The organism is Magnetospirillum sp. SS-4 (assembly GCF_902729425.1).
Classification (GTDB): domain Bacteria; phylum Pseudomonadota; class Alphaproteobacteria; order Rhodospirillales; family Magnetospirillaceae; genus Phaeospirillum.
On record NZ_CACVCH010000125.1, the window covers coordinates 1 to 57,671 of the forward strand.

At 68.6% G+C, this 57,671-nt stretch carries 41 protein-coding genes (1 of these 41 running past the window's edge); 29 read left to right on the top strand and 12 right to left on the bottom strand.

Annotated elements, in window-relative coordinates; translation table 11 throughout:
* From MTBSS4_RS17925 to rpsL, 4 genes are all read right to left on the bottom strand, one after another.
* The coding region (locus MTBSS4_RS17925; protein ID WP_254432647.1) for a GTP-binding protein at positions 1–201 on the bottom strand (201 nt) is incomplete at its 3' end.
* Positions 202–234: 33 nt separating this feature from the next.
* Positions 235–2,319 (bottom strand): elongation factor G, encoded by a 2,085-nt coding sequence (gene fusA, locus MTBSS4_RS17930; RefSeq protein ID WP_173984740.1) that lies wholly within the window; start codon positions 2,317–2,319, stop codon positions 235–237.
* Between the two features lie 21 nt (positions 2,320–2,340).
* Positions 2,341–2,811, bottom strand: coding sequence for a 30S ribosomal protein S7 (rpsG, locus tag MTBSS4_RS17935; RefSeq protein ID WP_173984741.1), 471 nt, complete (start codon positions 2,809–2,811; stop codon positions 2,341–2,343).
* A gap of 12 nt (positions 2,812–2,823) precedes the next feature.
* Positions 2,824–3,195 carry a 30S ribosomal protein S12 gene (rpsL, locus tag MTBSS4_RS17940; protein WP_008620996.1) on the bottom strand — a complete coding sequence of 124 codons (372 nt, stop codon included), beginning with the start codon at positions 3,193–3,195 and terminating at the stop codon, positions 2,824–2,826.
* 326 nt (positions 3,196–3,521) lie between these two features.
* Here rpsL and MTBSS4_RS17945 point away from each other — a divergent pair, with 326 nt between their 5' ends.
* Positions 3,522–4,550 carry a transglycosylase SLT domain-containing protein gene (locus MTBSS4_RS17945; RefSeq protein WP_173984742.1) on the top strand — a complete coding sequence of 343 codons (1,029 nt, stop codon included), beginning with the start codon at positions 3,522–3,524 and terminating at the stop codon, positions 4,548–4,550.
* 9 nt (positions 4,551–4,559) lie between these two features.
* On the opposite strand, the gene MTBSS4_RS17950 is transcribed toward MTBSS4_RS17945, so the two are convergent.
* Positions 4,560–6,107 (bottom strand): hypothetical protein, encoded by a 1,548-nt coding sequence (locus MTBSS4_RS17950; RefSeq protein WP_173984743.1) that lies wholly within the window; start codon positions 6,105–6,107, stop codon positions 4,560–4,562.
* 145 nt (positions 6,108–6,252) lie between these two features.
* Here MTBSS4_RS17950 and MTBSS4_RS17955 point away from each other — a divergent pair, with 145 nt between their 5' ends.
* From MTBSS4_RS17955 to ppa, 3 genes are read left to right on the top strand one after another with little or no spacing between them, the layout of a single operon-like run.
* The gene (locus MTBSS4_RS17955) at positions 6,253–7,587 is read left to right on the top strand and encodes an AmpG family muropeptide MFS transporter (RefSeq protein WP_173984744.1); all 1,335 of its coding nucleotides are present in this window, start codon (positions 6,253–6,255) and stop codon (positions 7,585–7,587) included.
* A gap of 58 nt (positions 7,588–7,645) precedes the next feature.
* Positions 7,646–8,764: an alanine dehydrogenase gene (gene ald, locus MTBSS4_RS17960; RefSeq protein ID WP_173984745.1), complete on the top strand. Its 1,119-nt coding sequence runs from the start codon at positions 7,646–7,648 to the stop codon at positions 8,762–8,764.
* A 15-nt stretch (positions 8,765–8,779) separates the two neighbouring features.
* Complete coding sequence (gene ppa, locus MTBSS4_RS17965) at positions 8,780–9,337, top strand: inorganic diphosphatase (RefSeq protein ID WP_173984746.1); 558 nt, start codon at positions 8,780–8,782, stop codon at positions 9,335–9,337.
* Positions 9,338–9,380: 43 nt separating this feature from the next.
* Here ppa and MTBSS4_RS17970 read toward each other — a convergent pair whose 3' ends face one another.
* Complete coding sequence (locus MTBSS4_RS17970) at positions 9,381–10,148, bottom strand: NAD kinase (RefSeq protein ID WP_173984747.1); 768 nt, start codon at positions 10,146–10,148, stop codon at positions 9,381–9,383.
* A 10-nt stretch (positions 10,149–10,158) separates the two neighbouring features.
* Complete coding sequence (locus tag MTBSS4_RS17975) at positions 10,159–10,827, bottom strand: alpha/beta hydrolase (protein ID WP_173984748.1); 669 nt, start codon at positions 10,825–10,827, stop codon at positions 10,159–10,161.
* A gap of 81 nt (positions 10,828–10,908) precedes the next feature.
* Between MTBSS4_RS17975 and gluQRS the strand changes: the two genes are divergently transcribed.
* The 12 genes from gluQRS to MTBSS4_RS18035 all read left to right on the top strand — a co-directional run bounded on the left by gluQRS (position 10,909) and on the right by MTBSS4_RS18035 (position 27,987).
* Positions 10,909–11,766, top strand: a complete 858-nt coding sequence (gene gluQRS / locus MTBSS4_RS17980; RefSeq protein ID WP_173984749.1) for a tRNA glutamyl-Q(34) synthetase GluQRS — start codon at positions 10,909–10,911, stop codon at positions 11,764–11,766.
* A gap of 24 nt (positions 11,767–11,790) precedes the next feature.
* Positions 11,791–13,245, top strand: coding sequence for an NADH-ubiquinone oxidoreductase-F iron-sulfur binding region domain-containing protein (locus tag MTBSS4_RS17985; RefSeq protein ID WP_173984750.1), 1,455 nt, complete (start codon positions 11,791–11,793; stop codon positions 13,243–13,245).
* Positions 13,242–15,899 carry a formate dehydrogenase subunit alpha gene (gene fdhF / locus MTBSS4_RS17990; RefSeq protein WP_173984751.1) on the top strand — a complete coding sequence of 886 codons (2,658 nt, stop codon included), beginning with the start codon at positions 13,242–13,244 and terminating at the stop codon, positions 15,897–15,899. Before MTBSS4_RS17985 ends, fdhF begins: the two co-directional genes overlap by 4 nt.
* Before the next feature lie 64 nt (positions 15,900–15,963).
* A complete protein-coding gene (locus tag MTBSS4_RS17995; protein WP_173984752.1) occupies positions 15,964–16,434 on the top strand; it encodes a DUF4863 family protein in 471 nt (156 codons plus the stop codon).
* A 1-nt stretch (position 16,435) separates the two neighbouring features.
* Positions 16,436–17,260 carry an alpha/beta fold hydrolase gene (locus MTBSS4_RS18000; RefSeq protein ID WP_173984753.1) on the top strand — a complete coding sequence of 275 codons (825 nt, stop codon included), beginning with the start codon at positions 16,436–16,438 and terminating at the stop codon, positions 17,258–17,260.
* A 79-nt stretch (positions 17,261–17,339) separates the two neighbouring features.
* The gene (locus MTBSS4_RS18005) at positions 17,340–18,854 is read left to right on the top strand and encodes a 3,4-dehydroadipyl-CoA semialdehyde dehydrogenase (protein WP_173984754.1); all 1,515 of its coding nucleotides are present in this window, start codon (positions 17,340–17,342) and stop codon (positions 18,852–18,854) included.
* 146 nt (positions 18,855–19,000) lie between these two features.
* Positions 19,001–20,647 (top strand): 2,3-epoxybenzoyl-CoA dihydrolase, encoded by a 1,647-nt coding sequence (boxC, locus tag MTBSS4_RS18010; protein WP_173984755.1) that lies wholly within the window; start codon positions 19,001–19,003, stop codon positions 20,645–20,647.
* A 4-nt stretch (positions 20,648–20,651) separates the two neighbouring features.
* Positions 20,652–22,073: a benzoyl-CoA 2,3-epoxidase subunit BoxB gene (gene boxB / locus MTBSS4_RS18015; RefSeq protein WP_173984756.1), complete on the top strand. Its 1,422-nt coding sequence runs from the start codon at positions 20,652–20,654 to the stop codon at positions 22,071–22,073.
* Between the two features lie 145 nt (positions 22,074–22,218).
* On the top strand, positions 22,219–23,394 hold the full coding sequence (boxA, locus tag MTBSS4_RS18020; protein WP_173984757.1) for a benzoyl-CoA 2,3-epoxidase subunit BoxA: 1,176 nt from the start codon (positions 22,219–22,221) through the stop codon (positions 23,392–23,394).
* 114 nt (positions 23,395–23,508) lie between these two features.
* On the top strand, positions 23,509–24,291 hold the full coding sequence (gene paaG / locus MTBSS4_RS18025; RefSeq protein ID WP_173984758.1) for a 2-(1,2-epoxy-1,2-dihydrophenyl)acetyl-CoA isomerase PaaG: 783 nt from the start codon (positions 23,509–23,511) through the stop codon (positions 24,289–24,291).
* Between the two features lie 52 nt (positions 24,292–24,343).
* Positions 24,344–26,467: an indolepyruvate ferredoxin oxidoreductase subunit alpha gene (locus MTBSS4_RS18030; RefSeq protein WP_173984759.1), complete on the top strand. Its 2,124-nt coding sequence runs from the start codon at positions 24,344–24,346 to the stop codon at positions 26,465–26,467.
* On the top strand, positions 26,464–27,987 hold the full coding sequence (locus MTBSS4_RS18035; protein WP_173984760.1) for an indolepyruvate oxidoreductase subunit beta family protein: 1,524 nt from the start codon (positions 26,464–26,466) through the stop codon (positions 27,985–27,987). Before MTBSS4_RS18030 ends, MTBSS4_RS18035 begins: the two co-directional genes overlap by 4 nt.
* 22 nt (positions 27,988–28,009) lie before the next feature.
* On the opposite strand, the gene MTBSS4_RS18040 is transcribed toward MTBSS4_RS18035, so the two are convergent.
* Genes MTBSS4_RS18040 through MTBSS4_RS18060 form a run of 5 tightly spaced genes read right to left on the bottom strand, consistent with a single transcriptional unit; the run spans position 28,010 to position 35,120 of the window.
* Entirely contained in the window at positions 28,010–28,339 is a 330-nt protein-coding gene (locus MTBSS4_RS18040; RefSeq protein WP_173984761.1) for an STAS domain-containing protein, read from the bottom strand.
* Positions 28,340–28,344: 5 nt separating this feature from the next.
* Positions 28,345–31,137 carry a SpoIIE family protein phosphatase gene (locus tag MTBSS4_RS18045; protein WP_173984762.1) on the bottom strand — a complete coding sequence of 931 codons (2,793 nt, stop codon included), beginning with the start codon at positions 31,135–31,137 and terminating at the stop codon, positions 28,345–28,347.
* A 34-nt stretch (positions 31,138–31,171) separates the two neighbouring features.
* Positions 31,172–32,194 carry an ABC transporter substrate-binding protein gene (locus tag MTBSS4_RS18050; RefSeq protein ID WP_173984763.1) on the bottom strand — a complete coding sequence of 341 codons (1,023 nt, stop codon included), beginning with the start codon at positions 32,192–32,194 and terminating at the stop codon, positions 31,172–31,174.
* Positions 32,191–34,281, bottom strand: coding sequence for an MFS transporter (locus MTBSS4_RS18055; protein ID WP_173984764.1), 2,091 nt, complete (start codon positions 34,279–34,281; stop codon positions 32,191–32,193). Before MTBSS4_RS18055 ends, MTBSS4_RS18050 begins: the two co-directional genes overlap by 4 nt.
* On the bottom strand, positions 34,278–35,120 hold the full coding sequence (locus MTBSS4_RS18060; RefSeq protein WP_173984765.1) for a hypothetical protein: 843 nt from the start codon (positions 35,118–35,120) through the stop codon (positions 34,278–34,280). The genes MTBSS4_RS18055 and MTBSS4_RS18060 overlap by 4 nt, the downstream gene beginning before the upstream one ends.
* 157 nt (positions 35,121–35,277) lie before the next feature.
* Here MTBSS4_RS18060 and murI point away from each other — a divergent pair, with 157 nt between their 5' ends.
* From murI to MTBSS4_RS18125, 13 genes are all read left to right on the top strand, one after another.
* Positions 35,278–36,132 (top strand): glutamate racemase, encoded by an 855-nt coding sequence (gene murI / locus MTBSS4_RS18065; protein ID WP_173984766.1) that lies wholly within the window; start codon positions 35,278–35,280, stop codon positions 36,130–36,132.
* Positions 36,129–37,019: a DMT family transporter gene (locus MTBSS4_RS18070; protein WP_173984767.1), complete on the top strand. Its 891-nt coding sequence runs from the start codon at positions 36,129–36,131 to the stop codon at positions 37,017–37,019. Before murI ends, MTBSS4_RS18070 begins: the two co-directional genes overlap by 4 nt.
* Positions 37,020–37,090: 71 nt before the next feature.
* Entirely contained in the window at positions 37,091–37,510 is a 420-nt protein-coding gene (locus MTBSS4_RS18075; protein ID WP_173984768.1) for a hemerythrin domain-containing protein, read from the top strand.
* Between the two features lie 68 nt (positions 37,511–37,578).
* Entirely contained in the window at positions 37,579–40,251 is a 2,673-nt protein-coding gene (locus MTBSS4_RS18080) for an EAL domain-containing protein (RefSeq protein WP_254432649.1), read from the top strand.
* Between the two features lie 69 nt (positions 40,252–40,320).
* Entirely contained in the window at positions 40,321–42,984 is a 2,664-nt protein-coding gene (locus MTBSS4_RS18085) for a DUF748 domain-containing protein (RefSeq protein WP_173984769.1), read from the top strand.
* Position 42,985: 1 nt separating this feature from the next.
* Entirely contained in the window at positions 42,986–44,809 is a 1,824-nt protein-coding gene (locus tag MTBSS4_RS18090) for a glycosyltransferase (RefSeq protein ID WP_173984770.1), read from the top strand.
* A gap of 193 nt (positions 44,810–45,002) precedes the next feature.
* On the top strand, positions 45,003–46,712 hold the full coding sequence (locus MTBSS4_RS18095; RefSeq protein WP_173984771.1) for a flagellar hook-length control protein FliK: 1,710 nt from the start codon (positions 45,003–45,005) through the stop codon (positions 46,710–46,712).
* A gap of 11 nt (positions 46,713–46,723) precedes the next feature.
* Positions 46,724–47,533 carry a flagellar hook assembly protein FlgD gene (locus MTBSS4_RS18100; protein ID WP_173984772.1) on the top strand — a complete coding sequence of 270 codons (810 nt, stop codon included), beginning with the start codon at positions 46,724–46,726 and terminating at the stop codon, positions 47,531–47,533.
* A 15-nt stretch (positions 47,534–47,548) separates the two neighbouring features.
* The gene (locus MTBSS4_RS18105; RefSeq protein WP_173984773.1) at positions 47,549–49,996 is read left to right on the top strand and encodes a flagellar hook-basal body complex protein; all 2,448 of its coding nucleotides are present in this window, start codon (positions 47,549–47,551) and stop codon (positions 49,994–49,996) included.
* A gap of 106 nt (positions 49,997–50,102) precedes the next feature.
* Positions 50,103–51,662, top strand: coding sequence for a S41 family peptidase (locus MTBSS4_RS18110; protein ID WP_173984774.1), 1,560 nt, complete (start codon positions 50,103–50,105; stop codon positions 51,660–51,662).
* 195 nt (positions 51,663–51,857) lie between these two features.
* The gene (locus MTBSS4_RS18115) at positions 51,858–54,824 is read left to right on the top strand and encodes an ATP-binding protein (protein ID WP_173984775.1); all 2,967 of its coding nucleotides are present in this window, start codon (positions 51,858–51,860) and stop codon (positions 54,822–54,824) included.
* Positions 54,796–55,233, top strand: coding sequence for a response regulator (locus tag MTBSS4_RS18120; RefSeq protein ID WP_173984776.1), 438 nt, complete (start codon positions 54,796–54,798; stop codon positions 55,231–55,233). Before MTBSS4_RS18115 ends, MTBSS4_RS18120 begins: the two co-directional genes overlap by 29 nt.
* 7 nt (positions 55,234–55,240) lie before the next feature.
* Positions 55,241–57,671 carry the 5' portion of an EAL domain-containing protein gene (locus tag MTBSS4_RS18125; RefSeq protein WP_173984777.1) on the top strand. Its footprint extends 29 nt past the window's final position, so the window shows 2,431 of its 2,460 coding nt (coding positions 1–2,431); its start codon is at positions 55,241–55,243; the stop codon falls past the right edge of the window.

Consider the following 57,671-nt stretch of genomic DNA (forward strand, 5'->3'; position numbering starts at 1 on the left):
GTGCGCCGTCGAGATGGTGATGCCGCGCGCCTTCTCCTCCGGCGCCTTGTCGATCTGGTCGTACGCCGTGAAGGTGGCGCCGCCCGTCTCCGCCAGGATCTTGGTGATCGCCGCGGTCAGCGAGGTCTTGCCGTGATCGACGTGACCAATGGTGCCGACATTGCAGTGCGGCTTGTTGCGCTCGAATTTAGCCTTAGCCATCGTGTCTTACTCCGTCCTCGAATAGCGTCGAACTCAGCCGGCCAGCTTCGCGCGGATCTCATCCGACACGTTCTGCGGCACTTCCGAATAGTGGTCGAAATGCATGGAATACTGCGCCCGGCCCTGGGACATGGAGCGCAGCGTGTTGACATAGCCGAACATGTTGGCCAGCGGCACCATGGCGGTGATGACGCGGGCATTGCCCCGCTGGTCCATGTCGTTGACCTGGCCGCGGCGGCTGTTGAGGTCGCCGATCACGTCGCCCAGGTAATCCTCGGGAGTGACGACCTCGACCTTCATCATCGGTTCGAGCAGCTTGGGAGCGGCCTTGGCGATGCCTTCGCGGAAGGCGGCGCGCGACGCGATTTCGAAGGCCAGCACCGAGGAATCGACGTCGTGATAGGCGCCGTCGGTCAGGGTCGCCTTGAAGTCGATCAGCGGGAAACCGGCGATGACGCCGTTATCCTTGGCCGAACGGATGCCCTTGTCGACGCCCGGCACGTATTCCTTGGGAACCGAGCCGCCGATGACCTTGTTCTCGAAGACGTAACCGGAACCGACCTCGCCGGGCTCGAACCTGATCTTGACGCGGGCGAACTGGCCGGAACCGCCGGTCTGCTTCTTGTGGGTGTAGTCGACCTCGTAGGCCTTGGAGATGGTCTCGCGATAGGCCACCTGGGGAGCGCCCACATTGGCCTCGACCTTGAACTCGCGCTTCATGCGGTCCACCAGGATTTCCAGGTGGAGTTCGCCCATGCCCTTGATCACGGTCTGGCCGGATTCCACGTCGGAGGTGACGCGGAACGACGGGTCCTCGGCGGCCAGGCGGGCCAGGGCGATGCCCATCTTCTCCTGGTCGGCCTTGGACTTGGGCTCCACCGCCACCTCGATGACCGGCTCGGGGAATTCCATGCGCTCCAGCACCACCAGCGAGCTGGGGGTCGGATCGCACAGGGTGTCGCCGGTGGTGGTGTCCTTGAGACCGGCGAAGGCGACGATGTCGCCGGCGCGGGCTTCCTTGATCTCCTCGCGCGAATTGGCGTGCATCAGCAGCATGCGGCCGACGCGCTCGCGCTTGTCCTTCACCGTGTTCTGGATGTAGCTGCCCGATTCGACCACGCCGGAATAGACGCGCACGAAGGTCAGCGAACCGACGAAGGGATCGTTCATGATCTTGAAGGCCAGACCGGCGAACGGTTCGTCGTCGGTGGCGTGCTTGGCGATCTCGTCCTCGGTGCCGTACTTGACGCCCTTGATGGCCGGGATGTCGAGCGGGCAGGGCAGGAAGTCGACCACGGCGTCCAGCAGCGGCTGCACGCCCTTGTTCTTGAAGGCGGAGCCGCACAGGACCGGCACGAAGGTCATCGCGATGGTGCCCTTGCGGATGCAGCGCTTCAGGGTCGCCTCGTCGGGCTCGTTGCCCTCCAGATAGGCTTCCATGGCCTCGTCGTCCATCTCGACCGCGGTCTCGATGAGCTGCTTGCGGTATTCGGCGGCCTTCTCGGCCAGATCAGCCGGAATCGGGCGATCCTCGAACTCGGCGCCCAGGCTCTCGTCCTTCCAGATCACCGCGGTGTTGCGCACCAGGTCGACCAGGCCGGCATAGTTGCTTTCCTCGCCGATCGGCAGGTGCAGCACCAGCGGCCGGGCGCCCAGGCGGTCGACGATCATGTCGACGCAGCGGTAGAAGTTGGCGCCGATGCGGTCCATCTTGTTGACGAAGCAGATGCGCGGCACGCCGTACTTGTCGGCCTGGCGCCACACCGTCTCGGATTGCGGCTCGACGCCGGCCACCGAGTCGAACACGGTGACGGCGCCGTCGAGCACGCGGAGCGAACGCTCCACCTCGATGGTGAAGTCGACGTGGCCGGGGGTGTCGATGATGTTGACGCGGTGATCGCGCCAGAACGCGGTGGTCGCGGCCGACGTGATGGTGATGCCGCGCTCCTGCTCCTGCTCCATCCAGTCCATGGTGGCGGTGCCTTCGTGCACTTCGCCGATCTTGTAGGACTTGCCGGTGTAGTAGAGGATACGCTCGGTGGTCGTGGTCTTGCCGGCGTCAATATGAGCCATGATGCCGATATTGCGATACCGGTCGAGGGGCGTCGTGCGGGCCATGAATTTACTCGATTCTCGATGTTACCAACGGTAGTGCGAGAAGGCCTTGTTGGCCTCCGCCATGCGGTGCGTGTCCTCGCGCTTCTTCACGGAGGCACCGCGGTTGTTGGCGGCATCCAGCAATTCGCCCGACAGGCGGTCGATCATGGTGGTCTCGGACCGCTTGCGCGAATACTCGATCAGCCAGCGGATCGCCAGCGCCTGACGGCGGTCGGTCCGGACTTCGACCGGAACCTGGTAGGTGGCGCCGCCGACGCGGCGGGACCGGACTTCCAGGGCCGGCTTGACGTTGTCCAGTGCCTCGTGGAACACCTTCAGCGGGTCCTGGCCGGACTTGGCCTGGATCTTGTCCAGGGCGCCGTAGACGATGGCCTCGGCGGCGGACTTCTTGCCGTCCAGCATCAGGCAGTTCATGAACTTGGCGACGACAAAGTCGCCAAACTTGGCGTCGGGGGTGATTTCGCGCTTTTCAGCGGCGTGACGACGGGACATCTGGTGAACTCCTTACTTCGGACGCTTGGCGCCGTACTTCGAACGACGCTGACGGCGGTCCTTGACGCCCTGGGTATCCAGAGTGCCGCGAATAATGTGGTAGCGAACGCCGGGCAGATCCTTCACGCGGCCGCCGCGGATCATCACAACCGAGTGTTCCTGGAGGTTGTGACCTTCGCCGGGAATGTAGCTGGTGACCTCGAAACCGTTGGTCAGGCGCACGCGGGCGACCTTACGCAGCGCCGAGTTCGGCTTCTTCGGCGTCGTGGTGTAGACGCGGGTGCACACGCCGCGCTTCTGCGGGCAGGCCTCCATGGCGGGCACCTTGTTGCGCGCCGCCACGGGCTGGCGCGGCTTACGGATCAATTGATTGATCGTGGGCATTCAGTCACTTTCCCTTCACACGAATCGACGCAACCAAGAAAAAACCCGCCGGTAGCCTTTCCACCGGGGTTTCTTTCGGGTTCCAGTCGCCGACCCGTTCGGCGTTGAAATTGTGGTTCGCACATCACGGAGCGACCGCCACCAAGCCGACGCCTGAGAACGGTCCCCCCGAGGAAGGCGGCATCCTATTTATCCACCGCCCCCCCGTCAAGAGAAAGAGTCGCCCCGCCCGAGCCCCCTCGCCGCCAATTCCGGCCGGCGACGAGTCGGGTCTTGGTAACCTTTATCTGCTACGATGCCTGCATCCGTCGAAGACGAGGCGTCCCATGCAGACCCCCACCGCCGACATCGTCCGCACCGACCAGTCCGAACCCGCCCGCCCGGGCCGCGTGGTTTCCGGCATCCGCGAGGCCGCCGCCCGCACCGGCGTCTCGTTCGATTACCTGCTGGCGCAGGCCACCCAGGAAAGCGGGCTGGACCCCCACGCCCGCAACGCCAAGTCCTCGGCATCGGGACTGTTCCAGTTCACCGCGTCGACCTGGATGGACATGGTGCGCCGCCATGGCGCCCGGCATGGCCTGGAGGCCGAGGCCGCCGCCATCGTCAAGGGCGCCAACGGCCGCCTGGACGTCGCCGACAAGGCGGCCCGCAAGGCCATCTTGGACCTGCGCAAGGACCCCGGGCTGTCGTCGCTGATGGCGGCCGAATACGCCAGGGACAACGCCCGGGTGCTGGAGCGCCGGCTGGGCCGGGCCGCCACCGCCTCCGACCTTTATCTCGCCCATTTCCTGGGAGCCGGCGGCGCCGCCCGCGTCATCGAGGGCAAGGAGGACAATCCCCGCCATTCCGCCCGGACCCTGCTGCCCGAGGCGGCGCGGGCCAATCCCGAGATATTCCGCAAGGCCACGACCGTCGCCGGCCTTTACGACAAGGTGCAGGCCCGCTTCATGAGCGCGATGCCCGACGGCGCCGACGCCTCCCGCCCGGCGCTGAGCCGCCGCGTCGATCTGGCGGCGATACGCCCCCTGCCCCGTCCGGAAACCGCGGACCAGGACGCCCACCGGCAAAGCGCCCGTTCCGACACCCCGCCCCTGCCCCCGGTTCCGCCCGGCAAGGCGATGCCCGCCTCGGACACCCCCACCGCCCAGGCCATGGCCCGGGTCGCCAGCGCCGCCGCCGCCGAGATCGGGGCGGCCTTGCCGGCCGCCGCCTTCGCGACCGCCATCCAGCCGGACAGCCCGTTCTTCCCGGTCGCGATACCGCCGGCCCCTTCCTCGGTCCGCCAGGGACCGAACGTCGATTCCCTGACCATGCGGGCGGTGATCCAGGCGATGGATTCCGACAAGGACGTCTGAGCGGGACGGCTATTCGTCGAGCCAGTGGGGATCGATGCCCTTGCGGGCCTTGCGGGCCTCGGCCAGCTTGCGCACATGGGCCAGATTCTTGGCCGCCACCTTGGCCGGCCCCCTGGCGCCATGGGCCTGGAACACCTCCAGCGCCGCCCCCAGCACCCCCTCGGCCTCGGCCAGATGGGCCGTGCTGCCCTCGCTGTGGCGGTCGATCATGAACAGGGCGGACCCCAGGGTGTTCTGGGTCGCCGCCCAGGCCAGCGGACCGCGCTCGCGGGTGCGGATCTCCAGCACGGAATGACAGGCGTCGACCGCCCGCTTCAGCACCTCGACGCTCTTGGCCTGATCGCCGTAGACCTCCAGCACCTGGGCGACGGTATGCATGATGTCGGCCCAGCGCTGCGGCGTCTCGGTGCGGGAGTAGACCTGAAGCGTCGCCTGGAGCGCCTGGAGCGATTCGCGCAGCAATTCGGTCTGGCCGGTCAGCAGGTCCAGCCGGTACAGCCCCACCCCCAGCCGCACCTGGGCCGAGGCCCATTCCTGCGGCATCAGGGCGCGCGGCAAGGTCTCGACCGCCTGACGCCATTCCTTGATCGCCTCTTCCCACAGCGGCGCGGCGCCGGTCTTCTCGCGCTCGGCCTTGGCGGCCAGGGCGGCGGCGATGTGCTTGTGCAGCAGGCCGGCCTCCCAGCCGGGATCGGCGCGGCCCAGCCGGCGCTGGGCCTGGCGGTAGGCGTTGACCGCCTTGTCCAGCCAGGAAGCGGCCTCGGCCGGAGGGACGGCAAGGGCGGCGGCGGTGGCCACATGACCGAACACCAGTTGGACCGAGCGCTGCTGCGGCATGCTCATCTGCACCGGCGGCTTGGCCGCCAGGGCCTCGGCGGCGGCGGCGGCGGCGGGAAGGTGTCGGCGCAGCGCCGAGCGCTGGGTCTCGGTGACGGGATCGAGGGCGGCCAGGATGGCGGCGTACAGAAGGTTTCCGGCCGGCTCGGAGAAATCCTTGGGAAGCTCCACCCGGGTGGAGGGGCCGAAGGCGGCGGCGCGCTCGTCGTCGGTGGTGGCGGTGGCGAGGCGCAGGCGATAGCCCTCCTTGCCGAAATCCCCCCACACCAGCAGGTCGGCATCCTCCTCGGCCACGGCGTGGCGGGTGTTCAGCACCACCGAGGACACCAGCGAAGGGTCCTCCAGATTGTCCAGGTGGAATACCTTGCCCAGGGCCTTGACCTTGAGGGTTGGCCGCGCCGTCAGCGCCTGGTTGAGATAGCCGGCGGCGGCGCCGTCGGCGTCGCCGACCAGGGCGGCCACGATGATGGTGAAGGCCGGCGGCTCGATTCCGGCGGCGGCGGGAGCCGGAGACGACGACGGGGCGGCGGCCGGCCTGGCCCGGAACAGGCCGGCGATCATCTCCAGCAGACCGCCGCTCCTGGCCGAGGCCGGATCGGGAGCGGCCGCCGGTGCCGAGGCCGGAGCCGAAGGCACGCCGCCGCCGCCACGCGGCGCCATCAGGTCGCGGGCGCGGCGCAGGCGTTCGGCCTTCTTGTCGTTGTCCTCGGCGGTTGCCATGCCCCAACCCTATACGGCACCGCCGCGCCAACGGCAACTGGTCTGGCGTCCGGAACCGGGGCATTTGCCACTGGACGGAGGCGGCGACATCATCTAGTGGTCATGATGCGCGTCGCGATCAATCCTTTGCAAACAGGATGGCTCCATGACCGGCTGGGCTTCATCCTTCGCCGCCTACCTGGATCGGCGGGTGATGATGGTGCTGCTGCTGGGATTTTCCAGCGGCCTGCCCTTGCTGTTGACCTTTTCCACCTTGTCGGCCTGGCTGAAGGGGGAAGGCATCTCGCGCACCGCCATCGGCATCTTCGCCCTGGTGGGCACCCCCTACGCCCTGAAATTCCTGTGGTCGCCCCTGATCGACCGGCTGCCTCTGCCCATCCTGACCCGCGCGCTGGGACGCCGGCGCGGCTGGGGGGTGCTGATCCAGGTATTGCTGATCGTCACCATCCTGGCGCTGGGGGCCACCGATCCGGTCGAGCACTTGTGGCTGACCGCCTCGCTGGCGGTAATGGTGGCCTTCCTGTCGGCCAGCCAGGATATCGTCATCGACGCCTACCGGGTCGAGATTCTCGATTCCGGCCAGCAGGGGCCGGGAGCCGGGGCGGTGCAGACCGGCTATCGTCTGGCCATGCTGGCCGCTGGCGCCAGCGCCTTGCTGGTGGCCTCGCAATGGGGATGGTTCGCCGCCTACGCCACCATGGCGGCACTGCTGTCGGTGGGGCTGGTCACCCTGCTGCTGGGGCCGGAGCCCGAAATCAAGGTCTCGGCCGCCACCCTGGAGCGCGAGCGCAAGGCCGCCGAATTCCTGAACACTCGCCCCCATATGAAGGGTGCCAGGGCCAAGGTGGTGGCGTGGCTGTACGGCGCCGTGGTCTGCCCCTTCGCCGACATCATGTCGCGGCCGGGCTGGCTGGCGGTACTGCTGTTCGTCATCGGCTACAAGATGGGCGAGGCCATGGCCGGCGCCATGGCCAACACCTTATATATCGAAATGGGCTTCGGGCTGGACGAGATCGCCTATGTCAGCAAGGTCTTCGGCTTCGGCGCCACCATCCTCGGCACCCTGATCGGCGGCGCCCTGGTGGCGCGTCTCGGGGTGATGCGGGCGCTGCTGATCTTCGGAATCCTGCAATCGCTGGGCAATCTGTTCTATGTGGTCCAGGCGCTGGCCGGACACAATGTCTGGGCGCTGGCGGTGTGCGTCTTCGCCGAGAACCTGACCGCCGGCATGGCCGGATCGGCCCTGGTCGCCTATATCTCGGGCCTGTGCAACGTCGCCTACACCGCCACTCAATACGCCCTGCTGTCGTCGCTGACCGCCGTCGGCCGCACCCTGTTCGCCTCCACCAGCGGCAAGCTGGCCGACATGCTGGGCTGGGTGGATTTTTTCCTGATGACCACGGTGATCACCGTGCCGGCGCTGCTGCTGCTGCCATGGCTGATGCGCCAGCAGGAGAGAGTTGCGCCGGAGACGGGTTGAAACCCGGCCCCCAAGGGGTCATGCTTGACCCAGGAATCATTCCAAAGGCCATATGTCCATGCGGCTGGGCGTTCCCAGGGAGATCAAGACGCACGAATACCGGGTCGGGCTGACTCCGGGTTCGGTGCGCGAACTGGCCCATCGCGGCCATCGGGTGGTGGTGGAGACCGGGGCCGGCGACGGCATCGGCTGTTCCGATGCCGCCTATCTGGCCGCCGGAGCCGAAATCGCCGGAACCGGCGCCGAGGTGTTCGCCGCCGCCGATCTGGTGGTCAAGGTCAAGGAGCCCCAGCCCTCGGAATTTCCGCTGCTGCGCGACGGCCAGATCCTGTTCACCTATCTGCATCTGGCCCCCGACCCTGCCCAGACCCGTGCCCTGGTGGAATCGGGCATCAGCGCCATCGCCTACGAAACCGTCACCGATGCCGCCGGACGGCTGCCGCTACTGGCGCCCATGTCCGAGGTGGCCGGGCGCATGTCGATCCAGGTCGGCGCCCATTGCCTGGAAAAGGAGCAAGGCGGCGCCGGCGTGCTGCTGGGCGGCGTGCCCGGGGTGGCGCCGGCCAAGGTGGTGGTGCTGGGCGGCGGCGTGGTCGGGTCCAACGCCACCCGCATGGCGGTCGGCCTGGGCGCCCGCGTCGTGGTGCTCGACCGCTCGCTGGCCCGGCTCGCCCATATCGACGAATTGCTGCTGAACACGGTGGAAACCGCCTACGCCACCATGGACAACATCGAGCACCACGTACTGGAGGCCGACCTGCTGGTCGGCGCCGTGCTGGTACCGGGCGCGGCGGCTCCGAAACTGGTCAGCCGCCAGATGGTGGCGGCCATGCGCAAGGGCTCGGTGCTGGTGGACGTGGCCATCGACCAGGGCGGCTGTTTCGAGACGTCGCGGCCCACCACCCACGCCGCGCCCACCTTCGTGGCGGAAGGCATGGTGCATTACTGCGTCACCAACATGCCGGGCGCGGTGGCACGGACCTCGGCCTTCGCGCTCAACAACGCCACGCTTCCCTTCGTGCTGGCCCTGGCCGACAAGGGCCTTGCCGGCGCGCTGTCCGAGGACCCGCATTTCCGCGCGGGCCTCAACGTTCATCGCGGCCACGTCACCCATGCGGCGGTGGCCCGCGACCTGGGCTATGCCTTCACGGCGCCGGAGAGCGCCCTTTCTGACTAGGGATACACAGCAGACATGGACATCAAGAAGATTCCCATCGGCAAGAACCCGCCCCGCGACGTCAACGTGATCATCGAAATTCCGTTGCGCGGCGATCCGGTCAAGTACGAGGTGGACAAGGAATCGGGCGCCATGTACGTGGACCGCTTCCTCAACACCGCCATGCATTACCCGGTGAATTACGGCTTCGTGCCCCACACCTTGTCCGAGGACGGCGATCCGGTCGACGTCATGGTGGTGGGCAGCGTGCCGGTGGCGGTGGGCGCGGTGATGCGCTCGCGCCCCATCGGGGTGCTGCTGATGGAGGACGAGGCCGGCATGGACGAGAAGATCCTGGCGGTTCCCCACACCAAGCTGCATCCGTTCTACGACGGCGTCACCACCTACGAGGATCTGCCCAAGATCCTGGTACAGCAGATCGAACACTTCTTCGTCCACTACAAGGACCTGGAAGTGGGCAAGTGGGTGCAGTTGAAGGGCTGGGGCGGGCCGGAGAAGGCCGCCGCCATCATTCAGGAATCCATCGACCGCGCCGCCGCCGCCAAGCCCAAACCCAAGCCCCGGAAGAAGTAGGACAGGCTCCCATCCCGGCGGACAGCCCCGCCGGGATGGGAGATCACGGCAGGAACTGCTCGGCGATGATGCGTTCCTCCAGATTGTGCTCGGGGTCGAACAGCAGCGCCAGATCGATGGAACGGTCCTCGCGCACCTCGACCTCGGCCACGTCGCGCACCTCGGTGTAGTCGGCGACGGCGCTGACCGGACGCTTGGCCGCTTCCCGCACCTCGAAGATCACGGTGGCGGTATGGGGCAGCAAGGCGCCGCGCCAGCGCCTGGGCCGGAACGGGCTGATGGGGGTCAGGGCGGTGATGCCGGCCCCCAGCGGAATGATCGGACCGTGGGCCGACAGGTTGTAGGCGGTGCTGCCGGCCGGGGTGGACAGCAAGATGCCGTCGCAGGCCAGTTCGTCCAGCCGCACCTTGCCGTCGATGCGGATGCGCAGCTTGGCGGCCTGCCGGGTTTCGCGCAACAGCGACACCTCGTTCATGGCCAGGGCCTCGACCTGCTCGCCCTGGCTGGTGCGGGCGATCATGCGCAGCGGATGCAAGATCACCTTCTGGGCGCGCGACAGCCGCTCGATCAGGCCGTGCTCGCGGAAGCTGTTCATCAGGAAGCCCACCGTTCCCCGGTTCATGCCATAGATGGGAATGCGGCGGCCGACGAAACGGTGCAGCGTCTCCAGCATGAAGCCGTCGCCGCCCAGCGCCACCACCAGATCGGCCCGGTCCGGGTCCACATGGTCGTAGCGGCTCTCCAGCCGACGCATGGCCGCCTGGGCGGCGTCGGATTCGGCGGCGACGAAGGCGACGGAGGAAAAGGTCATGGCGGCCCCGTCACAATCCGAAGGTCTGGCCCAGGAATTTCAGCGCCAGCTTGGCGCCGGGACCATCGATGCCGTGACCGAGGCCGGGGCGCAGTTCGGTCAGCACCGGCACCCCCACCGCGGCCAGCGCCCGCTCGGCGGTGGGCAGGCTGGCGGGGTTGACCACCTCGTCATCCTCGCCGTGGATCAGCAGCACCCTCGGCCTGGCGGAAATCTCGCCGGCCAGCGAGGCGGCGTCCACCAGGGCGCCGGAAAAGCCCACCACCGCCGCCGGCGGCCGGGGACGGCGCAGCGCCACATGCAGCGCCATCATGGTGCCCTGGCTGAATCCCACCAGCGCCATGTCGGCGTCGGCCACGCCCCACAAGGCCAGTTGCTCGTCGAGATAGGCGTTCAAGAGCGGCGCGGTGCGGCGCACCCCCTCGGCGATGACGCTGGCGGTCCGGTCCTGGAGGCTGAACCACTGGCGGCCGAAAGGCGCCATGTCGAATTCCTGGGGCGCGTCGGGAGCGACGAAGGCGGCATCGGGCAGGATGTTGGCGAAGAATGGCGCCAGGTCGATCAGGTCGCCGCCATCGACCCCGACCCCGTGCAGCAGCACCACCAGTTGCGCCGCCGGCCCGCCCGAGGCGGGTTCGACGCAAGGACCGGTCAGGGTGGATTCTGGCTTGGGGGGCATGGGGGCTCCTGGAGAATTCGAACTGATCGGCCACTATGATATGGTCGCGTCGCTTACACCAACTCTAACATTGCGATTGCCGTGATCGTCACCCGATTCGCCCCCAGCCCGACCGGCGAGCTTCACCTCGGCCACGCCCATTCCGCCTTGTTCGCCCACGGCGAGGCCATGCGGGCCGGCGGACGGTTCCTGCTGCGCATAGAAGATATCGACCAGAGCCGCTGCCGCCCGGAATTCGCCGATTCCATCCTGGCCGACCTGGCGTGGCTGGGACTGGACTGGGAAAAGCCGGTGCGCCGCCAGTCCGACCATTTCGACGATTACCGCGCCGCCCTGGAACGGCTGGAGGCGGCCGGCCTGCTTTACCCCTGCTTTTGCACCCGCAAGGACATCGTCCAGGCCGGCAACGCCCCCCACGGACCGGACGGACCGGTCTATCCCGGCATTTGCCGCCCCCTGTCGGCAGCGGAACGGCATGACCGCATCCAATCCGGCATCGCCTACGCCCTGCGCCTCGACATGACGGCGGCCACGGAGCGCGTCGGCGCGCTGAACTGGCACGACCGCGCGGCGGGATGGGTGGAGGCGCGGCCCGACCTGTTCGGCGATGTGGTGCTGGCCAGGAAGGACACCCCCACCAGCTATCATCTGGCCGTCACCGTCGACGACGCGGCGCAGGGGGTGACGCTGGTGACGCGGGGAGAGGACCTGTTCGCCGCCACCCATGTCCATCGCTTGCTTCAGGCGCTGCTGGGCCTGCCGGTGCCGGACCATGCCCACCATCGCCTGCTGACCGATGCCGAGGGCCGGCGCTACGCCAAGCGCGACCGTTCGCTGACGCTGCGCGCCCTGCGGGAAGCCGGTGCGTCGCCCGCCCGAGTGCGGGACATGGCCGGCATGGGTGAGGCCTTCCGCCTGGGTCGCGGCGATGCCATTTAACGAAATACCAGCCCCGGAGAGCCCATGCCGCCCCGTGATCTGCTGATCGAACGCCTGCACGACCTCCAGGACCGCCATGGCGGGCTGTATCCCCGCGATCTCGATGCGCTGGCGGCGGAGTTCGCCCTGGCGCCGTCCGAGGTGTTCGAGACCGCCAGCTTCTACGCCCATTTCCGCCTGCTGAAGGAGGACGAGGCACCGCCGGCAGCGGTGGTCCGGGTCTGTCGCGGCCCGGCCTGCGAGATGCGGGGCGCGGCGATCGTGGCGTGCGACTGGGCGGCCAAGGCCCATGTCGAGGATCACCCCTGCCTGGGACGCTGCGACCACGCCCCGGCGATCCTGGTGGAGACCCCGCGGACGGCAACCGCCTCCGGCCATGGCTATCTCCTGCTCGGCCGCTGCCGTTCAGGCGGCCTGAACCGCGAGGCGGCGCAGGCCGAGCTGGAGGCCGCCGGCCTGCGCGGCATGGGTGGCGCCGGCTTTCCCACCGCCCGCAAATGGCGGACGGTGGCGGGGCATCCGGGACCGCGCTTCGTGGTGGTCAATGCCGACGAGGGCGAGCCCGGCACCTTCAAGGACCGTCATTTCCTCGAAACCGCCCCGGCCCGCGTGCTGGAGGGCGCCCTGATCGCCGCCTGGGTGGTGGAGGCCGAGGCGGTCTATCTCTATCTGCGGGACGAATACCCCCATATCCGCGCACAGTTGATGGCCGAGATCGCGGCGCTGCCGCCGGGGCTGCCGCCGGTTCACCTGCGGCGCGGCGCCGGCGCCTATGTCTGCGGCGAGGAATCGGCGCTGATCGAAAGCCTGGAGGGCAAGCGCGGCCTGCCGCGCCAGCGCCCGCCCTATGTGGCCGAGGCCGGGCTGTTCGGCCGCCCCACCCTGGTCAACAATGTCGAGACGCTCTACTGGGTGTGCGAGATTCTCGACAAGGGGGCTGCGTGGTTCGCCGACCACGGCCGCCACGGCCATTCGGGGCTCCGCGCCTATTCGGTGTCGGGCCGGGTGAAGCATCCCGGCGTCAGGATCGCCCCCAACGGCATCACCATCACCGAGCTGATCGACGAATTCTGCGGCGGCATGGAGGACGGGCACAGCCTTGCCGCCTATCTGCCCGGCGGCGCCTCGGGCGGTTTCCTGCCGGCCCACATCACCCCGCCGCTGGCGTTCGGCGCCATCGAGGACCATGGCGGCTTCATCGGTTCGGCCGCGGTGACGGTGTTTTCCCAGGCCGACGATCTTAGGGCGGCGGCGGCCGGCCTCGCCCGCTTCTTCGCCCACGAAAGCTGCGGCCAGTGCACGCCGTGCCGGCTGGGAACGGCGCGGGCGGCGGAGATTCTGGACCGGCCGGACTGGGACATTGACCTGCTGGGCGAGCTTGCCCATGTGATGCGCGAGGCATCCATCTGCGGTCTGGGCCAGGCGGCCCCCAATGTCTGGCAAAGTCTGGTCCGCCATTTCCCCGAGGTGGTCCGATGACCCGCTTCACCCTTGACGGCGCCGAGGTCGAGGCCCAACCCGGCGAGACCATCTGGGCGGTGTCCAAGCGCCTGGGCCGGCTGATTCCCCATCTCTGCCACGGCGACCGCGACGGCTTGAACGCCGACGGCAATTGCCGCGCCTGCGTCGTCGCCATCGAGGGCGAGCGCGCCCTGGCGCCGTCCTGCCGCCGTCTCCCCACCGCCGGCATGGTGGTCTCGACCAATGCCGAGCGGGAAGACAAGGCGCGGCGGATGGTGTTCGAGCTGCTGTGGGCGGACCAGCCCGAGGACAGCCATTTCCGCCGCATGGCGACGCGGGCCGGGGTGACGGGCAGCCGCTTCACCCCCGCCCCGGCGATCCCCGAGGACCGCAGCCACCCCGCCATCGCGGTCAGGCTGGATGCCTGCATCCACTGCACCCTTTGCCTGCGCGCCTGCCGCGATATCCAGGGCAACGACGTCATCGGCATGAAGGGGCGGGGCGGCAGCCAGCGCATCGTGTTCGACCAGGACATGCCCATGGGGCGAAGCTCCTGCGTCGGCTGCGGCGAATGCGTCCAGGCCTGCCCCACCGGCGCCCTGCTGCCGGCCTCCAACCGCCTTGCCAAACGGGCGGTGGACAGTTTGTGCCCCTATTGCGGGGTGGGCTGCCGGGTGCGCTACCACGTCGACGGCGATTCCATCGCGCGGGCGGAAGGCCTGGATGGCGAGGCCAACCACTTCCGCCTCTGCGTCAAGGGCCGCTTCGGCTTCGATTACGGCCGCCATCGCCACCGTTTGACCAAGCCGCTGATCCGCAAGGCGGGCGCGCCGAAGGAGCCGCTCGACCCCGCCGACCCGCTTTCCCATTTCCGCGAGGCCAGTTGGGACGAGGCGCTGGATTTCGCCGCCGCCGGGCTGCGGCGGTTGAGGGACAACCAACAACTGGCCGGATTGGGGTCGGCCAAGGGCTCCAACGAGGAGGCCTATCTGTTCCAGAAGCTGGTGCGCGCCGGCTTTCGCACCAACAACGTCGATCATTGCACCCGGCTGTGCCATGCCTCGTCGGTGGCGGCGCTGCTGGAAGGCATCGGCTCGGGCGCCGTCACCGCCCCGGTGGCCGAGGTCGCCAACGCCGAGGTCATCCTGGTGATCGGCGCCAATCCCACCGCCAATCATCCGGTGGCGGCCAGCTTCATCAAGAACGCGGTCAGGACCGGCGCCCGGCTGGTGGTGATCGACCCCAGGGGCCAAGCGTTGGACCGCTTCGCCGCCCATTCCCTGCGCTTCACGTCGGGGACCGACGTGGCGCTGCTCAACGCCATGCTGCATGTGATCGTGGCGGAAGGCCTGCACGACGCCGATTTCGTCGCATCGCGCACCACCGGCTTCGAGGCGCTGGCCGAGCACGTCATGGCCTATGCCCCCGACGCCATGGCGCCCCTGTGCGGCATCGAAGCCGACACCATCCGCGAGGTGGCCCGGCTGTTCGCCAAGGCCGGCTCGGCCATGATCCTGTGGGGCATGGGGGTGTCGCAGCACAGCCACGGCACCGACAATGTCCGCGCCCTGATCGCGCTCGCCCTGCTGTGCGGCCATGTGGGCAAGCCCGGCAGCGGCCTGCACCCCTTGCGCGGCCAGAACAACGTCCAGGGCGCGTCCGATGCCGGCCTGATCCCGATGATGCTGCCCGATTACCGCCGAGTCGGCGATGACGGGCACCGCCATCGGTTCGAGGCCACCTGGGGCGTCGAATTGGACCCCAATCCCGGACTGACCGTGGTCGAGATGATGCACGCCGCCCTGGCCGGTCGAATCAGGGGCATGTACGTGATGGGCGAGAATCCCGCCATGTCGGACCCCGACCTTGCCCATGCCCGCGCCGCCCTGGCCAAGCTGGAACATCTGGTGGTCCAGGACATCTTCCTGACCGAGACCGCCATGCTGGCCGACGTGGTTCTGCCGGCCGGCGTCTTCGCCGAGAAGACCGGAACCTTCACCAACACCGACCGCCATGTCCAGATGGGGCGCCAGGTGTTGAGCCCACCCGGCGACGCCCGCCAGGATCTGTGGATCATCCAGGAGATCGCCCGCCGTCTGGGGCTGGCCTGGGATTACGACGGCCCCGCCGCCGTGTTCGCCGAAATGGCGGCGCTGATGCCGTCGCTGGCCGGCATCACCTGGGACCGGCTGGAGACCGAGGGCGGCCTTACCTATCCCGCCGGCAAGGCCATCCTGTTCGGCGAGAGCTTTCCCACCGATGACGGCAAGGCCCGTCTGGTGCCGGCCTCGGGCATCGCGCCGGCCGAGCTGGCCGACGCCGATTATCCCTTCATCCTCACCACCGGCCGGGTGCTGGAGCACTGGCACACCGGCTCCATGACCCGGCGCTCGGCGGTGCTGGACGCGCTCAGGCCCGAGGCCGAGATCACCGTCAATCCCGACGACCTGCGGGCGCTGGGCATCGCCGAGGGGGGGATGGCGCGCATGGAAAGCCGGCGCGGCGCGATCGAGGCCATGGCCCGCGCCGACGCCCGCCTGCCCCGCGGACTGGTGTTCATGGCCTTCTGCTATGGCGAGGCCGCCGCCAATATGCTCACCAATCCGGTGCTGGACCCGGTCGCCAAGATTCCGGAACTGAAGGTATCCGCCGTGCGCCTTCATGCATTATAATGCTTCTAAGGTCGGGGTGCGCGGTGCTATAGTGCATTAAATCAAACCGACAGGAGCATCCGCCGTGTCCAAATCCGCATTCCAGGCGCTGGTGGCGCAGGTGACCTCGGCCATCGCCGGCCGGCCGGTGAATTCCGATCTGCGCGGCCTGCTTCAGACGACGTTTCCGCCCGAGGGCGAGGTGTTCCGGGCCATCGAGGCCGCCTGCCGCCAGGGGGTGACGGACGGCTGGATGTGCGAGCGGGAACATGGCGGCATCCGCTACGGCCGGGTGGTGGAGGCCTGCCCCGAACTGGCGGGCTATTCCATCGACGTGGTTCACATGACCGACGTGGCCGGGCCGCATCACCGCCACCCCGAGGGCGAGATCGACATGGTGATGCCGATTTCCGCCACCGCCCAGTTCGACGGCTCGCCCCGGGGCTGGGTGGTCTACGGCCCCGACAGCGCCCACCGGCCGACGGTGACCGGCGGAACCGCGCTGGTGCTTTACCTGCTGCCGGGCGGCAAGATCGACTTCACCCGGACCAAGTAGCATGTGGCGCGACCACACCCACGGCCGGATCGATCTGGGCGACCAGTTCCTGGAATACAAATGGCTGCATCCCACGGCGGCGGGACGGCCCACCCTGATGCTGCTGCACGAGGGTCTGGGCTGCGTCGCCATCTGGAAAGGCTTTCCCGAAAGGCTGGCCGAGGCCACCGGCTGCGGCGTGTTCGTCTATTCCCGCGCCGGCTACGGCAAGTCCTCTCCGGTGACGGTGCCGCGCCCCCTCACCTACATGCATCACGAGGGGCTCGACGTGCTGCCCCGGCTGCTGGCCCATCTGGGCCTGGGCGACGTGGTGCTGGTCGGCCATTCCGACGGCGCGTCCATCAGCCTGATCCATGCCGGCGGCACCCCGGCCGAGACGGTGCGGGGGGTGGTGGCGATGGCGCCCCATGTGATGAACGAGGAGGTCTGCGTCGCCTCCATCCGGCTGGCCAGGACCGCCTATCAGACCGGCGATCTGCGATCCCGCCTGCTGCCGCTGCACCACGACAACGTGGATTGCGCCTTCTGGGGCTGGAACCACGCATGGCTCGATCCCGATTTCATGCGCTGGAACCTGGAGGAATACCTGCCCGGCATCCGGGTGCCGCTGATGGTCATCCAGGGCCGCGACGACGAATACGGCTCGTCGGTTCAATACGAGTCCATCCGCGCCAAGGCCGGGGCCGGGGCCGAGGTGGTGCTGTTGGACCATTGCCGCCACTCGCCCCACAAGGACCAGCCCGAGGCGGTCCTGGCCGCCATCACCCGCTATGTCGTGTCCATTTCCGTCGCCTCACCCTTCGAGACGCTTCGCTCCTCAGGATGAGGCCCGTCAAACTACCTCATCCTGAGGAGGCCCGCATGGGCCGTCTCGAAGGATGAAGCCACCACAAGGAACCTCTCCCATGATCAGACTGCAAAGCTACCTCGCCGGCCGCTGGCAGGATGGAACCGGCCCCGGAACCCCGCTGACCGACCCGGCCACCGGCGAGGTGATCGCCACCGCGTCGGGCGACGGCCTCGACATGGCCGAGGCGCTGGAGCACGGCCGATCCAGGGGCGGACCGGCACTCCGCGCCCTGACCTTCGCCGGCCGCGCCGGGCTGATCAACGCCCTGGCCGGCGTGCTGGCCGAGAACCGCGAGCGCTATAACGCCATCGCCCAGGCCAATTCCGGCAACAGCCCCGGCGACGCCGTGCTGGACGTGGACGGCGGCATCGGCACCCTGAAATATTACGCCTCGCTGGGGCGCAAGCTGGGCGAGATTCATACCCTGGCCGAGACCGGCATGGACCAGTTGTCCAAGGACGAGAACTTCCGCGTCCTGCATCTGTGGACCACCATCCGCGGTGTGGCGGTGCATATCAACGCCTTCAACTTCCCGTCCTGGGGGTTGTGGGAAAAGGCGGCGGTCAGCCTGCTGGCGGGAGTGCCCTTCCTGGCCAAGCCCGCCACCGCCACCTGCTGGCTGGCCCAGGAGATGGTCAAGGATATCGTTGCCGCCAAGGTGCTGCCCGACGGCGCGATCTCGCTGCTGTGCGGCGGCGGCCGCGACCTGATGGACCATCTAAGGCCCGGCGACGTGGTCGCCTTCACCGGTTCGGCCGATACCGCCCTGATGCTGCGCTCGCATCCCAATGTGCTGGCATCCAACATCCGCTTCGCGGTGGAGGCCGATTCCCTGAACCTCTGCGCCCTGGGGCCGGATGCCGGGCCGGAGAGCGCCGAATTCGCCGCCTTCATCAAGGCCGTCACCCAGGAAATGACCGTCAAGGCCGGCCAGAAATGCACCGCCATCCGCCGCATCCTGGTGCCCCGCGACCGGGTCGGGGCGGTGACCGGGGCGCTGGCCGCGGCGCTGGCCGATATCCGGGTGGGGCCGCTGGTCAGCGCCGCCCAGGTCCAGGCGGCACTGGACGGACTGGCGAAACTGACGGCCGAGGCCCGGGTGGTGGCGGGCGGCGGTCCGCCGTCCGGCCGCATCCTGCCGGCCACCTTGCTGCTGTGCGACCAGCCCGAGACCGCCACGGCGGTCCACGAGGTCGAGGTGTTCGGCCCCGTCGCCACCCTGATGCCCTATGATTCGGTGGATCAGGCCATCGCCCTGGCGCTGAAGGGCGGCGGCTCGCTGGCCGCCTCGGTGTTCTCGGGCGATGGCGGCTTCACCGCCGCCTTCGTGCCCGCCATCGCCACCGCCCATGGCCGCGTCCTGGTGGTGGATGCCCAGGTGGCCTCCAGCCATACCGGCCACGGCGTGGTGATGCCCCAGTGCGTCCACGGCGGCCCCGGCCGGGCCGGCGGCGGCGAGGAACTGGGCGGCCTGCGCGGCCTGCGCTTCTACATGCAGCGCACCGCCGTCCAGGGCAACAGGGCGACGCTGGAATCCCTGGCGGCGGCTTCGGCTTCGGTGGCCTTGTAGCGGCGGCACCGGCCGACCACATGCACGGGAGTTCATGAAAATACGCAATCCAGCACTGGATTGCGTATTTTAGAACTGGTCAAAGTCGGATTTCTGCACTATAGTGCATAAAGTCACTTCCCACCCCGAACCCGATTGGCAGGCCCATGATCGACTTTCAGACATCCCCGGATCGCTACAGGCACTGGAAGCTGTCGTTCGACGGCCCGGTCGCCACCCTGACCATGGACGTTGACCCGGCCAGCACCCTGGCGCCGGGCTACGAGCTCAAGATGAATTCCTACGACCTCGGCGTCGACATCGAGCTGTACGACGCCGTCCAGCGCCTGCGCTTCGAGCATCCCGAGGTGCGCGCCGTGGTGATGGCGTCGGCCAATCCCAAGATCTTCTGCGCCGGCGCCAACATCAAGATGCTGGGGGTCTCGTCGCACGGCCACAAGGTCAATTTCTGCAAGTTCACCAACGAGACCAGGAATTCCATCGAGGACGCCACCGAGAACTCGCGCCAGAAATACCTGTGCGCGGTCAGCGGCACGGCGGCCGGCGGCGGCTACGAACTGGCGCTCGCCACCGACTGGATCATGATGGTCGACGACGGCAACACGGCGGTGTCGCTGCCCGAGGTGCCGCTGCTGGCGGTGCTGCCCGGCACCGGCGGCCTGACCCGCGTGGTGGACAAGCGCAAGGTGCGCCGCGATCTGGCCGACATCTTCTGTTCCATCGAGGAGGGCGTGAAGGGCAAGCGCGCCGTGGAATGGCGGCTGGTGGACGAGGTCATTCCGTCCTCGGCCTTCAAGGACGCGGTCCGCAAGCGGGCCGAGGCCATGGCCGCCACCTCGGACCGTCCCGGCGGCAAGGGCGTCACGCTCGACCATCCCGCCCGCGCCATCTCGGACGAGGCGGTCAGCTATCCCCATGTCCACATCACCTTCGACCGCGGCAACCGTTGCGCCCACATCACCATCAGGGGGCCGGGCGCCGACGCTCCCGCCGACGCCGCCGGCATCCACGCCCAGGGCGTCGGGTTCTGGCCGCTGGCCCTGGCCCGCGAGCTGGACGACGCCATTCTTCACCTGCGCGCCAACGAGACATCGCTGGCCAGCTGGGTGATCCGCGCCGAGGGCGATGCCGATCTGGTGACGGGCTATGACGCGCTGTTGCAGAAGACCCAGGACGACTGGCTGTCCCGCGAGATCCTGCTGTACTGGAAGCGGACGCTGAAGCGCCTGGACGTCACCTCGCGCACCCTTTACGCCCTGGTGGAACCGGGATCGTGCTTCGCCGGAATGCTGGCCGAAATCCTGTTCGCGGTGGACCGCTCCTACATGCTGGACGGAACCTTCGAGGGCGACGACCGGCCGGCCGCCACCATCCGCCTGTCGGCGCTGAACTTCGACGGCCTGCCCATGGGCAACGGCATCTCGCGCATCGCCACCCGCTTCCTGGGCGAGCCCGACACCGTCGGCAAGGCCAGGGACACCATCGGCCGGGACCTGGACGCCGCCGCCTGCGCCGCGCTGGGTCTGGTCACCGCCACCCCCGACGACATCGACTGGGAGGACGAGATCCGGCTGACGATCGAGGAACGCGCCAGCTTCTCGCCCGATTCGCTGACCGGCATGGAGGCCAATCTCCGCTTCGCCGGCCCCGAGACCATGGAAACCAAGATCTTCGGCCGCCTGACCGCCTGGCAGAACTGGATATTCCAGCGCCCCAACGCCGTCGGCGACAACGGCGCCCTCAAGCTCTACGGCACCGGCAAACGCGCCGCCTATAATCAGGAAAGGGTGTAGTCCAATGTCCTCCATCGATTACGCGGACAAGATCCCCAACAACGTCAATCTGTCCGAGGACAGGAAGCTTCAGCGCGCCCTGGAATCCTGGCAGCCCCATTACATCGACTGGTGGAAGGAGATGGGGCCGGAAGGCACCTCGACCTCCGAGATCTACCTGCGCACCGCCATTTCCGCCGAGCCCGACGGCTGGGCCCAGTTCGGCCATGTGAAGATGGAGGATTACCGCTGGGGCATCTTCCTGGCGCCGCCGGAAAAGGACCGCAAGGTCAATTTCGGCGCCCACAAGGGCGAGGCCGCCTGGCAGGAGGTGCCCGGCGAATACCGGTCCATGCTGCGCCGCCTGATCACCGTGCAGGGCGATACCGAGCCGGCCTCGGTCGAGCAGCAGCGCCTGCTGGGCCAGTGCTGCCCGTCGCTTTACGACCTCCGGAACCTGTTCCAGGTCAATGTCGAGGAAGGCCGCCATCTGTGGGCCATGGTCTACCTGCTGCACGCCTATTTCGGCCGCGACGGCCGCGAGGAGGCCGAGGAGATGCTGGCGCGGCGCTCGGGCGATCCCGACAAGCCCCGCATCCTGGGCGCCTTCAATGAAAAGACCGCCGACTGGCTGGCCTTCTTCATGTTCACCTTCATCACCGACCGCGACGGCAAGTACCAGTTGTGCGCCCTGGCCGAATCCGGCTTCGATCCGCTGTCGCGGTCCTGCCGCTTCATGCTGACCGAGGAAGCCCACCACATGTTCGTGGGCGAATCCGGGGTGGGGCGCATCATCGAGCGCGCCTGCCAGGTCATGAAGGAGAACCGCACCGACGATGTCCGGAAGTTCGGCGTCATCGACTTGCCCACCATCCAGCGCTACCTCAACTTCCATTACTCGGTGACGTCGGACCTTTACGGCGCCGAGGTCTCCACCAACGCCGCCACCTCCTACAACATGGGGCTGAAGGGCCGGTTCGAGGAGACCAAGATCGCCGACGACCACCAGTTGGAGCACACCACCTATTCGGTGCTGCATCCGGTCAGTGGTGGCTTCCAGCCCATCGAGGTCCCGGCGCTGAACGCCCTGAACGAGCGCCTGCGCCTCGACTGGGCCGAGGACGTGGCCAAGGGCGTCGAGCGCTGGAACAAGATCATCGCCAAGCACGGCATCGACTTCCGCCTGACCCTGCCGCATCTGGCCTTCAACCGCGCCATCGGCCACTTCTCCGACATCGCGGTCGATCCCCAGGGCAAGGTGATCAGCCGGGAAGAGTTCGAGCGCCGCCGCGACGAATGGCTGCCGTCGGCCGCCGATCTGGCCTATGTCCAGTCGCTGATGGGCGGCGCGGTGCACAAGCCCGGCCAGTTCGCCAACTGGATCGCGCCGCCGCCGCGCGGCATCAACAACCAGCCGGTGGACTTCGAATACGTGCGGTTCGCGTGATTTCCCCTCTCCCGCTTGCGGGAGAGGGTGGTGAGCGAAGCGAGACGGGTGAGGGCTTGCGGCACAGGCCCTCACCCTCCCACCGCCAGATGGCGGCGGGTCCCTCCCTCTCCCACGAGCGGGAGAGGGTAAGAGCGAGGCGGCCATGGAACTCAGACGTCAGCACTTGATCGACCCGGTGGTCTGCATCCGCTGCAACACCTGCCAGGAAGCCTGTCCGGTCGGCGCCATCACCCACGACGCCAACAATTACGTGGTGTCGTTCGACAAGTGCGAAAGCTGTCGCGCCTGCGTCTCGCCGTGCCCGACCGGGGCCATCGACAACTGGCTGCTGGTGGACCGGCCCTGGACCATCGACGAACAGTTCGGCTGGGAGGAACTGCCCGAATCCATGCCCAGCCACGGCGCCACCATCGTCGAGACCCCGTCCGAGGTCTCGACCCTGCTGGATGCGGCCACCACGGCCACCGGCGGCAAGGCCCCGGCCCCGGCCAGCGCCCCCCAGCCCTTCACCAACGTCTATTCGCGCGAAACCCCGGTGACGGCGCGGGTGGCCGGCAACATGCGCATCACCGACGCGGGGGCCGAATCCGACATCCGCCATGTGGTGCTGGATTTCCAGGCCAACGCCTTTCCGGTGCTGGAAGGCCAGAGCATCGGCATCCTGCCGCCGGGTACCGACGACAAGGGCCGCCCCCACAACATCCGGCTCTATTCCGTGGCCAGCCCCAGGGAAGGCGAGCGGTCCGGCTACAACAACCTGGCGCTGACGGTGAAGCGGGTGCCGGGCGGCGTCGGCTCCAACTATGTCTGCGACCTCAGGAAGGACGACGAGGTCCGGGTGGTGGGGCCGTTCGGGGAATCCTTCCTGATGCCCGACGATCCCGACTCCAACATCGTCATGATCTGCACCGGCACCGGCTCGGCGCCGTTCCGCGCCATGACCGAGCGCCGGCGGCGCAACCACCCCGACGCGCCGGGGCGGCTGATGCTGTTCTTCGGCGCCCGCTCACCCGGGGAACTGCCTTATTTCGGGCCGCTGATGAAGCTGCCCAAGAGCCTGATCGACGTCAACCTGGCCTTTTCGCGGGTTCCCGACCAGCCCAGACAATACGTCCAGGACAAGCTGCGCGAGCGCAGCGCCGATCTGGCGGTCCTGCTGCGTTCGGCCGCCACCCACATCTTCATCTGCGGTCTCAAGGGAATGGAGCAGGGCTGCGACGAGGCCTTCGCCGACATCTGCCGGCTGAACGGCCTCGACTGGGCCTCCTTGCGCGAAATCATGCGGCGGGAAGGGCGCTATCATGTCGAAACGTATTGATTTCCCCATCCTTCGAGACGGCCCTGACGGGCCTCCTCAGGATGAGGGCAGGGGCTTGTGCTTTTTCGCCCTCGTCCTGAGGAGCGAAGCATCTCGAAGGGCGGGGGCGGCCTCATGACCACCATTCTTGCCGAGACCACCGACGGGGTGACCACCATCACCCTCAACCGGCCGGACAAGCTGAACTGCTTCAACGCCGCCATGCATGACGAACTCCGCGCCGCCATCGCGGCGGCGGCGGCCAATGGTTCGCGCTGCCTGGTGCTGACCGGGGCCGGCCGCGCCTTCTGCGCCGGCCAGGATCTGGCCGACCGGGTACGGGGACCGGATGACCCGCCGCCCGACCTGGGGGCGTCGCTCGATGCCCGCTACAACCCGCTGATCCGGGCGCTTTCGGCCCTGGAGATGCCGGTGGTCTGCGCCGTCAACGGCATCGCCGCCGGAGCCGGGGCCAATCTGGCCCTGGCCGCCGACATCGTGGTCGCCGCCCGCTCGGCCAGTTTCGTCCAGAGCTTCTGCAAGGTCGGGCTGATCCCCGATTCCGGCGGCACCTGGACCCTGCCGCGTCTGGTGGGCCGGGCCCGCGCCACCGCCCTGATGATGCTGGGCGACAAGGTCGGCGCCGAGCAGGCCGAGGCCTGGGGAATGATCTGGCGCTGCGTCGACGACGACCAGCTGATGCCGCTGGTCTCGGCCATGGCCCGCCACCTGGCCCAGCAACCGACCCGGGGCCTCGCCCTGACCCGGCGGGCGCTGGCGGCCTCGGGCCGCAACGGCCTCGACGCCCAACTGGACCTGGAGCGCGATCTTCAGGCCGAGGCCGGCCGCACCCTCGATTACCGCGAAGGCGTCGCCGCCTTCATGGAAAAGCGCCCGCCCCGCTTCGAGGGCCGGTGATTTTTTGATGCATCGTTCCTACATCTAAGTGGAATGACTCCAGGAGGGCGGCATGGCCGAGCGATCATTCCATCATGAGATTCAGTCGCTGCGGCTGGGCGACGGCCAGACCTTCCGGGGCGAGGGCATTCTGGCCGTCACCAAGGCGTTGCTGCAATCGGGCATCTCCTATGTGGGCGGCTACCAGGGCGCGCCGGTGTCGCACCTGATGGACGTGCTGGTGGAGGCCGAGGACCTGCTGTCCGAACTGGGCATCCACATCGAGGCCTGTACCAACGAGGCCGGCGCCGCCGCCATGCTGGGCGCCTCGATCGCCTATCCCATCCGGGGCGCGGTGACCTGGAAATCGGTGGTGGGCACCAATGTCGCCTCCGACGCCCTGTCCAACCTGGCCTCGCCCGGCGTGATCGGCGGCGCCATGATCATCATCGGCGAGGATTACGGCGACGGGGCGAGCGTCATCCAGGAACGCAGCCACGCCTTCGCCATGAAATCCTCCATCTGGCTGCTGGACCCGCGCCCCAACCTGCCCAGCATCGTCGCCATGGTGGAAAAGGGGTTCGAGCTGTCCGAGGCCAGCAATTCACCGGTCATGCTGGACCTGCGCATCAAGGCCTGTCACGTCACCGGCTCGTTCGTCACCAGCGACAACCGCCCGGCCGCCGCCCGCTCCGGCCCGGCGGCGTTCGATTACGGCCGGCTGTCGCATCCGCCCAGCACCTTCGCCCACGAGATCGCCAAGGCCGAGGACCGCATGCCCCGCGCCCGGCGCTTCATCGCCGAGCATCGCCTGAACGAGCTGTTCGACGGCGATCTGGCCGAGATCGGCATCGTGGTGCAGGGCGGGCTCTACAACTCGCTGATGCGGGCCCTGATGCGGGTCGGCCTCGCCGACGCCCTGGGCAACAGCCGGGTACCGGTCTATTGCCTCAACGTCACCTATCCGCTGGTGCCGGAGGAGGTGGTGGCGTTCTGCACCTCCAGGCGCGCCGTACTGATGGTCGAGGAGGGCTGTCCCGACTACATCGAGCAGGCGCTGGGCCAGATCCTGCGCAAGGCCGGCCTTCCGACCGGATTGTTCGGCAAGGGCTGCCTGCCCCAGGCCGGCGAGTACACCTCGGACGTGCTGGTCGAAGGGCTGGCCGCCTTCCTGGAACAGGTGGGGCCGGCCGGCTTCGATCCGGTCCACGCCCGCAAGGTGGCCGACGAGATCGCCGGACGCCGCAAGGCCGCCGCCGGGCTGCTGGAGGCCGAACTTCCCGGCCGCCAGCCGGGATTTTGCACCGGCTGTCCAGAACGGCCGGTGTTCGCCGCCCTCAAGCTGGCACAGAAGGAGGTGGGCGCCACCCACGTCTCCGCCGATATCGGCTGTCATTCCTTCGGCACCCTGCCGCCGTTCAGCATGGGCAATTCCATCCTGGGCTTCGGCATGAGCCTCGCATCGGCGGCGGCGGTCGGCCCCCATATCGGCCGCCGCCCGGTGGCGGTGATGGGCGATGGCGGCTTCTGGCACAACGGCGCCATCACCGGCGTGGCCGGGACGCTCTACAATCGCGGCGACGGCGTGCTGGTGATCCTCCAGAACGGCTATACCTCGGCCACCGGCCAGCAATTCATGCCGTCCTCCATCGCCGAGGGCCGGCGGCCCGAAACCCCCATGAACATCGAGGCGACCCTGAAGGTCATGGGGGTCAAGTGGCTGAGGACGGTGCGGTCGTACTCGGTGGGCGCCATGAAATCCGCCCTGGCCGAGGCCATGGCCGGCACCGGCAAGGGGCTGCGGGTGATCATCGCCGACGGCGAATGCCAGTTGGCCCGCCAGCGCCGGGTCAAGGTCGAGGATTCGGCGAAACTGAAGGCCGGCGAGCGGGTGGTGCGGGTGCGCTACGGCGTCGACGACGAGATCTGTTCCGGCGACCATTCCTGCATCCGGCTGTCGGGCTGTCCGTCGCTGACCATCAAGCCCAACCCCGACCCGTTGCGCGACGATCCGGTGGCGTCGGTGATCAATTCCTGCGTCGGCTGCGGCCTGTGCGGCGAGGTCGCCCACGCCGCCGTGCTGTGCCCGTCGTTCTGGCGGGCCGAGGTGATCCAGAATCCCAACCGCCTCGACCTGTGGCTGGAATCCTGGCGACGGCGGGTCAGGACATGGCTGAGCGGGAGGGTGGCGGCATGAGCGCGTCCAACAAGCCCATATCCATCGTCATCGCCGCCATGGGCGGCGAGGGCGGCGGCGTGCTCACCGACTGGCTGGTGGAGGCCGCCAACGCCGAGGGTCTGGCGGTGCAGAGCACCTCGGTGCCCGGCGTCGCCCAGCGCACCGGCGCCACCACCTATTACATCGAGATCTTTCCGGTGCCGCTGGCCCAGTTGAACGGGGCCGCGCCCATTCTCGCCCTGGCGCCCTCGGTGGGCGACGTCGATCTGGTGGTGGCCACCGAACTGATGGAGGCGGCCCGCACCGTTTCCCGCGGCTACGCCACCCCGGAACGCACCCGCCTGATCGCCTCGACCCACCGGGTCTACGCCATCGACGAGAAGGCGGCCATGGGCGACGGCCGCGCCGATTCCGAGGCGCTGCGGCGGACGATCGAGGCCGGCACCCATGCCCGGCTGCTGTTCGACATGGAACAGGCGGCGAAACAGGCCGGCTGCATCGTCAATTCGGTGCTGCTGGGCGCCATCGCCGGCAGCGGCGTGCTGCCGATTCCGGCCGAGACCTTCGAGGCCGGCATCACCGCCGCCGGCAAGGCGGTCGACAGCAACCTGAGGGGATTCCGCGCCGGCCTCGCCGCCGCCCGGGGCGAGGTTCCGGCCCCGGCGGCCGCCCCGCACAAGCGGCCCCACGCCGAATCCGCCGCCGCCCTGCCGCTGGTGGCCCGCGCCCACGCCGAACTGCCCGAACCGGCCCAGGCCATGGCGGCGGAAGGCGTCCGGCGTCTGGTCGCCTATCAGGACCAGCGCTACGCCGCCCTTTACCTGGAGCGTCTAGGCCTGATCTGGACGGCGGAACGCGACACCGGCGGCGACGGAACGCTGACCCGGAATGTGGCCCGCCATCTGGCGGTGCGCATGTCGTTCGAGGACGTGATCCGGGTGGCGCAGTTGAAGACCGACCCCGCCCGCTTCGACCGCATCCGCGCCGAGGCCGGCGCGGCGGCCGGCCAACCGGTGGTGGTGACCGATTTCCTGAAGCCGGGCATCGAGGAGGTCTGCTCCCTTCTGCCCGGAATCGTCGCCCGGCCGATCCTGGCCCTGGCGCGGCGCCGGGGCTGGATCGACCGCGTCCATGTGGGACGGAAGGTCACGAGCAGCGGCGCGGCCGGATTCGCCACCTTGTGGCTGATGGCCCGCCTCAAGGGCTGGCGGCGGCACGGCCATCGGTTCGGCGAGGAACAGCGCGCCATCGAATTGTGGCTGGAATCAATCCGGCGGGCGCTGGGATGCTCGGTGGAACTGGCGGTCGAAGTGGCGGAATGCGCCCGTCTGGTCAAGGGCTACGGCGAGACGTGGCGGCGCGGCGAGGGCAATTTCCGCCGTATCCACCAAGCCGTCATCGTCCCCGCCGTCACCGGGCTCTGGCCGCCGGCCTTCGCGCTGGACGCCATCGTCAACGCCCGCGCCGCCGCCCTGGCCGACCCCGAGGGCCGGGGACTGGAGCGCACCCTGGAGGCGATGGCGAAACGGGCGACGTAGGGCCTTGGCCGCCTTTTCCGGATCAGAGGGCGGCGAGGGCGGCGGCGCGGTCCGGATGGATGGCGAGGATCTTGGCGAAGCCGGAAACGTCGAAAATTTCCCGGATATTGGGCTTCATGGCGCACAGCACGAACTTGCGGCTGCCCCGGGTCATCTTGGCCCCCACCAGCACCACCCGCAGGCCGGCGCTGGAGATGTAGTTCAGTTCGCTGAAGTCGATGACGATCTTGGTGGCGCCGGAATTGACGACCGCCAGGACCTTGGCCTCGAAGGCCTTGGCCGACGAACTGTCGACGCGGGCCAGGGGCACCAGGACCGTGGCGTCGCCGATGGTCTCTTCACGGATTTCCATGAGCTTCAGCTCTCCTGTGCTCCAACGGTCTTGCGGAGGACCGTGACGTTGCGCCGATCCTCGTGGCGATACTCGGTCCGGTCCATGAACTCCTTGACCAGGAAGACGCCCAGCCCGCCGATGGGACGGTCGTCCACCTCAAGGTCCAGGTCTGGCTCCGGCGCCTGGGTGAAGGGATCGTACTCGTTGGCATCATCGATGATCTCGGTGACGAATTCACGGCCGTCGTAGCTGAAATTCACCACGATGTCATGGGGGTCTTCGTCATCGTATCCGTAGGAGATAATATTGGTGATCAACTCGTCCAGGCAAACGTTGAGGTTGAAGGCGAGTTTCTCGGGCAGGGCGTGCTTTTCGACGAAGGCGTCGACCAGTCCGGCGAGACGTTCCAACTCGCTCACGTCGTTGGCGATGGTGACGCCGAGGCGGTCGGGCTCCATCGCCGCAGCCGACGGGGACGGGGGAAGCGGTTGGGCTGGGGGCGTCATCATCCTGACCGGCGGCGTCGATGCAATGGACGAAACCACCACCGGAGCCGGCCTGGGGCGGATCACGCCCTTCAGCGACGGCGAGGCGGCGGCGATGGCGGGGGGGGCGTCGTTTGCCGCCTCCCCGTCGGCGGCGGCGCCCTTGAAGCCGGTGAGCATCAGGCGCCGCTGGGGCTGTTCGGTTCCGGCCCCATCCGGGGACGGCCGGTCGAAGCGCAGGGTCAGCATGGTGATGTCGTCGAATTGCGGCGCGGTGCCGACGAACGCCTCGACCGAGCGCAGGACATGGCCGATCACCGCCTCGGGATGGTTGTCGGCCACCTGCCCCAGTTCCCCGATCAGCCGGGGTTCGTCGTACAGGGCATCCTCGGGGTCCTGGGCCTCGGTGACCCCGTCGGTGTAGAGGTGCACCACCTCGCCGGGAGCCAGGATGAAGCGGCCGGTTTCGTAGTCCAGATCCTCCATGACGCCGAGCGCCACGCCGGAAACGTCCCGGATCGCCTCGATCCGGCCGTCGCCGCGCAGGATCAGCGCCGGTGGATGGCCGGCGTTGCAGAAGGCGACCTCGCCGTTCCTGGTGTCCAGCACCCCGTAGAAGCAGGTGGCGAACAGGGTCTGGGGATTGTCGCGCGACAGCATGGTGTTGACGAAGGCCAGGCATTCGCCCGGAGTGGCCGACAGCGGCGCCACCGCCTTGACCAGGGACCGGGTGATGGCGATGAACATGGCCGCCGGCACGCCCTTGCCCGAGGCGTCGCCGATCACGAAGCCGAGATGGTGGTGGTCGATCAGGAAGAAGTCGTAGAAATCCCCCCCCACCTCCTTGGCCGGCACCATGGAGGCGTGAATCTGGAATTCCTGCCGGTCGGGGAACGGCGGGAACACCTGCGGCAGCGAACTCAGCTGGAGTTCGCGGGCGAAGTCCAGTTCCTGGCGCAGCATCGCCAGCTGGTCGCGGGTCCGCAGGGCCTCGCGCAGAATCTCGATGTCGCGGGTCCGCTCGGCGATCAGGGTTTCCAGCCGCTCGTGCTGCTCGCGGATGCGCGACGACATGGTCTGGAACGCCACCGCCAGCACGTCCAGTTCGCCCTTCGAGGACGGCCCCTCGCCACCGGCCTCGGTGGCCCGGCTGGACAGTGCCTCGATCTGCTTCAGATCGTCCAGCACCGCCTCGCGGGCGTCTTGCTCCAGCATCTCGGACAGTTTCAGCATCTGGAGGCGGATGAACAGTTCCTGGCGGCGGCGCTGGCGTTCGCGCCGCTCCTCCAGCAGGTCCAGCTTGATGGCGTTCTCGCGGAACACGCCGACGGTGCTGGCGATGCGGCCGATCTCGTCGTTGTCGTTCTTCACCTCCAGCATCACCGAGGTGTCGCCCCGCGACAGGGCGTTCAGCACGGTGATGGCCTGATCCAGCGGATCGAACGAACGGCGCAGGTAAAGCGAGAACACCCCCAGAACCAGAACCAGGAAGCCGGCGACGGCGCCGATGGCGACGACGCGAATCCGGTGCTGGCGCGCCTGGGTGTCGGTGGAATCGCGGACGCTGACCAGGGAGCCGATCACCCGGCCCTGGCCGTCGCCCAGGGGGAACACCACCACCGAGTAGAAACGGTCGCCGTCGGGCCAGGTTTCCAGGCGGCTCTTGCGGGTGCCGAGGCGGGAATCGAACACCGTCCACAGCCGGTCGTCGGTGCCGTCGCTCATGTGGCCGCCGCGGTCGAGCAGGAACACGTCCGAGCCGGTGGCCGCCTTGAATTCCTCGATGGGCGGACGCAGGTCGGACATGATGGTGGCGACGCCGGCGACGGCGCCGTCCTCCAGGATCAGCGGCAAGGTGATGACGGCGATGAAGCGCTTGTCGCTGTTTTGCATGATGCCGGCGCGGGCCTTGCGGCTTTCGGCGATAAGCCGCACCGTCGCGGTGTCGGCCAGGGGATTGTCCAGCAGCGATCCCCTGGAGGTGTAGAGAAGTTCGCCGTCCAGCCCGACGATCTCGAAACGGCTGACCGCCGGCCGGCGGCGGATGGCCTCGGCGGTGGGGGCGACGGTCTCGCGCACCTGGGTCGGGTTCTTGCGGGCCACCGCGATGATCATCTCGCGGTTGGACTGAAGCAGCGGCACGGCGGCTTCCAGGCGCTGGACGGTGTTTTCCACCAGCTTGTCCCAGAAGATCTGCTGGCCGTTGAGGGTGGCGCTGGCATAGCGCTCGTCCGCCAGTTCCTCGCTCTTCAGGCCGGCGAAGGTCAGGCCGACCACCAGCAGCGAATAGGTGAGCGTGACGATCAGGGTTACGCGCGTGCGAAGAAGCATCGTCCCCCCTTGGCCGTGGCCGTCTCGCGCCCGCTCATTTCACGCCGCCCTCCGCCGGATCGAAGACCTCGGCCAGGCCCAGCAGCTTCATGGGAGGATAGATGCCCAGCCGGCGGACCACCGGCATGTTGATGATGATCGACAGCCGCCTGGGGGCGTCGATGGCGATGTCGGCCGGCCTGACCTTGTGGACCAGGATCTGCTCGGCCTTGTAGGCGGTGAGCTGGCCGACCGTGTAGTAGCGGTAGACGCCCCCGAACATGGCCTTGGAGGTGAGGACGGCGTTCTCGCCCACCGCGAAGCTGGGAATGCCCAGTTCCAGCGCCGCGCCGGTCAGGAGATCGCGGTTGACGTTGAGAAAGGTGTCCGGCGGAATGTAAAGGAAGTCGATGCCGGCTGTCTTCAGTTCGGCCACCTTGCCGGCGATGCTGGCCGGGTTGGGCTTGCCGTCCACCAGGTCGACCGCGCGGGTCTCCAGGGTGAAGCCCGATTTCTCGCCGATGGCGCCCATCTCCTCGATGGCCACCAGGGCGTTGCGCTCCAGCGGAATGTAGACCACGCCAAGCCGGGACAGCGGCCGGTACGACTGGATCAGGTTGGCCTGGGTCTCGGGCGGAACCAGATAGGTGGTGCCGGTGATGTTGCGCCCCGACGACGACAGCGACGGCACCACGCCCCCCAACGGCTGCGACACGATGGCGAACACCGCCGGAATGTCGGTGATGTGGCGTGCCGGGTCGACGGCGTCGTGGCGGCCCAGCATCTCCTCGGTGACGGTGGTGCCCCAGGTGAAGACCAGATCGACGTTCAGGCGCCGGGCCTCGGCGACGAAGTCCTTCAGCTTGGCCTTGTCCTGGCCAGCGTCGCGCACGATCAGCTCGACCGGGATGTCCTGGTTGGCGAAATAGTCCTTGAAGCCCTGGGCCGCCTCCTCCCAGCCGCGCCACAGCGCCATGTAGATGCGGAACGGCTTGGCCGGCGGGTCGGCGGCCACGGCGGCCGGCGAGCCGCCGGCCAGCATCAGCAGGGCGAGGACAAGTCCGGCCAGCCGCCTCATTCCGCCAGCTCCGTCTCGATATGGGGACCGGAGCCGTAGGCGAAGGACAGCAGCGCGAACACCACGCTCATGCCCAGCACCAGCCAGCCCAGCGCCACGATGGCGCCCTCCTGGCCATGAAGCGGAATCAGGGCGGCGGCCAGCAGGGGGCCGGCGACGCTGCCGACGCGCTCGGCCAGGCGCAGGAAGGCCAGCACGTTGGTCTGGCCCATGTTGCGGCACTCGATCCAGCAGACGTCGGGAATCATCGCCAGTTGCGGCGACGCCGACAGGCCGTGCGACAGCCCCAGCAACACGATGGCCAGGGCGATCATCTCCAGGCCGGGCGCCAGCATGGGCAGCAGCATGCCGGCGCCGCCGATCACGCCGCCGACCGCCACCAGCCCGGCCTTCCAGCCGGTGCGGTCCGCCAGCCGCGCCGCCAGCGGCGACAGCAGCACCACCGCCACCGGGTAGAGCATCATCATCCGGGCCACGTCGCCGAGGGCGATGCCCCGGTCCTGGGTCAGGGCGAGGGGAACCAGGAAGAACAGGAAGCCGGTCAGGGCGATCTTGCTGGGAATGGCGGCGAACAGCACCAGGGCGCTGAAACGCCAGTTGCGCAGCAGGCCCAGCAGTTCCCGCTTCCTGGGGGCCCGGTCGCGGCCCTGGGGCTGGGCGGCGGCCACCAGACGGTAGATCAGCATGCCGGCGACCAGGGCCAGGAGGGCGGCGATGACGAAGGTGGTGCGATAGCCGACCCTCTCGGCCAGCACGCCGCCGATGCCGGTGCCGCAGACGCTGGCGGTGAGCACCGCCCCCACATAGACCCCCAGTCCCTGGGTGCGGTTCTGCTGCTGCGACGCCTGCGAAATGTAGCCCTGGCAGGCCATAGTGATGACGGCGTAGCCGGTCGCCGTCACCGCCCGCCACAAGATGAAGTCGTAGACGTTGTGGGCCAGGGCGGTCATCAGGAAGCCGATCACCGCCGGAATCAGGCCGGCCAGGAACACCCTGCGGCTGCCCAGCCGGGCGGTGGCCAGGGCGGCCGAGGGCGAGGCCAGGGCGATCACCAGCATGAACACCGCGATCGGGATGGCGATGACCATCTCCCGCGACAGCCCCTCGATGGGGGCGTAGAGACTGCTGATGTAAAGCGGCATGAACGAGCGCGAGATTTCCTCGGCGAACACGAACAGGAACAGCGGCAGGCGGATGTCGGTGGCCTGACGCTCGGTGACCACCTCGGGCTGGCCGGTCCGCGAGAAGCGGAACAGGAAGCGGACGCGGGAATCGATGTCGGCCACCCGCTCGACCACCGACTTGTCGAAATGGGCCGACCTGACCTCGTCGATATAGGCGTCCAGGCGGCGGAACAGGTCGTCGGCCCGACGGATGGCGGCGTTGAAGCGGTGGACGAACCGCCCGACCTCGTCATCCGAGCCGCCGCCGCAGATGGCGGTGAAGTCACCCCGCCGGACCTTGTCGACCACCTTTCCCACCACCCGCATGGGGCCGGTGACGTTGGCGGCGACCACGAACAGCAGAATTTCCACCGCCACCAGCAGCGAGACCAGCGTCACCACCCCGATGTCCACGGTGATTTCCAGCAGGCGGTCGCGGACGTAATCGTGGTCGATGCCGACGTGAAGGTGGCCGACGTCCGAGCCCTTCACCGTCAGGGACTGGGTCAGGTTGATGAAGTTGCCGATGATGGATTTCGGATGCTCGGCGCCGGCGGCGCCGAAATCGGCGACGCTGAAATAGGGCTCCAGCGCCTCGCGGCCGGCGCCGCTGAGAAACAGGATGGCGCCGGACGGGTCGGTGACCGCCAGATAGCGGATTTCCGGATTGGCGGCCAGCACCGGGGCGAAGAAGTCCTCCATTCCCTGCAAGCTGGCGATGGGAATGCCGAAGCCGACGGCGCGTTCGATGCTGGCGGCGAGATCGTGGCCGACGGTGACCGCCTTCTTATCCATTTCCGGCACCAGGCCGCGGGCGAATTCGTCCATGGCGCCGAAAGACAGCAGCCCCACCGGCGGCACCAGCACCAGGAAGGCCAGCAGCAGCAGCCGGACGAACAGCGGGCGGGTGCGGTCGAGGGTCATGCCAGCCGGTCCAGTCGCCCGACCTCATCGGTGGCGTCGCGGATGTGGTCGATGGCCTCGCGGGTCTTGTCGACGAATTCGGCGAAATGCTCCTCGAACTCGCCGCCTCCCGCCTCGGGAACCGCGTGCCCGCCCACCGACAGCACCTCGGTCAGGGCGTGTTCCATGCCGGCCAGCTTGCGTCCGACCCGGCCGAACAGCAGGTAAAGCCCGGCCAGGGCCACCACGGCGAAGATGGCCAGGTACACGCCAACCGCCTTGGCCAGTTCCAGCAGCAGGCCGCCCACCCCCTGTTCGACGTAGACGGCGGAATAGCGCAGCACCACACCGCCCTCGACCTTGCCCAGGGCGTTGACCAGCGGCAGGCCGACGATCAGGGTATCCTCGTCCGCGAGGCCGAAGGCCTGCGACGGGTTGCCGCGCGCCGCCTCGACCAGGGCGTCAGACACCTTGCCGCCGATGGCGCCGCGGTCGGTGTCGAACAGCACCTCGCCCCGGTGGTCGTAGACCTCGACGGCCAGGACCTGGGCGTCGCGCTGCTTCTCGTGTTCCAGGATATCCTGGACCTGCCGCAACTGGCGCAGCGACAGCCCCAGGTTCAGGCTGTCCTCCACCCGCTTCTTGATGGTGAAGACCATGAAGCTGTAGCGCGACTGTACCTGGGAGGAGTAAACGCTCTCGAACTTGAAGTAGGCGAAGAACCCCGCCACCAGCAAGGTGAACAGCAAGATGGAGATCAGCGCCAGCGACACCTTGCGGGCCAGCGACCAGCGGACCGGCCGGGGCGGCGGCAGGCCGCCGGACATGGCGGCGAGGCTGGTCTGGCCGATCTTCTCCAAGCCGCTCGGTCCTCGATCTGGGGTGATTCAAGCTAGCAACTGGAAGGTTATAGGATATTCCATGATAATGTCCAAGACTCCACGGGTCCGATAGACGACAATCCGCCGTCGACTTTCCCGATCTTCAATCCCGCGCATGTCCAGCCACGGAATTCCCATGTCCCCGGCCTCGTCACCCACGGTCTTTGCCTTACCGGATGCTGCGTCCGATACCTATCCTATCGGAATATTCGATTCCGGTGTGGGGGGGCTGACGGTGGCGGCGGCCATCCGCCGAGACATGCCGGCCGAGACCCTGCTTTACCTTGCCGACATCGCCCGCCAGCCCTATGGCACCAAATCGGCGCGGACGGTGATCCGCTATGCCGTCCAGGCCGCCGAGTTCCTGGTGGGGCGGGGCATCAAGGCGCTGGTGGTGGCCTGCAACACCGCCTCGGCGGTGGCGCTGGACGCCATCCAGGCCCGCTTTCCCGGCCTGACGGTGATCGGCGTGGTCGAGGCGGGCGCCGCCGGCGCCGTCGCCGCCTCGGCGTCCGGGCGCATCGTCGTCGCCGCCACCGAGGGCACCTGCCGTTCCGGCGCCTACGAGCGCGCCATCCTGCGCCGCCGCCCCGACGCCCATGTCACCGCCATCGCCTGCCCGCTGTTCGTGGGATTGGCCGAGGAAGGCCTGACCGATGGCGACATCGTCGAGAGCGTGGCGCGGCATTACCTGTCGTCCCGGTTCGTCGCCGACGAGGGAAACGATTGCCTGGTGCTGGGCTGCACCCATTTCCCGCTGCTGACCGGGGGCATCGGCCGGGTGACCGGGCCGGGAGTGCGACTGGTGGATTGCGCCGGAATGACCTCGGCCCTGCTGGCCGAAGCCCTGGCCGACCGCCGCGCCCCTTCCGGCGGCGGGGGCGGCCTGTCGCTGCTGGTCACCGCCGACCCCGAACGCTTCACCCGCATCGCCGCCCGCCTGTTCCCCGACCAGGAAAGCACGGCGGGCGTCGAACTGGTGGACGTGTGAAGCCCCGCTTCAACAGGCATCACCTGCTTTTGGTGCTGCCGGCGCTGTTCTGGGCCGGCAACGCCCTGGTCGGCCGCGCCACCGTCGGGCAGGTGCCGCCCATCGCCCTGTCGTTCTGGCGCTGGGCGCTGGCGCTGGCGATCATCCTGCCCTTCACCCTGCCGGAGGTGCTGCGCGCCCTGCCGGTGCTGCGTCCCCGCTGGCGGCTGGTGCTGGGCATGGGGCTGACCAGCGTCGCCGCCTACAACACCTTTCTCTACCTGGCGCTTCAGACCACCACCGCCATCAACGCCACCCTGGTGGCGGCGGCCATGCCGATGATGATCCTGGCGCTCGGCGTGATCTGGCTGAAGACCCGGATACCGCCGCGCCAGGGACTGGGCCTCGCCGTCTCCCTGGCCGGGGTGCTGGCGGTGATCGCCCGGGGCGATCCGGCCCGGCTGGCGGGCGTCGGACTCACCGGCGGCGACGGCCTGGTGCTGGCGGCGGTGCTGGCCTGGGCGGTCTATTCGGTCCTGCTGAGGCGTCATCCGCTGCCGGTGGGGCCGCTGGCGCTGCTGACCGTGCTGATCGCGGTGGGAGTCGCCGCCATCCTGCCGCTGTATCTGTGGGAACTGACCACCGGCGCCGCCATCCGGCCGCATTGGAGCTCCTGGGCGGCCATCGCCTATACCTCGGTGTTTCCGTCGCTGCTGGCCTACTACTTCTGGAATGGGGGCGTCGCCGCCCTGGGGGCCGACGTGGCCGGCCAGTACACCTATCTGACGCCGCTGTTCACGGCGGCGCTGGCCACCGTCTTGCTGGGCGAGAGCTTCCAGTGGTTCCACGCCGTGGGCGGCGGCCTCATCTTCGCCGGCATCTGGCTGACCACGTCACGGCGGGCTTGATCACCGTCAATTACCCGAGCACTTAACTTGGTTATTGTCGCCTCATCGACATCAAACCAAGGAATACGGCCATGCGAAAGACCGATAACTACCGTAAGCATCACGATGACCTGCGCGGCGTCGTCGGCCGGCTGGAACCCATGCTGACCGTCAGCGGCATCAGCGCCGACCCGGCGGCGGTGGCGGCGGTGGTGCGCGACCTGTTCGGCAAGTTCTCGGTCCACCTCGCCATCGAGGACAGCACCCTCTACCCCAAATACGCGGCCCATGCCGACCCGCGCCTGCGCCAGGTGGCGCTCAGCTTCCAGACCGAGATGGGCAACCTGTCCGGCCTGTTCGACGCCTACAAGCGTGACTGGGCCGGCCCCCTGGCCATCGGCCGCGATCCCGAGGGCTTCATCCGCGCCACCCGCGACATGCTGGCCCTGCTGAAGGCGCGGGTTAAGAGGGAGGAGGACGGGCTTTACGATCTGATCGACCGGGCGGCGTAGGAAACCGCCCCGCCCCGACGGCATCCCCCCCATGCCATGAGATCGGTCGTTCTGGCGGATGGTATCGGTTGCCTCCGACGGCGGCAGTCGATACCATCCGCCATATTGCGTATCCAGCGCCCGGACCCGATCCGGCAGGGGAGAGAGCGATCAACCGGACCGATTCCATCGCGGCCGCACGTTCGGGCGGCCAGAGCGAGCCTGCCGCCGCCGGCGGGGGGACGGTCGTACCCTGCGCCCCCGAGACGCTGCTTCCCCGTCTGGCCGCGGCCGAGGCCCGGCTGGCCGGACTGGTCGCCAATCTGCCCGGCTTCATCTTCCAGCGGACCCTGGGCGCCGACGGCACCATCGCCTACCCCTGGATCAGCGACAGCGTCGAGCGGCTGCTGGGCTTTTCCGCCGCCACCATGGGGGTCAATTCCAAGGGCTGCCTGCATGTGATCCATTGGGCGGACCGCGACAGCCATATCGCGGAAATCCTCCGCTCCGCCGCCGCCCTCGACACCTGCCGCGACGAGTTCCGCGCCATCTCGGCCACCGGCGAGGTGTGCTGGCTGCGGGGCGCCTCCGAACCCCGCCGCCTCGACGACGGCACCGTGGTGTGGAACGGCGTCGTGGTCAACGTGACCGAGGAACGCCGGGCCGAACTGCGCCTCGACATGCTGATGGACCACGCCGACGATTCCATCGTCGTGCTGGATTCCCAGGGGGCCATCGACACGGTCAACGCCGCCGCCGAGCGCCTGTTCGGCCGGGCCGCCGCCGAGATGATCGGCCAGCCCTTCGCCATCTTGCTGCCGCCCGACCTCAGGGACCCCGAATTGCTGGACGCGCCCGAGGCCACCAGAGCCAGCATCGTCGGCGGCGGCCCGCGCGAACTGACCGGCCTGCGCAAAGACGGTTCGACCTTCGACCTGGAGCTGTCCACCAGCGAGGTCCGGCTGGAAGGCCAGCGCCTGTTCGTCGGCATCGGCCGCGACATCACCAGCCGCCGCCAGACCGAGGCGGCGCTGCGCGAGACCGAGCAGCGCCTGCGCGCCATCGCCGCCAACATGCCCGGAATGGTGTTCCAGCGGGTCCTGGCCCCCGACGGCAGGTTTGAATTCTCCTATGTCAGCGAGGGATGCCGGTCCATCCTGGGCATGGGGCCGGACGAATTGCTGGCCGAGCCGCAACGTTTCCTGGCCCTGCTCGACCCCGACGAGCAGCGGGCTTTCCTGACCGCCCTGGGCCGCTCCGCCCGCACCATGGAGCCGTTCGACGAAGAGATGTCGGTGGTGGGCGCCGATGGGCGCCGCCACTGGCTGCGCGGCCAGTCGCGCCCGACGTCGCGCCCCGGCGGCGTGGTGGTGTGGGACGGCGTCATGCTGGACGTCACCGACCGCAAGCTGGCCGAACAGCGCCTGTCGTTCCTGGCCTATCACGATCCGCTGACCCGACTGCCCAACCGCACCGCCTTCCTGGAGCGATTCGCCGCCGCCGCCGAGAACGCCCGCCACCGCAACACCCTGGCGGCGGTGGTCAGCCTGGGGATCGACCGCTTCGGCATCATCAACGCCACCATGGGCCACGCCATCGGCGATCAGGTGCTGATGGCCGCCGCCGACCTGGTGCGGGCCACCATCGGGCCGGACGACGTCATGGCGCGGGCCTCGGGCGACCGTTTCCTGCTGCTGCTGACCGGATTCTCGTCGCGGCGCGATCTCCAGGAGGCGCTGGAGCGCCTGCACCGGAGCGCCCAGGCCACCGTCACCGTCGCCGGCCAGGATTTCGATATTTCCGCCGCCATCGGCGTCGCCGTCTATCCCCGCGACGGCGACGACAGCGAAACCCTGATCAAGAACGCCGACGCGGCGCTGCAACGGGCCAAGGACCAGGGACCGGCGACGCTGCAAATGTTCACCAAGGAGATGAGCACCCAGGCGACCAGGACCCTGTCGCTGCAAAACCGCCTGCGCCGCGCCGTCGACAACGGCGAACTGTCGGCCCACTACCAGCCGCAGGTGGATTTGCGCGGCGGAGACGTCATCGGCATGGAGGCGCTGGTGCGCTGGAACAGCCCGGATCTGGGCATGGTCTCGCCGGCCGACTTCATCCCGGTGGCCGAGGAATCCGGCCTGATCGACGCCATCTGCGAATTCATGCTCGACGTCTGCACCCGTCAGGCCAAGGCGTGGCAGGACCAGGGGCTGCCGGCCATTCCGGTCGCCGTCAACGTGTCGGGCCGCCAGTTCCAGTACGCCCGACGCCTGCTGACCGCCTGCGAGCAGGCGCTGTCCTCGACCGGACTGTCCAGCAGATGGCTGGAACTGGAACTGACCGAAAGTTCGGCCATGCGCGACGCCGACAACGCCATCGCCGTGGTCCAGCAGTTGAAGGAAATGGGAATCGGCTGTTCCATCGACGATTTCGGCACCGGCTATTCGTCGCTGTCGGTCCTGAAGCGCTTTCCCATCCAGAAGCTGAAGATCGACCGCTCGTTCGTCATGGACATCACCACCGATCCCAACGACGCCGCCATCGTCGCCGCCATCGTCGCCATGGCCAAGGCGCTCAAGCTCAAGGTGGTGGCCGAGGGCGTCGAGAACCAGGAACACCTGGACTACCTGCGCGACCTGGGCGCCGACCAGATCCAGGGCTACTTCTTCAGCCGCCCGCTGCCGGTGGACGGCATGACCCGCCTGCTGACCGAGGGACGCCGCCTGAACCTGTCGGCGCCGGTGCCGCAACTTCACGGCTGATCCCGCCTGCCGGCTTGCCGTCGGTCCGGTTTGGACCGACAATGAACCTCCTGGAACCGGGAGGTGACGGTGCTTCTGGGCAAACATGTCCTCGGCGTGGAAATCCGGCGTCGCCACCTGCTGGCGGCGCTGCTGGCCGCCGTCGGCCTCGGCCTGGGGCTTGCCTGGGCGCTGCTGCCCGGTGCCGGGCTGCGCTGGGGACTGGTCAAGGCCCTGCGCGACCTCGGCATGGCCGAGGTCACCATGTCGGATGCCGACCTGTCGCTGTTCCAGGGCCGCGCGACCATCCGCCGCATGGAGGCGCGCCCCCCCCTGGGCGCCGCCCTGGGGATACGGGATTTCGCGCTTCTGTTCCGCTGGAGGCCGCTGCTGGACCGCAAGGTGATGGTGGACCGCATCGCCTTGCGAGGAGTCGAGGTCGACGTGCGGCGCGACCCCCGCACCGGCGGCTTCGTCATCAACGGCCTGCCGCTGCCGGCGGCCGCTGCCGGGTCGGCGACGGACGCCGCCTGGGGGCTGAGCGTGACGGCGCTGGAGCTGGCCGACAGCCGCCTGATCCTGGCCGACGGCGGCACCGTCCTGGACATCCAGGTGGCGAATCTGGTGATCGAGAACCTGAACAGCCAGGATTCCGTCACTCCGGCCAGCTTCCGCCTGGAAGGCCGCCTCAACGGCGCCCCGCTGCGGCTGGCGGGCAGCCTGCTTCCCTTCGCCGCCACGCCATCCTTCAACCTGAGCGTGGCGCTGACCGGCCTTGATCTGGCGCAAGGCGGAATCGCCGCCAGGACCCCGCTGGACGGACTGGCCGGCCGCGCCGACCTGACGCTTTCGGCCGGCGGCGCGCTCCGCCCCGACGGGCTGACGGTCCGCGTCTCGGGCAAGGCGGCGCTGACAAAGCCGGCCCTGACCGCGCCGCTGGCCCTGACCGCCGGCCGCATCGCCCTGGATGTCGGCCATGCCGACTGGGACGGCCGGCGGCTGGACCTCGCCGCCGCCGTCGAGGCCGAGACCCTGTCCGCCAGGACCGGCGACATGGCGGTTTCCGCCCGTTCGCTGCGAGCCGTCGCCGCCGGCCTGACCTGGGACGGCCGCCTGGCGTGGCGGGGATCGCTCGACGCCGCCGGAACCTCGGTCGCCATCGCCGGAATCAAGGCGATTCCCGACCGGATCGCCTGGAACGGCGTCCTCGACCTGGACCCCGCCGCCGACCCGAGCGGCCGCGCCGAGGGACGTCTCGACCTGGGGGGACTGCGCCTGACCATGCCGGGCCTGTCCTACGCCCACCGCCACGCCCTGGCCGAGGGCTGGCTGGCCTTCGGTCCCGGCACCATGTTGCCGGTCACCGCCAAGGTGGCGCTGTCGGCCGAGGGCCTTGCCCTCGGCGACCCCGCCCGGCGGCTGGAATGGCTGGCGCTGGAACGCCTGGACGCCGCCGGGGCCGAGGTCGACGCCGCCGGCGCGGTTTCGGCCGATCGCCTGGATATCGCCGGACTGGCGGCGCTGAGGCGCCAGGGACGGGGCGGCCATTTCTGGCGGGTGGAGGCGCGCGCCGCCCGCCTGGACCATCCCCGGCGCGGCGATGCCGGCGACATGGCCGCCGCCGCCCTGCACCTGGACGGTCTGACCCTGCGGGTGACCCGCACCCGGGACGGTCTGACCGGCCTGTCTTCGGCCGGCGGCGAGCGGGAAGATGCCGCCGCCCCGGCCATACGGCTGAGCCGCCTCAACGTCGCCGGAGCCAGCCGCATCCTGTTCGAGGACCGGACCCTGGCCGAGCCGGTGCGGCTGGAGGCCCGCGACGTCAGCCTTGCCGCCTCCGACATCGACAGCGGCCACCCCGAACGCGACAGCCGCTTCGCCCTCAAGGCCGGCATCGGCGCCGCCTCGGTCGCCCTGTCCGGAACCGTCCGCCCCTTCGCCGCCCCCCTGTCGGCGCGCCTGGACGGCCGCATCCAGGCGCTGGAACTGCCGCCGCTGTCGCCGTATCTGGCCGAGGCGCTGGGCATTCACCTTCAGACCGGACAGTTCGACGGCACCTTCACGGGCGGCGCCGACCAGGGCGCCCTGGACGGCCGCCTCGACATTGCCCTGCATCACCTGTTCATCGCCCCCCCCGATCCCGCCGCCCCGGTGGCGCGCAAGCTGGACATGCCGGTCGAGACGGTGCTGGACCTGCTGCGCGACGGCGAGGACCGCATCCGCCTCAGCCTGCCGGTGCGCGGCGACCTGGACAACCCCGACCTGGACGTCAGCGACGCGGTGGCGCAGGCGGTGGCGGGCGCCCTGAAATCCACCGTGCTGACCACCCTGAAGATCGCCTTTCCGGTGGCGACGCTGATTTCCATGGTGGTGGACGCCGACGAGAAGGCGCGGCTGGCGCTGGCGCCGCTGACGTTCGCCGCCGGCAGCGACGCCCTGTCCGACGGCAGCCGCGAAACGCTGGACGGAGTGGCCGGACTGATGAAGGACCGGCCCGGCCTGAAGCTGACCCTGTGCGGCAAGGCCGATCCCGGCGACTGGCCGGTCCTCGCCGAATCCCGCCGGTTCCGCGCCAGGACGGCCGAGGTCGACCGCGACGCGCTGGTCCGGCTGGCCGAAAGCCGGGCCGCCGCCGCCAAGGCCTATCTGGTGGAGCGGACCGGCGTCGAGGCCGGCCGGCTGTTCACCTGCCGCCCCGAGGTCGAGGCCGGATCGCCGGCCGCCAAGGGGGCGAGAGTGGACCTGCTGCTGTAGAATGGACAACACCGCCGCCGCATCCTCGGTCATCGCCCCGGTCGCCGCCGGGTGGGTCCTCGACGAGGTCCCCGAGCCGCTGCAACCGGTCTGCCTCGGCTGGATCGACGCCTGGCGGGGCAAGGCCGGCCTGTCGCCGCTGAACCTCTGGCTTCCCCTGGCCCAAACCCTTCGCCGGTACGGCTGCCTGGACGCCGAGGTTGATCTGTGCCGCCTGGCGCTGTCCCTTTCTCCCGATCTGGCGCCCGTCCGGCTTCTTCTGACCGAAAGCCTGATCGCCATCGGCGAGGATGCCGAGGCCCGCCTGATCCTGTCGGAAATCGCCCGGCCGCCGGCCGCCCGGCTCGAAGCCCTCGGCCTGCTGGCGCGCCTGCCGGAGCAAGATGGCCATCTCGACGAACTGGAAGCCCTGCTGCTGGAATCCGGCGAATGGAGCGGACACCACGCCGGGCTGGCGCGCCGGTTGATGGCGGCCGGCCAAACGGAACGGGCCGCCGCCTTCCTCGCCGCCTGGATGCGGCGCTGGCCGGTGGCTCCGGCCGCCGCGGCCGATATCGCCGGCCTGGCCCTGCTGTGCGGCGACGCCGCCACCGCGCGCCGGCTGTTCACCTCCGTCTGGCCGCGCCCCGGCAACGAGATGGTCAAGGTGTTCGGCAACTTCCCGGGCAGCGTCCCCCCCTATGACGACGCCGTCGAATCCGGGTTGCTGCGGCGGATCGACCACGCCTTCCGTCTGGACGAGGATCGGCTGGCCCGGCTGCCGCCGGGGGATTTCGGGCCGGTTCCCGCCGATGCGACGGTGATGCTGGTCAGCTTCCCCCACGGGGCGCTGCCCAACGACATGGCCGAGCATCTGGCGGGGACGGCGGCGGCGGCCGGCGTGACCCTCGACCTTCATCTTGACGCCGCCCTGGCGACCCCCGACGAATGCCGCCGGCCGGACGGCTTCGTGCGCGGGCGAATCGAAGCCTTCGCCGCCCATCTGGCCGCCGCCCGGCCAGCGGTGGTCATCGTCGATTGCTGCGGTCCGCTGGGATTTCGCGGCCTGAATCCGGCGGTGATGGCGGACCTGAAGGAGCGGTTCGGCTTTCACCTGGTCTGCCTGATGCGCGACGCCCATTCCTATGCCCTGCCGGGATTGCGGGCATGGCTGCCGGCCTGCGATTCCATGCTGCTGTTCGACCCGGCCTCGCCGCTGCTCGACCCGCGTCTCGCCCCGGCCAACGCCAAGGCCATCGTCCTGCCGGTGCCGGCCCTGCACGGTCCCTTCCTGGAGCGGCCGCCGCGGGGCGGTCATCTGCTGTTCATCGGCGCGGCCAATTTCGCGGTGCGCCAGGCGGTGCTGTCGGTGCTGCTGACCGAGGACATCCCCGTCACCGCCATCATCGGCAAGCACCTCGCCGCCGAACGGCCCGACACCGCCGCCTATGCCCGCAGGCTGGCCGGGGCCGGGGCCGTCGTCAACGTCTCGGCCCATACCCCGTCGGAACATCTGGTCACCGGACGGGTGTGGGAGACGATCGCCGCCGGGGCGCTGCTGATCGAGCAGGACAACGACGCCGTCGCGCGCTTCTTCACTCCCTGGCGCCACTACCTGCCGTGGACCGACGTGGCCGACATCGTCCAGATCGTCCGCCTGATGGGCCGGCGTCCCGAGGCGGCCCGGCGGGTTGCCGAGGATGGCCACGCCTGGGCGGCCCGGCATTATCACGCGCAAGCGTTCTGGACCGCCCTGATCGGCCACGCCCTGCGTCCGGACAGGGACCGCGACGCCGCGGGCGACCTCCGCGCGGCGCGGGCATGGCACGAGGTCTTCATCGGCTGAGAGAGGGCGATCCCCGGCAGGTTTTTCCGCCGCCCGGCAGAATTTTCCCCTTCCGCCATGCCATTCCCCCTGGCATCCCCACCGAACAATCCGGAAATATCATTGCAAATCAGTCAATTGCCCCATCAGGCATGAACTGGCCCGCCCCTTGCGTGGGAGATGGCGCGACAATCCCATTTTCGGGGACGTGACCATGACCGTGCAATCCATCGACAAGAGAGTGGTTCCCGAGACCAACATGACTCCGGCCGGCCAGGACCGGCCGCAGGGGAGCGTGTCGGCGGAGGACGCCTTCGTGGCGCTGCTCTCGCAGACCTCCCAGCGTTTCGGCAACAAGCTGGCGGGATCGACCTCGGCCACCACCGTGCTGGCGAACCACTTCTCCCGCAAGCAGGCCGAACCCAAGGCCGAAAGGCCCCAGCCGAACCGCGACGACGCCGCGCCGGCCCGTACCGCCGCCAAGGACGCCCGTCCCGCCGCCAAGACCGACCGGCCGCGCCAGGCCGAGGACGGCGCCGCTGCCTCGCGCAAGGCGGACGCCAAGGATGCCGCGCCGGTGAAGACCGACAAGGCCGAGGCTCCGGCGGCCTCCGACGATGCCGCCGCCCCCGCCGAGACCAGCCGCGCCGACGCCGGCCAGGACAACCAGGCCGACCCCCAGGCCCAGGACGAACCGGCCGTGCAGGTCGTCGTCCAGCCCCGGACCGAGATCGAGATCGAGGTGGCGGCCTTGCAGGCCGAAACCACCGTGGCGTCCGACGCCGCCGCCGGCGACGCCGCCGCCGTCCAGGCCGAGGGGGATGATCCCCTGGCCGGACTGGGCAAGGACGACCGCCAGCGGGTGACCGACCTGGGCAAGCTGATCGTCGCCGACAAGGATGCCGACGCCTCCGACGAGGCGCTGGACGCCGCCACCAAGATGGTGGACCACCTGATCCGTCAGGCGGGGGCGCAGCAGGCCAAGGCCGGCCCACAGCAGACCGGCGAGACCGACCTGATGCGCGAACAGGCCGCCGGCCTGACCGAGATGGTCGCCAATACCGGCGTCCGCCTCGACGTCAAGGTCCAGACCACCGCCAATCAGCCCACCGCCACGGTGGAAACCGCCGCGGCGGTGACCGAATCGTTCACCCGGATCGACCCCGCGCTTCAGGGCGAGGCCGAACAGGGGTTTGATCCGTCGGCCCGCCAGCAGGGCGGCCAGCCGGGTGGCGATGCCGCCAAGGCCGCCGCCCAGACCCAGGCGAACGCCGCCGCCGCCGACGCCGCCAAGGCCGCTCCCGCCGCCGATGCCAGGGTGTTCAGCGCCGTGCTGGCCGCCCAGGTCGACGCCAACGCCAAGGTGATCGACGCGGCTCCGGAGCAGCGCCCGCTTTCCGGCATCGCCGGTCCCGGAGCCGCCCAGGCCGCCGACAAATCCGCTCCGGCCCAGGCCGCCCAGGGGCCGCGCGCCCCACGGGTGCCGTTGCAGCAGCAGGTGATGGAGCAGGTCAGCGTCCAGATCGACAAGGCGGTCAAGGACGGCGCCGACAGCGTCCGGATTCAGCTGCGTCCCCACGACCTCGGCAAGATCGAGGTCCGGCTGGAAATGCACGACGGCCGCGTCACCGCCACCGTCACCGCCGACAAGCCCGAGACCCTGGCGCTGTTGCAGCGCGATTCCAAGGGACTGGAAAAGGCGCTGGAAGACGCCGGCCTGAAGCCGGAGGCCAATTCCACCAGCTTCAACCTCAGGGGCGGCGAGCATCAGAACAACGCCGACCGCGGCAACAACAACCAGCGCGCCGGCCGCAATCACGGCGGCGGCCCCGGTTTCGCCGACGGCGACAATCCGGCGGCCTCGGCCGAGGCGCCGCCGCCGCGCCGCGCCAACGGACGCTCCGGCGTCGACATTTCGGTCTAGGAGCAACCGCCATGACCTCGATCACAGGCGTCGACACCAGCGGCAGCGCGGAAAAGTCGGTCACCTCCAAGTCCACCCTGGGGACCAACTTCAACACCTTCCTGACCATGCTGACCACCCAGTTGAAGCACCAGGACCCGCTGTCGCCCATGGACTCGACCCAGTTCACCAACCAGCTGGTCCAGTTCTCCAGCGTCGAGCAGCAGATCAACGCCAATTCCAACCTGGAAAAGCTGATCAAGCTGCAACAGGCGACCCAGACATCGGATTCCATTTCCTATCTCAACCAGACGGTCGAGGTGTCGGGGTCCAAGCTGCCGTTGCAGGGCGGAGCCGCCGCTTTCAGCTATACCCTGCCGGCCTCGGCCAGCAGCTGCGAGGTCCAAATCCGCGATTCCTCGGGCGTGCTGGTCTACAAGACCCAGGCCGACACCGCCGCCGGCCGGCACGACCTGGCCTGGGACGGCACCGACAGTTCGGGCGAGAAGCAGGACGACGGCCTTTACACCGTCAGCGTCGTCGCCAAGGGCGTCGACGGCACTCCGCTGACCGCCACCACCACGGTGCAGGGCACGGTGACCAAGGTGACCAACGACGCCACCTTCGGCGCCATGCTGGAAATCGGCGCCGGCGACGACGACGCCAAGGTGACGGTCACCCCCGATCAGGTGCTCAGCGTCACCGCGAACAACATCGTCGGCAATTCCCAGCTTCTGGCCGCCAACGCCCAATACCAGGCGGCGCTGGCCCAGTTGCAGGCCCTTGAGGCGGCGCAGGCCGAGGCAGAACAGGCAGCGGCCGACGCCGCCGCCGCACAGTAATCCCAGGAGGCTATCATGAGCTTGTACGGCGCATTATTTTCCGGTGTCTCGGGCCTGGCCTCCCAGTCCAGCGCCATGGGCGCGATCTCGGACAACATCACCAACGTCAACACCGTGGGCTACAAGGGCGCCCAGGTGAACTTCCAGACGCTGGTCACCAAGCAGGTGTCCATCACCCAATACTCGCCGGGCGGCGTGCAGTCCAAGCCGAGGTCAAGCATCGACGTGCAGGGCCTGTTGCAGGCCACCTCCAGTTCCACCGATCTGGCGCTGTCGGGCCAGGGCATGTTCGTGGTCAACACCGACCCCGACGCCGCCACCTCGGGCAGCGGCATGTTCGCCTATACCCGCGCCGCCTCGTTCAAGGTCGACAAGGAAGGCTATCTCCAGAACGTCTCGGGCTTCTACCTCCAGGGCTGGCCGCTGGCGCCCACCAACAACAACGTGCTGGCCAAGCCCACCGAGGTCACGGTGGACGGCAACACCTACATGAAGGCCTACAAGGAATCCGACGGCCAGTATCACTACATCAACCAGAACATCATCAATCCCCAGGAAATGAGGTCGCTCAACCTCAAGACCATCGGCGGCACCGCCGACCAGACCACCCAGATCAAGATGGGCGCCAACCTGCCGGCCGGCGACACCATCTACAATCCGGCCCTGACCTCGTCCACCGGCCTGCACCAGACCAGCGTGCTGATCTACGACTCGCTGGGGTCCACCCACAGCTTCAACGTCAACTGGATGAAGACCAACGCCAACCAGTGGGACGTGCAGAACAAGACCAACGTTCACGCCGCCAGCCCGCTGTCCCTGACCGACACCGACAACGAGACCACGGCGGTGATCAGCGTCAAGGGCGCCCGCGACGGCAGCGGCAGCACCACCCTGGCCGCCGCCGGCACCACCATGGGCTTCTTCGAGGACAACGGCGTCATCGCCTTCACCGCCGCCACCATCGCCACTCCGGCCCAGGTTCCGGCCGGCGCGGTGATCGAGGTCACCGCCGCCACCACGGCGGCCAACAACGGCACCTTCGTGGTGCAGACCCAGCCGCAGACCTCGGCCGCCATGGTCGCCGACGCGGTCGCCCACACCATCACCATGACCGCCAACGGCAGCACCACCGCCATCACCAACTGCACCGTCGCCGCCGGCGGCGTCGTCACCTTCGGCTCGGCCCACGGCCTGACCAACGGCGACATCATCTACATCAGCTCGACCACCAACACCGGCTATTACAAGGTCAGCGGCGTCGCCGGCCTCGACGCCACCCTGACCGCCGCCCAGTACGTCGAGATCGACCAGACCCCCTATCAGGACCAGCGCGGCATGTCGGCGCCGTCCGGAGCGGCGGTGATGAACGTCTACGACGAAAGCGGCAACGTCTACGGCAGCCAGGCCCGCCTGGACTTCACCGCCTCGTCCAGGGCCGACGTGCTGGCGCTGGAAGGCAAGAGCATGACCTTCACCGTCAACAGCGTCACCCTGACGGTCTATTTCGACACCACCGGTTCCGCCGCCAACGCCGCCGGCCGGGAAGTGATCATCGACCTCAGCAACGCCGCCACCGACTCGGCCTCCGACGTGGCCACCCTGATCGCCGAGGCGCTGCGCAATCCGCAGAACTGGGACAGTTCGACCAACACCGACCTGACCGCCGACGTGATCGGGCTGGGCAGCACCATCCCGCTGTTCCGCGCCAATGGCGGCACGGTGGAGATCATGCAGCAGGTCAACGGCCCGGAGATGAGCGTCGACGTCTCCACCCTGGGAACCTCGGTCACCCAGTCGCAGGCCCGGCAGTGGAGCTCGGCCATTCCGTCGGTGGACACCATCACCGGCACCTTCACCCTGGAAGCCATCAACCAGAGCGGCGCCGCCATGACCTTCAACGGCGACGGCACGCCCCAGACCATCAACGTGGACAAGCTGGGCATCGTGTGGGCCAACGGCGCCCAGAGCATGATGGAGGTTCCCAACGGCACCGGCGCCGACCAGCGCATCGACTGGTTCATCGGCAACACCTCGCAGGCCGACGGCATGACCCAACTGGGCGGCAACTACCAGCTGTCCTACCTGACCCAGAACGGCGCCAAGTTCGGCAACTTCTCCGGCGTGTCCGTGGGGTCCGACGGCGTGGTCACCGCCCTGTTCGACAACGGCGTCCGCCGCCCGGTGTTCCAGATTCCGGTCGCCACCTTCACCAATCCCAACGGCCTCGAATCACTGACCGGCAATTCCTGGATCGAGACCAACATCTCGGGGTCCTACACCCTGCGCGTCGCCAACAACGCCGGCGCCGGCGCCATCAACTCGGCCTCGCTGGAAGCGTCCACCGTCGACATCGGCGCCGAGTTCACCACCATGATCGTCACCCAGCGCGCCTATTCGGCGGCGGCGAAGATCATCACCACCGCCGACCAGATGCTGGACGAACTGGTCAACATCAAGCGATAGGCGGAACGCCATGGGCGGGAGGGGCCGGATGCCGGGCGGGCGTCCGGCCCCTTTGCTTTTCCGTCGCCGCCCGCTCATAATCCGGGGCATGGCGACGCGGTTTTCCATGATCCGGCGGCTTTTGCCCCTTCTGGCGCTGGTCGCGCCGGGGCCGGCCCTGGCCGATTGGATTCCGGCCGAGGCCGAACGCACCATCGCCTTCGGTTTCGCCGCCATCGTCGAACGCCACCTGCACCCGGTCAGCGCCGCCACCCTGGCCGTCGACGGCATGCGCGGACTGGCCGACATCGATCCCCAGTTCGCGGTCTCGGTCCGGGACGGGGGCGTGCGGCTGTCGACCGCCGAGGCGACGGTGGGCGAGTTCGGGTCCCCGGCCGACAACGACGCCGCCGGATGGGCCAAGGTGACCGCCGCCGTGATCGAGGCCGCACGACTCCAGTCCGCACGGCTGCGCGACGCCGATGCGGAAAAGCTGTATCAGGCGGTGTTCGAGGGCGCGCTGGGCAAGGCCGACCTGCATTCCCGCTATGCCGGAGCCTGGGAAGCGCGCGAGCACCGCGCCAGCCGCAACGGGTTTGGCGGCATCGGCATCCGCTTCGATCTGGTGGATTCCGAGCCCCGGATCGTCGAGGTCATAGAAGATACGCCGGCGGCCCGGGCCGGCCTTCGGGTCGGCGACGTCATCATCACCATCGACGGCCAGCCGGTGGCCACCCTCGACCGGGTCGACATTTCCAGCCGCCTGCGCGGCGCCGTCTCGACCGAGCTGTCGCTGACGGTGCGGCGCGACGGCCAGCCGCTGGACATCGGCCTCAGACGCTCGCGCATCGTGCCGCGCACCGTCACCATGACCCTGTCCGACGGCATCGCCCGCCTGCGCGTCAGCAGCTTCAACCGGCTGACCGCCCACAGCCTGGAAGAACAGGTGAAAATCGCCCGCGACCGGCTGGGACCGGGCCTGCTGGGGGTGGTGCTGGACCTGCGCGGCAATCCCGGCGGCCTGCTGGACAAGGCGGTGGCGGTGGCCGACCTGTTCATCGCCCAAGGCCCCATCGTCTCCACCAAGGGCCGCCATCCCGAATCAGTCCACGCCTTCGCCGCCCATCCCGGCGATATCGCCGAGGATCTGCCGGTGGTGGTGCTGGTGGACGGCCGCTCCGCCTCGGCGGCCGAAATCGTCGCCTCGGCGCTGCAAGACGCCGGAAGGGCCGTGGTGGTCGGCACCAATTCCTACGGCAAGGGCACCGTCCAGACCGTCATCGACCTGCCCAACGGCGGCGAGATCACGCTCACCTGGTCGCGTTTCCACGCGCCGTCCGGCTATGCCCTGCACGGACTGGGGGTGCTGCCGACGCTGTGCACCGGCCAGGGCGCCACCCCCACCGCCATCCTGGACGGACTGGCCAGGGGCAAGTGGTCGCCGACCCTGCCCGAGACCCTGGCGGTATGGCGCAGCGCCGGCCTGGGCGAGACCGATCTGCGTCTCAGGCTGCGCGGCGGCTGTCCGCCGGCACGCCGGGCCGACGCCAGGGCCGACATGGATCTGGCCGAACGCCTGCTTCTGAACGGCGCCGCCCATGCCCGCGCCCTGTCCATGTCGACTCCGCCCAGGATGCTGGAGGCGCGGCGCCCCGGCATCGCCGGACCGGAACAGCCCCCGCACTAACGGAACCCTCGCCATCCCGCCCATCGGACGGAAGTCCATATGGACAGGCCGGCCGATATGGATCAGCCCAATACTTTTAGATGGAATTTGAACAGGCAGGCATTCTTCTCTGTTGCGGCGGGATGAAGTCGTGATAAGGGAGAAAGGGGAGCTTGGGCGGGGGGATGCGTAAGAACTACCGCTTGGAGTTTGGAAATGGTGGGGAAGTCATCGACTCCGCCTGTCGCCAAAGGGGACCGGTCCGCCGCGCCGGCCCCAGATTTCCGCGCATTGTTCGAGGCGGTTCCCGGCCTTTACCTTGTCCTTGACGCCGATCTCGGGATCGTGGCGGTCAGCGACGCCTATGCCCAGGCGACCATGACCCGCCGCCAGGATATCGTCGGCCGCAAGATCTTCGATATTTTCCCCGACAACCCCGACGACGCCAACGCCGACGGCGTCCGCAACCTGAGAGCCTCGCTGGAGCGGGTCCTGGCCACCAGAGCCGCCGACGCGATGGCGGTTCAGAAATACGACATCCGCAAGCCCGAGACCGAGGGGGGCGGCTTCGAGGTCCGCTACTGGAGCCCGATCAATTCGCCGGTCCTGCGGCCGGACGGATCGCTGGCCTACATCATCCACCGGGTCGAGGACGTCACCGGGTTCATCCAGCTTCAGGATCGCGAGGCCGAACGGTCCCGGCTGGCCGAAAGCCTCCGCGAACGCGCCGGACAGATGGAGGCCGAGGTCTACGCCCGGTCCAGGGAGGTGGCGGAGAGCAATTTCAAGCTCAAGCAGGCCAACAGGGAACTGGCCCGGCTTTATGAAAAGACCATGGAACTGGACGAACTGAAGTCCCGGTTCTTCGCCAATGTCAGCCACGAGCTGCGCACCCCCCTGGCGTTGATTCTGGGACTGGTGGACCGGCGAAGGACCGATCCGGAGCTTGCCGAGGCCGTCCGGCGGGACATGGAGGGCGTTCACCGCAACGCCCGCCTGCTTTACCGGCATGTCAGCAACCTGCTCGACATCTCCAAGCTTGAGGCGGGCCGGATGCTGATCCGCTACGCCCAGGTCGACCTGGGCCACGAGCTCCGCCTGATCGCCTCTCATTTCGAATCGCTGGCGGAGGAGCGGGGCATCCGCTACGCGATCCGGGGGCCGGACCGACTGCCGGCGCAGGTCGACCAGGAAATGTGCGAGCGCATCGTGCTCAACCTCCTAGCCAACGCCTTCCGCCACACCCCCGACGGCGGCGCCATCACGCTGTCGTTGCGGGAACGGGACGGTCACGCGGTCATCCAGGTGGAGGACAGCGGCCCCGGCGTTCCCGCCGCCCTGCGCGACGTCATCTTCGAACGGTTCCGGCAGGGCGAGAGCCGGTCGGGCGGCACCGGGCTCGGACTGGCGATCGTCCGGGAGTTCTGCGGCCTCCACGGCGGCGGCGTCGCCGTTTCCGACGCGCCCGGCGGCGGAGCGCTGTTCTCGGTCGACCTGCCGCTTGCCGCCCCGGCCGGAACCGAGATCGAAACCGGCGTCGCCCTGGCGATCGATCCCGGCCTGCTTCCCCGGATGGAGGACGATCCGCGGCGGGACGGAACCGCGCCCTCTCGGGGGCCGGCCGGGGCGCCGCTGATCCTGATCGTCGAGGACAATCCGGACATGAGGGATTTCGTGGCCGAGGCGCTGGCCTCCCAGTACCGGATCGCCCTGGCCGCGGATGGGCAGGACGGCCTGGACAAGGCCCGGGAACTCCATCCGGACCTGATCATCAGCGACGTCATGATGCCGCGGATGAGCGGCGACGAAATGGTGGCGGCCCTGCGCGGCGCCCCCGGGATGGACGACATCCCCATCATCATGCTGACGGCCAAGGCCGATGACGAATTGCGGATCAAGCTGCTGCGCGACGCGGTTCAGGACTATGTCCACAAGCCGTTCTCGCTGGAGGAATTGCAGGCCCGGGCGGGGCGGCTGATCGACGAGCGCCGGCGCAAGCTGACCAGGCTGCGCGAAAGCGAGGCCCGGTTCCGGGCGATCTTCGAGCAGGCGGCGGTTGGAATCGCCCAGCTTGCCCCGGATGGCCGCTTCCTGCGCGTCAACGCCAGGCTTTGCGACATTCTCGGCCTTGACCGGGACGCGCTGCTGAACCGCGCCATCGGCGACGTGACCGCCCCCGACGACCGGGACCTGGACGCCCCCCAGGTCCGGGCGCTGATCGCCGGCGACATCCAGACCTACACCGTCGAAAAGCGCTGCGTCGGCCAGGACGCGCGGCCGGTGTGGATCAGCCTGACCATGTCGCTGGTCCGCGACGCGCTGGGCGGCCCCGACTATTTCATCGCGGTGATGGAGGATATCCAGCGCCGCAAGCAGGCCGAAAACGACGTCCTGCGCCTCAACGCCAGCCTGGAGCAGCGGGTTCGGGAACGCACCAGCGAATTGCAGGCGGCCAACGAGGAACTGGAAAGCTTTTCCTACGCGGTATCGCACGACCTGCGGGCTCCGCTGCGGGCCATGACCGGATTCAGTCAGGCGCTGGTGGAGGATTACGGAGAATCGCTGGCCGACGAGGCGCGCGGCTATCTGAGCGAGATCGTCCGGGGTGGGCGGCATATGGGCGAACTGATCGACGGGCTGCTGCAACTGGCCAGGGCCACCCGCAGGGAATTGCGCATCGACCACGTCGACCTTTCCGGCATGGCGCGCACGGTCCGCGACGAATATTCCCGCATCAAGCCCAAGCGCCGGGTGCGGTGGCGGATCGCGGACGGCCTGACGGCATGGGGCGATTCCAGGATGATCGACGCCGCCTTGCGCAATCTTCTGGACAACGCCTGGAAGTATACAGCCCACACCGACGACGCGACGATTTCGGTTCATACCGAGGACGACGGGGCCGGCCCGGTCTATTGCGTCGCCGACAACGGCGCCGGCTTCGACCCCAAGCACGCGGAAAAGCTGTTCAAGCCGTTTTCCCGCCTGCACCGCCAGGACGAGTTTCCCGGCATCGGCATCGGGCTGGCGACGGTCCGGCGGATCATCCACCGCCACGGGGGGACGATCCAGGCCGTGGCGTCGCCGGGAAAGGGGGCCGTGTTCCGGTTCACCCTGCCGATGACGGAAGCGGAGACAAGCGAGGAAGGAGCCCCCGATGGCCGGCAAGACGATTCTCCTGGTTGAGGACAACCGCCAGGACGAGATGCTGATCATGCGGGCGCTGCGCAAGGTCAACCTGGCCAATACGGTCGACATCGTCCGGGATGGGCAGCAGGCCCTCGACTACCTTTTCCGGGAAGGCGAGTTCGCCGGGCGCCCGGACACGGGAAGCCCCGCCGTCGTCCTGCTCGACATCAACCTGCCCCGGGTCAACGGACTGGATGTCCTGAGACAGCTTCGCCGCGACCCCCGCACCAGCCTGGTGCCGGTCGTGCTGCTGACCTCGTCGGACGAGGAACGGGACCGCCTGACCGGCTACGAGGAAGGCGCCAACAGCTTTGTCCGCAAGCCCCTGGATTTCAGCGAATTCGCCGAAACAGCCGCGCGCCTGGGCGTGTACTGGCTGATAACCAACGATCCCCCGGTGAAGTGAGATGATCATGGACAGGCCCGTCAATATCCTGGTCATCGAGGACGTCAAGGCCGACTTCCTGATGATCGAGCGCCATCTTCACCGCAACCAGATCGCCGCGCGCTGCCTTTGGGCCGCCAATGCCGCCGAGATCGGGGACGCCCTGGACCGGGGAGGATGGGACCTCGTGCTGTCCGACTACAATGTTCCCGGCCTGGATTTCCGCGAGAACCTGACCCGTATCCGGGGACGTTTCCCCAACCTGCCCGTTTTGTTGATTTCCGGCAGCATCGGGGAAGAGGAAGCCGTCGAGATTCTCAAGATCGGCGCCTGGGACTTCGTCTTGAAGGACAATCTGGCCCGGCTGGCGCCCTCGGTCCGGCGGGCCTTGCTCGAAGCCTCGGAGCGGGAGGCGCTGCGTCGGGCCGAGGAAAGCCTTCGGATCAGCGAGGAACGGTTCCAGCTGGCGATGCGCGGCGCCAACGACGGACTGTGGGACTGGAACCTGAAATCCAACGACGTGTACTTTTCCCCTCGCTGGAAAGCCATGCTTGGCTACGCCGAGGACGAGCTGTCGTCGTCTCCGTTCACCTGGATCAACCTGCTCCATCCCGACGACCGCCTTCCCACCCAGGCGCGGATGGGAGAGTTCCTCAAGGGCGGGGACGACCGCATCGAACTCCGGTTCAGGATGCGGCACAAGGATGGCGGCGACCGCCACATCCGCGCTCCGGCCTTCCTGATCCGGGACGGCCAGGGGCAGCCGGAACGGCTGGTCGGAACCCATGTCGACCTGACCGAGAGCAAGCTGGCCGAGGCCGGCCTGCGTCAGGCGGCGGCGGTGTTCACCTCGACCCTGGAGGCGGTCTTCGTCACCGACCGCGACGGCGTCATTCTCGCCGTCAATCCGGCGTTCAGCATCATTTCGGAATATCCCGAGGACGAGGTCCTGTCCAGGGGACTGGACATCTTGCAGCCGGGTCACGACGACCGGGCGTTCTATCAGGCGATGTGGCGGGAGGTCTGGGCCAAGGGGAGCTGGCAGGGCGAGGTGTCCTGCCGTCGCCGGGGGGGCGATATCTTTCCCGCGTGGCTGGGAATGACGTCGGTGGTCAACGAAGGAGGGGAATCGGTCAGTTACGTCGGGGTCTTCACCGATCTTTCCCGCCTCAAGCATTCCGAGGCGAAGCTACAGCATCTGGCCCATCACGATCCCCTGACCGATCTTCCCAACCGGGTCCTGCTGCGGTTGCGGCTCGAACACGCGCTGGACCGGTCGCGGCGCGACGGCAGCCGCTGCGCCGTGCTGTCCCTGGATCTCGACCACTTCAAGGTGGTCAACGACAGCCTGGGCCACGATTGCGGGGACGAGGTGCTGCGGATGGCCGCCGGACGGCTGCGCCGGCAGATAGGGGGGGCCGATACCCTGGCCCGCCTGGGGGGCGACGAGTTCGTGGTGGTGCTCGATGACGTCGTCCGCGTCGAGGACGCCGCCGGCGTGGCGCAAGAGATGATCGAAAACATCGGCGCCCCCCACCGCCTGAACAACGGTCACGAGGTCTGCATCAGGGCGAGCGTGGGCATCAGCCTGTTTCCCGACGACGGCGACAGCGCCGACCAGCTGATTCAGCACGCGGACACCGCCACCTATCAGGCCAAGCAGGAAGGGCGCGGCGGCTACCGCTTCTACACCCGGTCCCTGACCGAGAAAGCCAACCGGCGGCTGGCGATGGAGTCCGGGCTGAGGCGGGCCCTGGAACAGAAGGAATTCGTGCTGCACTACCAGCCGCTGGTTTCGCTGGCCAGCGGCCGCGCCGACGGCGTCGAGGCGCTGGTGCGGTGGCAGCCTCCGGGCCAGGACCTCGTTCCGCCCTGTCAGTTCATCCCCCTGGCCGAGGAAACCGGCCTGATCGTCACCCTGGGCGACTGGGTGCTGCGGGAGGCATGCTCGCAGATGAGGCGCTGGCTCGATCTCGGACTGGGCCTGAACAAGGTGGCGGTCAACCTGTCGCCGCAGCAATTCCGCCTGTCCAGCCTGCACGAGCGGGTCCGCGACATCCTGCACGACAGCCGGCTGCCGCCGTCCTGTCTCGAACTGGAATTGACCGAGACGACCATCATGGCCCAGGGGGACCATGCCGTGACTCAGATGGCCGCTCTCAAGGACCAGGGGATTCACCTGGCGATCGACGACTTTGGCACCGGATATTCCTCGCTCGCCTATCTCCGCCGCTTTCCCCTGGACAAGCTCAAGATCGACCAGAGTTTCGTCCGCGACATTCCCCACGACCAGGGGGCCATCGAAATCACCTCGACGATCATCGCCATGGCCAAGAACCTGAAGCTCTCGGTTCTGGCCGAAGGCGTCGAAACCCATGCCCAACTCGACTTCCTGTCCGGCAGCGGTTGCGATTCGTGCCAGGGTTTCCTCTACAGCCGCCCCTTGCCCGCCGACGACT

What these genes read in the sequence shown, in the direction of transcription:
- paaG (WP_173984758.1), top strand. Translation starts at nt 23,509, where the DNA reads ATGACCACCATTCTTGCCGAGACCACCGACGGGGTGACCACCATCACC.
- MTBSS4_RS18045 (WP_173984762.1), bottom strand. Translation starts at nt 31,137, where the DNA reads ATGCTTCTTCGCACGCGCGTAACCCTGATCGTCACGCTCACCTATTCG.
- fusA (WP_173984740.1), bottom strand. Translation starts at nt 2,319, where the DNA reads ATGGCCCGCACGACGCCCCTCGACCGGTATCGCAATATCGGCATCATG.
- MTBSS4_RS18120 (WP_173984776.1), top strand. Translation starts at nt 54,796, where the DNA reads ATGGCCGGCAAGACGATTCTCCTGGTTGAGGACAACCGCCAGGACGAG.
- MTBSS4_RS18005 (WP_173984754.1), top strand. Translation starts at nt 17,340, where the DNA reads ATGATCAGACTGCAAAGCTACCTCGCCGGCCGCTGGCAGGATGGAACC.
- MTBSS4_RS18105 (WP_173984773.1), top strand. Translation starts at nt 47,549, where the DNA reads ATGAGCTTGTACGGCGCATTATTTTCCGGTGTCTCGGGCCTGGCCTCC.
- ppa (WP_173984746.1), top strand. Translation starts at nt 8,780, where the DNA reads ATGGACATCAAGAAGATTCCCATCGGCAAGAACCCGCCCCGCGACGTC.
- MTBSS4_RS17950 (WP_173984743.1), bottom strand. Translation starts at nt 6,107, where the DNA reads ATGGCAACCGCCGAGGACAACGACAAGAAGGCCGAACGCCTGCGCCGC.
- MTBSS4_RS18075 (WP_173984768.1), top strand. Translation starts at nt 37,091, where the DNA reads ATGCGAAAGACCGATAACTACCGTAAGCATCACGATGACCTGCGCGGC.
- MTBSS4_RS18110 (WP_173984774.1), top strand. Translation starts at nt 50,103, where the DNA reads ATGATCCGGCGGCTTTTGCCCCTTCTGGCGCTGGTCGCGCCGGGGCCG.
- MTBSS4_RS18090 (WP_173984770.1), top strand. Translation starts at nt 42,986, where the DNA reads ATGGACAACACCGCCGCCGCATCCTCGGTCATCGCCCCGGTCGCCGCC.
- MTBSS4_RS18100 (WP_173984772.1), top strand. Translation starts at nt 46,724, where the DNA reads ATGACCTCGATCACAGGCGTCGACACCAGCGGCAGCGCGGAAAAGTCG.
- MTBSS4_RS18050 (WP_173984763.1), bottom strand. Translation starts at nt 32,194, where the DNA reads ATGAGGCGGCTGGCCGGACTTGTCCTCGCCCTGCTGATGCTGGCCGGC.
- MTBSS4_RS18040 (WP_173984761.1), bottom strand. Translation starts at nt 28,339, where the DNA reads ATGGAAATCCGTGAAGAGACCATCGGCGACGCCACGGTCCTGGTGCCC.
- rpsG (WP_173984741.1), bottom strand. Translation starts at nt 2,811, where the DNA reads ATGTCCCGTCGTCACGCCGCTGAAAAGCGCGAAATCACCCCCGACGCC.
- fdhF (WP_173984751.1), top strand. Translation starts at nt 13,242, where the DNA reads ATGACCCGCTTCACCCTTGACGGCGCCGAGGTCGAGGCCCAACCCGGC.
- ald (WP_173984745.1), top strand. Translation starts at nt 7,646, where the DNA reads ATGCGGCTGGGCGTTCCCAGGGAGATCAAGACGCACGAATACCGGGTC.
- MTBSS4_RS18055 (WP_173984764.1), bottom strand. Translation starts at nt 34,281, where the DNA reads ATGACCCTCGACCGCACCCGCCCGCTGTTCGTCCGGCTGCTGCTGCTG.
- MTBSS4_RS17985 (WP_173984750.1), top strand. Translation starts at nt 11,791, where the DNA reads ATGCCGCCCCGTGATCTGCTGATCGAACGCCTGCACGACCTCCAGGAC.
- MTBSS4_RS18030 (WP_173984759.1), top strand. Translation starts at nt 24,344, where the DNA reads ATGGCCGAGCGATCATTCCATCATGAGATTCAGTCGCTGCGGCTGGGC.
- MTBSS4_RS18000 (WP_173984753.1), top strand. Translation starts at nt 16,436, where the DNA reads ATGTGGCGCGACCACACCCACGGCCGGATCGATCTGGGCGACCAGTTC.
- murI (WP_173984766.1), top strand. Translation starts at nt 35,278, where the DNA reads ATGTCCCCGGCCTCGTCACCCACGGTCTTTGCCTTACCGGATGCTGCG.
- MTBSS4_RS17970 (WP_173984747.1), bottom strand. Translation starts at nt 10,148, where the DNA reads ATGACCTTTTCCTCCGTCGCCTTCGTCGCCGCCGAATCCGACGCCGCC.
- MTBSS4_RS18095 (WP_173984771.1), top strand. Translation starts at nt 45,003, where the DNA reads ATGACCGTGCAATCCATCGACAAGAGAGTGGTTCCCGAGACCAACATG.
- MTBSS4_RS18035 (WP_173984760.1), top strand. Translation starts at nt 26,464, where the DNA reads ATGAGCGCGTCCAACAAGCCCATATCCATCGTCATCGCCGCCATGGGC.
- boxC (WP_173984755.1), top strand. Translation starts at nt 19,001, where the DNA reads ATGATCGACTTTCAGACATCCCCGGATCGCTACAGGCACTGGAAGCTG.
- boxB (WP_173984756.1), top strand. Translation starts at nt 20,652, where the DNA reads ATGTCCTCCATCGATTACGCGGACAAGATCCCCAACAACGTCAATCTG.
- MTBSS4_RS17945 (WP_173984742.1), top strand. Translation starts at nt 3,522, where the DNA reads ATGCAGACCCCCACCGCCGACATCGTCCGCACCGACCAGTCCGAACCC.
- MTBSS4_RS18115 (WP_173984775.1), top strand. Translation starts at nt 51,858, where the DNA reads ATGGTGGGGAAGTCATCGACTCCGCCTGTCGCCAAAGGGGACCGGTCC.
- MTBSS4_RS17975 (WP_173984748.1), bottom strand. Translation starts at nt 10,827, where the DNA reads ATGCCCCCCAAGCCAGAATCCACCCTGACCGGTCCTTGCGTCGAACCC.
- MTBSS4_RS17955 (WP_173984744.1), top strand. Translation starts at nt 6,253, where the DNA reads ATGACCGGCTGGGCTTCATCCTTCGCCGCCTACCTGGATCGGCGGGTG.
- boxA (WP_173984757.1), top strand. Translation starts at nt 22,219, where the DNA reads ATGGAACTCAGACGTCAGCACTTGATCGACCCGGTGGTCTGCATCCGC.
- rpsL (WP_008620996.1), bottom strand. Translation starts at nt 3,195, where the DNA reads ATGCCCACGATCAATCAATTGATCCGTAAGCCGCGCCAGCCCGTGGCG.